General features: G+C 70.1%; 58 protein-coding genes (1 of these 58 cut by a window edge). 38 read left to right on the forward strand and 20 right to left on the reverse strand.

The genetic code is table 11. The features are described 5' to 3' along the window. The 3 genes from FXF68_RS25090 to FXF68_RS25100 form a co-directional block, all read left to right on the forward strand. Positions 1-604, forward strand: the 3' portion of a protein-coding gene (locus FXF68_RS25090) for an NADH-quinone oxidoreductase subunit M (protein WP_148763246.1). The gene continues 977 nt to the left of window position 1, outside the view; the window shows 604 of its 1,581 coding nt (coding positions 978-1,581); the start codon falls outside the window, past its left edge; the stop codon is at positions 602-604. Beyond that, a complete protein-coding gene (gene nuoN / locus FXF68_RS25095; protein ID WP_148763248.1) occupies positions 601-2,184 on the forward strand; it encodes an NADH-quinone oxidoreductase subunit NuoN in 1,584 nt (527 codons plus the stop codon). Before FXF68_RS25090 ends, nuoN begins: the two co-directional genes overlap by 4 nt. 82 nt (positions 2,185-2,266) lie before the next feature. Next, positions 2,267-3,241, forward strand: a complete 975-nt coding sequence (locus tag FXF68_RS25100; RefSeq protein WP_246178945.1) for a polyprenyl synthetase family protein — start codon at positions 2,267-2,269, stop codon at positions 3,239-3,241. Positions 3,242-3,308: 67 nt separating this feature from the next. Here the strand turns inward: FXF68_RS25100 and FXF68_RS25105 are convergent, their stop codons facing one another. The 6 genes from FXF68_RS25105 to rarD form a co-directional block, all read right to left on the reverse strand. Beyond that, complete coding sequence (locus FXF68_RS25105; RefSeq protein ID WP_148763252.1) at positions 3,309-3,923, reverse strand: GTP-binding protein; 615 nt, start codon at positions 3,921-3,923, stop codon at positions 3,309-3,311. Beyond that, positions 3,904-4,335: a DUF742 domain-containing protein gene (locus tag FXF68_RS25110; RefSeq protein WP_148763254.1), complete on the reverse strand. Its 432-nt coding sequence runs from the start codon at positions 4,333-4,335 to the stop codon at positions 3,904-3,906. Before FXF68_RS25110 ends, FXF68_RS25105 begins: the two co-directional genes overlap by 20 nt. Next, complete coding sequence (locus tag FXF68_RS25115; protein ID WP_148347575.1) at positions 4,332-4,757, reverse strand: roadblock/LC7 domain-containing protein; 426 nt, start codon at positions 4,755-4,757, stop codon at positions 4,332-4,334. The genes FXF68_RS25110 and FXF68_RS25115 overlap by 4 nt, the downstream gene beginning before the upstream one ends. Positions 4,758-5,094: 337 nt before the next feature. Beyond that, positions 5,095-6,798, reverse strand: coding sequence for a prenyltransferase/squalene oxidase repeat-containing protein (locus tag FXF68_RS25120; protein ID WP_246178921.1), 1,704 nt, complete (start codon positions 6,796-6,798; stop codon positions 5,095-5,097). A 487-nt stretch (positions 6,799-7,285) separates the two neighbouring features. Next, positions 7,286-7,639, reverse strand: a complete 354-nt coding sequence (locus tag FXF68_RS25125; RefSeq protein ID WP_148763255.1) for a hypothetical protein — start codon at positions 7,637-7,639, stop codon at positions 7,286-7,288. 50 nt (positions 7,640-7,689) lie between these two features. Next, entirely contained in the window at positions 7,690-8,559 is an 870-nt protein-coding gene (rarD, locus tag FXF68_RS25130) for an EamA family transporter RarD (RefSeq protein ID WP_148763741.1), read from the reverse strand. A 90-nt stretch (positions 8,560-8,649) separates the two neighbouring features. Here rarD and msrA point away from each other — a divergent pair, with 90 nt between their 5' ends. Then, positions 8,650-9,306, forward strand: a complete 657-nt coding sequence (gene msrA, locus FXF68_RS25135) for a peptide-methionine (S)-S-oxide reductase MsrA (protein ID WP_148763257.1) — start codon at positions 8,650-8,652, stop codon at positions 9,304-9,306. Positions 9,307-9,328: 22 nt separating this feature from the next. Here the strand turns inward: msrA and FXF68_RS25140 are convergent, their stop codons facing one another. Continuing rightward, on the reverse strand, positions 9,329-10,567 hold the full coding sequence (locus FXF68_RS25140) for a helix-turn-helix domain-containing protein (protein ID WP_148763259.1): 1,239 nt from the start codon (positions 10,565-10,567) through the stop codon (positions 9,329-9,331). 442 nt (positions 10,568-11,009) lie between these two features. Here FXF68_RS25140 and FXF68_RS25150 point away from each other — a divergent pair, with 442 nt between their 5' ends. Further along, entirely contained in the window at positions 11,010-11,474 is a 465-nt protein-coding gene (locus FXF68_RS25150) for an ATP-binding protein (protein WP_148763263.1), read from the forward strand. Positions 11,475-11,535: 61 nt separating this feature from the next. After that, positions 11,536-11,907, forward strand: coding sequence for a hypothetical protein (locus FXF68_RS25155; protein ID WP_148763265.1), 372 nt, complete (start codon positions 11,536-11,538; stop codon positions 11,905-11,907). 1,686 nt (positions 11,908-13,593) lie between these two features. Here FXF68_RS25155 and FXF68_RS25160 read toward each other — a convergent pair. Beyond that, entirely contained in the window at positions 13,594-13,992 is a 399-nt protein-coding gene (locus FXF68_RS25160) for a hypothetical protein (protein WP_148763267.1), read from the reverse strand. A gap of 303 nt (positions 13,993-14,295) precedes the next feature. On the opposite strand from FXF68_RS25160, the gene FXF68_RS25165 reads away from it, so the two are divergent. The 8 genes from FXF68_RS25165 (at position 14,296) to panB (ending at position 19,571) form a co-directional block, all read left to right on the forward strand. Continuing rightward, the gene (locus FXF68_RS25165; protein WP_148763269.1) at positions 14,296-14,856 is read left to right on the forward strand and encodes a DUF4291 domain-containing protein; all 561 of its coding nucleotides are present in this window, start codon (positions 14,296-14,298) and stop codon (positions 14,854-14,856) included. A 37-nt stretch (positions 14,857-14,893) separates the two neighbouring features. Further along, entirely contained in the window at positions 14,894-15,181 is a 288-nt protein-coding gene (locus FXF68_RS25170) for a hypothetical protein (RefSeq protein ID WP_222870079.1), read from the forward strand. A 42-nt stretch (positions 15,182-15,223) separates the two neighbouring features. Further along, the gene (locus tag FXF68_RS25175; protein WP_246178948.1) at positions 15,224-15,697 is read left to right on the forward strand and encodes a flavoprotein; all 474 of its coding nucleotides are present in this window, start codon (positions 15,224-15,226) and stop codon (positions 15,695-15,697) included. A 42-nt stretch (positions 15,698-15,739) separates the two neighbouring features. Then, a complete protein-coding gene (locus FXF68_RS25180; RefSeq protein WP_148763275.1) occupies positions 15,740-16,090 on the forward strand; it encodes an Imm51 family immunity protein in 351 nt (116 codons plus the stop codon). A 114-nt stretch (positions 16,091-16,204) separates the two neighbouring features. Beyond that, complete coding sequence (locus FXF68_RS25185; RefSeq protein ID WP_246178922.1) at positions 16,205-17,089, forward strand: helix-turn-helix domain-containing protein; 885 nt, start codon at positions 16,205-16,207, stop codon at positions 17,087-17,089. Positions 17,090-17,262: 173 nt separating this feature from the next. After that, complete coding sequence (locus FXF68_RS25190; RefSeq protein WP_148763279.1) at positions 17,263-17,823, forward strand: papain-like cysteine protease family protein; 561 nt, start codon at positions 17,263-17,265, stop codon at positions 17,821-17,823. Positions 17,824-17,834: 11 nt separating this feature from the next. Further along, the gene (locus FXF68_RS25195) at positions 17,835-18,584 is read left to right on the forward strand and encodes a hypothetical protein (RefSeq protein ID WP_148763281.1); all 750 of its coding nucleotides are present in this window, start codon (positions 17,835-17,837) and stop codon (positions 18,582-18,584) included. Between the two features lie 132 nt (positions 18,585-18,716). Further along, the gene (gene panB, locus FXF68_RS25200) at positions 18,717-19,571 is read left to right on the forward strand and encodes a 3-methyl-2-oxobutanoate hydroxymethyltransferase (RefSeq protein WP_148763283.1); all 855 of its coding nucleotides are present in this window, start codon (positions 18,717-18,719) and stop codon (positions 19,569-19,571) included. 17 nt (positions 19,572-19,588) lie between these two features. Here the strand turns inward: panB and FXF68_RS25205 are convergent, their stop codons facing one another. Continuing rightward, a complete protein-coding gene (locus tag FXF68_RS25205) occupies positions 19,589-20,095 on the reverse strand; it encodes a pyridoxamine 5'-phosphate oxidase family protein (RefSeq protein WP_148763285.1) in 507 nt (168 codons plus the stop codon). Positions 20,096-20,333: 238 nt separating this feature from the next. Between FXF68_RS25205 and FXF68_RS25210 the strand changes: the two genes are divergently transcribed. Both FXF68_RS25210 and FXF68_RS25215 read left to right on the forward strand, forming a co-directional pair. Next, positions 20,334-20,960, forward strand: a complete 627-nt coding sequence (locus FXF68_RS25210; protein WP_246178923.1) for a methylenetetrahydrofolate reductase — start codon at positions 20,334-20,336, stop codon at positions 20,958-20,960. 15 nt (positions 20,961-20,975) lie between these two features. Continuing rightward, positions 20,976-21,341, forward strand: a complete 366-nt coding sequence (locus FXF68_RS25215) for a thioesterase family protein (protein WP_246178924.1) — start codon at positions 20,976-20,978, stop codon at positions 21,339-21,341. Positions 21,342-21,617: 276 nt separating this feature from the next. Here the strand turns inward: FXF68_RS25215 and FXF68_RS25220 are convergent, their stop codons facing one another. The 3 genes from FXF68_RS25220 to FXF68_RS25230 are packed head-to-tail and all read right to left on the reverse strand — an operon-like array spanning position 21,618 to position 25,541. Beyond that, on the reverse strand, positions 21,618-22,448 hold the full coding sequence (locus FXF68_RS25220) for an ABC transporter permease (RefSeq protein ID WP_148763291.1): 831 nt from the start codon (positions 22,446-22,448) through the stop codon (positions 21,618-21,620). Beyond that, on the reverse strand, positions 22,445-24,904 hold the full coding sequence (locus tag FXF68_RS25225; RefSeq protein ID WP_148763293.1) for an alpha/beta fold hydrolase: 2,460 nt from the start codon (positions 24,902-24,904) through the stop codon (positions 22,445-22,447). Before FXF68_RS25225 ends, FXF68_RS25220 begins: the two co-directional genes overlap by 4 nt. A 31-nt stretch (positions 24,905-24,935) precedes the next feature. Further along, on the reverse strand, positions 24,936-25,541 hold the full coding sequence (locus FXF68_RS25230; protein WP_148763295.1) for a TetR/AcrR family transcriptional regulator: 606 nt from the start codon (positions 25,539-25,541) through the stop codon (positions 24,936-24,938). A gap of 103 nt (positions 25,542-25,644) precedes the next feature. On the opposite strand from FXF68_RS25230, the gene FXF68_RS44665 reads away from it, so the two are divergent. From FXF68_RS44665 to FXF68_RS25245, 3 genes are all read left to right on the forward strand, one after another. Then, entirely contained in the window at positions 25,645-28,206 is a 2,562-nt protein-coding gene (locus tag FXF68_RS44665; RefSeq protein ID WP_148763297.1) for an MFS transporter, read from the forward strand. A gap of 66 nt (positions 28,207-28,272) precedes the next feature. After that, positions 28,273-29,100, forward strand: a complete 828-nt coding sequence (locus tag FXF68_RS25240; RefSeq protein WP_148763299.1) for a YceI family protein — start codon at positions 28,273-28,275, stop codon at positions 29,098-29,100. Between the two features lie 101 nt (positions 29,101-29,201). Beyond that, complete coding sequence (locus tag FXF68_RS25245) at positions 29,202-30,695, forward strand: outer membrane protein assembly factor BamB family protein (protein WP_148763301.1); 1,494 nt, start codon at positions 29,202-29,204, stop codon at positions 30,693-30,695. A gap of 78 nt (positions 30,696-30,773) precedes the next feature. Here FXF68_RS25245 and FXF68_RS25250 read toward each other — a convergent pair whose 3' ends face one another. Together FXF68_RS25250 and FXF68_RS25255 are read right to left on the reverse strand one after the other, a co-directional pair. Next, on the reverse strand, positions 30,774-30,959 hold the full coding sequence (locus FXF68_RS25250) for a DUF397 domain-containing protein (RefSeq protein WP_246178925.1): 186 nt from the start codon (positions 30,957-30,959) through the stop codon (positions 30,774-30,776). Then, the gene (locus FXF68_RS25255) at positions 30,956-31,768 is read right to left on the reverse strand and encodes a helix-turn-helix domain-containing protein (protein WP_148763305.1); all 813 of its coding nucleotides are present in this window, start codon (positions 31,766-31,768) and stop codon (positions 30,956-30,958) included. The genes FXF68_RS25250 and FXF68_RS25255 overlap by 4 nt, the downstream gene beginning before the upstream one ends. 99 nt (positions 31,769-31,867) lie before the next feature. On the opposite strand from FXF68_RS25255, the gene FXF68_RS25260 reads away from it, so the two are divergent. From FXF68_RS25260 to FXF68_RS44525, 7 genes are all read left to right on the forward strand, one after another. Next, complete coding sequence (locus FXF68_RS25260; protein WP_148763307.1) at positions 31,868-32,371, forward strand: ATP-binding protein; 504 nt, start codon at positions 31,868-31,870, stop codon at positions 32,369-32,371. Positions 32,372-32,845: 474 nt separating this feature from the next. Next, entirely contained in the window at positions 32,846-33,739 is an 894-nt protein-coding gene (locus FXF68_RS25265) for a hypothetical protein (protein ID WP_148763309.1), read from the forward strand. After that, on the forward strand, positions 33,729-34,172 hold the full coding sequence (locus FXF68_RS25270; RefSeq protein ID WP_148763311.1) for a hypothetical protein: 444 nt from the start codon (positions 33,729-33,731) through the stop codon (positions 34,170-34,172). Before FXF68_RS25265 ends, FXF68_RS25270 begins: the two co-directional genes overlap by 11 nt. A gap of 116 nt (positions 34,173-34,288) precedes the next feature. Beyond that, positions 34,289-34,468 (forward strand): hypothetical protein, encoded by a 180-nt coding sequence (locus tag FXF68_RS25275; RefSeq protein ID WP_148763313.1) that lies wholly within the window; start codon positions 34,289-34,291, stop codon positions 34,466-34,468. Between the two features lie 156 nt (positions 34,469-34,624). Beyond that, the gene (locus FXF68_RS25280; protein ID WP_148763315.1) at positions 34,625-35,074 is read left to right on the forward strand and encodes a hypothetical protein; all 450 of its coding nucleotides are present in this window, start codon (positions 34,625-34,627) and stop codon (positions 35,072-35,074) included. A 267-nt stretch (positions 35,075-35,341) separates the two neighbouring features. Then, on the forward strand, positions 35,342-35,782 hold the full coding sequence (locus FXF68_RS25285) for a hypothetical protein (protein WP_148763317.1): 441 nt from the start codon (positions 35,342-35,344) through the stop codon (positions 35,780-35,782). A 171-nt stretch (positions 35,783-35,953) separates the two neighbouring features. After that, complete coding sequence (locus tag FXF68_RS44525) at positions 35,954-36,319, forward strand: ClpX C4-type zinc finger protein (RefSeq protein WP_148763319.1); 366 nt, start codon at positions 35,954-35,956, stop codon at positions 36,317-36,319. 434 nt (positions 36,320-36,753) lie between these two features. Here FXF68_RS44525 and FXF68_RS25295 read toward each other — a convergent pair whose 3' ends face one another. Then, a complete protein-coding gene (locus FXF68_RS25295) occupies positions 36,754-37,239 on the reverse strand; it encodes a SecDF P1 head subdomain-containing protein (protein ID WP_148763320.1) in 486 nt (161 codons plus the stop codon). Here FXF68_RS25295 and FXF68_RS25300 point away from each other — a divergent pair. Next, entirely contained in the window at positions 37,238-37,504 is a 267-nt protein-coding gene (locus FXF68_RS25300) for a hypothetical protein (protein ID WP_148763328.1), read from the forward strand. The two genes, FXF68_RS25295 and FXF68_RS25300, sit on opposite strands and share 2 nt — an antisense overlap. 659 nt (positions 37,505-38,163) lie before the next feature. Here the strand turns inward: FXF68_RS25300 and FXF68_RS25305 are convergent. From FXF68_RS25305 to FXF68_RS25320, 4 genes are all read right to left on the reverse strand, one after another. Beyond that, positions 38,164-39,195, reverse strand: coding sequence for a 2-oxoacid:ferredoxin oxidoreductase subunit beta (locus tag FXF68_RS25305; protein ID WP_187438124.1), 1,032 nt, complete (start codon positions 39,193-39,195; stop codon positions 38,164-38,166). Between the two features lie 73 nt (positions 39,196-39,268). Continuing rightward, the gene (locus tag FXF68_RS25310) at positions 39,269-41,116 is read right to left on the reverse strand and encodes a 2-oxoacid:acceptor oxidoreductase subunit alpha (RefSeq protein ID WP_148763330.1); all 1,848 of its coding nucleotides are present in this window, start codon (positions 41,114-41,116) and stop codon (positions 39,269-39,271) included. A gap of 606 nt (positions 41,117-41,722) precedes the next feature. Beyond that, complete coding sequence (locus FXF68_RS25315; RefSeq protein WP_148763332.1) at positions 41,723-42,967, reverse strand: LolA-like protein; 1,245 nt, start codon at positions 42,965-42,967, stop codon at positions 41,723-41,725. A 239-nt stretch (positions 42,968-43,206) separates the two neighbouring features. Continuing rightward, positions 43,207-44,511 carry a hypothetical protein gene (locus FXF68_RS25320; protein ID WP_187438098.1) on the reverse strand — a complete coding sequence of 435 codons (1,305 nt, stop codon included), beginning with the start codon at positions 44,509-44,511 and terminating at the stop codon, positions 43,207-43,209. A 155-nt stretch (positions 44,512-44,666) separates the two neighbouring features. Between FXF68_RS25320 and FXF68_RS25325 the strand changes: the two genes are divergently transcribed. Genes FXF68_RS25325 through FXF68_RS25340 form a run of 4 tightly spaced genes read left to right on the forward strand, consistent with a single transcriptional unit; the run spans position 44,667 to position 47,631 of the window. Beyond that, positions 44,667-45,038 (forward strand): NADH-quinone oxidoreductase subunit A, encoded by a 372-nt coding sequence (locus FXF68_RS25325; protein WP_148763336.1) that lies wholly within the window; start codon positions 44,667-44,669, stop codon positions 45,036-45,038. Between the two features lie 10 nt (positions 45,039-45,048). Then, the gene (locus tag FXF68_RS44805; protein WP_148763338.1) at positions 45,049-46,038 is read left to right on the forward strand and encodes an NADH-quinone oxidoreductase subunit B; all 990 of its coding nucleotides are present in this window, start codon (positions 45,049-45,051) and stop codon (positions 46,036-46,038) included. Next, positions 46,035-46,685, forward strand: a complete 651-nt coding sequence (locus tag FXF68_RS25335) for an NADH-quinone oxidoreductase subunit C (RefSeq protein ID WP_187438099.1) — start codon at positions 46,035-46,037, stop codon at positions 46,683-46,685. Before FXF68_RS44805 ends, FXF68_RS25335 begins: the two co-directional genes overlap by 4 nt. Next, positions 46,678-47,631 (forward strand): complex I subunit 1/NuoH family protein, encoded by a 954-nt coding sequence (locus FXF68_RS25340; RefSeq protein ID WP_148763340.1) that lies wholly within the window; start codon positions 46,678-46,680, stop codon positions 47,629-47,631. Before FXF68_RS25335 ends, FXF68_RS25340 begins: the two co-directional genes overlap by 8 nt. Before the next feature lie 12 nt (positions 47,632-47,643). Here FXF68_RS25340 and FXF68_RS25345 read toward each other — a convergent pair whose 3' ends face one another. Continuing rightward, positions 47,644-48,468 carry a helix-hairpin-helix domain-containing protein gene (locus FXF68_RS25345; RefSeq protein ID WP_246178926.1) on the reverse strand — a complete coding sequence of 275 codons (825 nt, stop codon included), beginning with the start codon at positions 48,466-48,468 and terminating at the stop codon, positions 47,644-47,646. Between the two features lie 167 nt (positions 48,469-48,635). Here FXF68_RS25345 and FXF68_RS25350 point away from each other — a divergent pair, with 167 nt between their 5' ends. From FXF68_RS25350 to htpX, 7 genes are all read left to right on the forward strand, one after another. Further along, complete coding sequence (locus FXF68_RS25350) at positions 48,636-49,109, forward strand: 4Fe-4S binding protein (RefSeq protein ID WP_222870080.1); 474 nt, start codon at positions 48,636-48,638, stop codon at positions 49,107-49,109. Further along, on the forward strand, positions 49,106-49,639 hold the full coding sequence (locus FXF68_RS25355) for an NADH-quinone oxidoreductase subunit J family protein (protein WP_222870081.1): 534 nt from the start codon (positions 49,106-49,108) through the stop codon (positions 49,637-49,639). The genes FXF68_RS25350 and FXF68_RS25355 overlap by 4 nt, the downstream gene beginning before the upstream one ends. Beyond that, positions 49,639-49,995: an NADH-quinone oxidoreductase subunit NuoK gene (gene nuoK, locus FXF68_RS25360; protein ID WP_148763346.1), complete on the forward strand. Its 357-nt coding sequence runs from the start codon at positions 49,639-49,641 to the stop codon at positions 49,993-49,995. The genes FXF68_RS25355 and nuoK overlap by 1 nt, the downstream gene beginning before the upstream one ends. After that, positions 49,992-51,848, forward strand: a complete 1,857-nt coding sequence (locus FXF68_RS25365; protein WP_148763348.1) for an NADH-quinone oxidoreductase subunit 5 family protein — start codon at positions 49,992-49,994, stop codon at positions 51,846-51,848. Before nuoK ends, FXF68_RS25365 begins: the two co-directional genes overlap by 4 nt. Beyond that, on the forward strand, positions 51,845-53,347 hold the full coding sequence (locus tag FXF68_RS25370; RefSeq protein WP_342787176.1) for a complex I subunit 4 family protein: 1,503 nt from the start codon (positions 51,845-51,847) through the stop codon (positions 53,345-53,347). Before FXF68_RS25365 ends, FXF68_RS25370 begins: the two co-directional genes overlap by 4 nt. After that, entirely contained in the window at positions 53,347-54,834 is a 1,488-nt protein-coding gene (locus FXF68_RS25375; protein WP_148763349.1) for an NADH-quinone oxidoreductase subunit N, read from the forward strand. Before FXF68_RS25370 ends, FXF68_RS25375 begins: the two co-directional genes overlap by 1 nt. 114 nt (positions 54,835-54,948) lie before the next feature. Next, positions 54,949-55,806: a zinc metalloprotease HtpX gene (gene htpX / locus FXF68_RS25380; RefSeq protein WP_148763351.1), complete on the forward strand. Its 858-nt coding sequence runs from the start codon at positions 54,949-54,951 to the stop codon at positions 55,804-55,806. Positions 55,807-55,849 lie beyond the last annotated feature (43 nt).

Here is a 55,849-nt window from a genome sequence, read left to right on the forward strand (position 1 = left end):
GTCGGTGTCGCACTTCGGGTTCATCGTGCTCGGCATCTTCGCGATGACGTCGCAGGGCCAGTCCGGCGCGACGCTCTACATGGTCAACCACGGCTTCTCCACCGGCGCGCTGTTCCTGGTCATCGGGTTCATGATCGTCCGGCGCCGGTCGGCGAAGATCTCCGACTACGGCGGCGTGCAGAAGGCGGCGCCGATCCTCGCCGGAACGTTCCTCATCGCGGGCCTGTCCGGGCTGTCGCTGCCCGGCCTGTCCACGTTCGTCTCGGAGTTCCTCGTCATCGTCGGCACGTTCTCCCGCTACAAGTGGGCGGGCGCGCTCGCGGTCACCGGCGTCGTCCTCGCCGCGATCTACATCCTGTGGATGTACCAGCGGACCATGGGCGGCCCGAAGGCCCCGGCCGTCGAGGGCATGAAGGACCTGAACGCCCGGGAGAAGTGGGCCGTCGCCCCGATCATCGCGATCATCGTGGCGATGGGCTTCTTCCCGCAGCCGGTGCTGCACCTGATCAACCCGTCGGTGAAGGAGACGCTGGTCCGGGTCGACAAGCAGGACCCGCGGCCGGACATCACCGGTAACGTCGCCGAGAACGGAGCCCGTCCATGAACACCGGCACGCAGGTGAGCGCGGTCCTCGCGCAGGGGGGTGACATCCCCGCGCCGCACATCGAGTACGGGCAGCTCGCCCCGATGCTGCTGGTCTTCGGCGCCGCCATCCTCGGCGTGCTCGTCGAGGCGTTCGTCGGCCGGACCGGGCGGTACTGGGCGCAGGTGCCGATCGCGTTCCTCGCGCTCGCCGGGGCCTTCGCCTGGACGATCGTCCTCGCGTGGCGCGACGACCCGCACGAGGTCGCGGCGGAGGGCGCGCTCGGGGTGGACGGCCCGACGCTGTTCCTCCAGGGCACCATCCTCGTCCTCGCGCTGGTCAGCCTGCTGCTGATCGCCGAGCGCGGCGGCCGGGCCGGCGGGCACTTCGCCGCGCAGGCGTCCGCCCTGCCGGGCAGCGAGGCCGAGCAGCGCACCGCGCAGGCCGGGATCACCCAGACCGAGGTGTTCCCGCTGATGATGTTCGCCGTCGGCGGCATGCTGATGTTCCCGGCCGCGAACGACCTGCTGACGATGTTCGTCGCGCTCGAAGTGCTGTCGCTGCCGCTGTACCTGCTGTGCGGGCTCGCCCGCCGGCGGCGGCTCCTCTCCCAGGAGGCGGCGGTCAAGTACTTCCTGCTCGGCGCGTTCTCGTCGGCGTTCTTCCTGTACGGGACGGCGCTGCTCTACGGCTACGCCGGGTCGGTGCGGCTGTCGGACATCTCCGCGCAGATCAGCAAGGACGCGGGCAGCGAGACGCTGCTGCTCGCGGGCGCCGCGCTGCTGTCGGTGGGGCTGCTGTTCAAGCTCGGCGGGGTTCCGTTCCACATGTGGAAGCCGGACGTCTACCAGGGCGCCCCGACCCCGATCACGGCGCTGATGGCGTCCTGCACGGTGGTGTCGGCGTTCGGCGCGATCCTGCGCGTCTACTACGTCGTGTTCGAGACGCTCGAATGGGACTGGCGCCCCTTCATGTGGGGTGTGGCGATTCTCACGATGGCGATCGGGTCGATCATCGCGATCACTCAGACCGACATCAAGCGGATGCTGGCCTACTCGTCCATCGCGCACGCGGGCTTCCTGCTCATGGGCGTGATCGCGGCGTCCCCGCACGGCCTGTCCAGCACGCTGTTCTACCTGCTCGCCTACGGCTTCACCTCGGTCGGCGCGTTCGCCGTCGTCACGATGGTGCGGGACGCGGGCGGCGAGGCGGGGCACCTGTCCCGCTGGGCGGGGCTCGGCAAGCGCTCCCCGGTCGTCGCGGGCGTGTTCGCCTTCTTCCTGCTGGCGTTCGCGGGCATCCCGCTGACGAGCGGCTTCACCGGGAAGTTCGCGGTGTTCAAGGCGGCCGTCGAGGCCGGCGCGACCCCGCTGGTGATCGTCGCGGTCGTGTCGTCCGCGGTGGCCGCGTTCTTCTACGTGCGCGTGATCGTGGTCATGTTCTTCAGCGAGCCGGACGCGGACGGACCGGTCGTCGTGGCGGGCCCGGCGACCGCGGTCGCCGTCGCGCTCGGTGTGACGGCTACTGTGGTACTCGGCGTGCTCCCACAGCCCGTTCTGGACCTTGCGGGACAAGCCACGACCCACATGTTCGTCCGGTAGGGAGACCTGGGTGAGCAACCCACCATCCGCTGAGAAGACGAACGGGCCGGCTCGGGAAGAGACCGGCCCGTTCGGGCTTTCCATTGACGCCGCCCTCGCGGCGGACGCGCGGGAGCGCCTCGCCGCCGTCGAGGCCCTCCTGCTGGACTGCGTGCGCGGCGAGGACCCGCTGCTCAGCGACGCCTCCAGGCACCTGGTCGAGGCGGGCGGCAAGCGCTTCCGGCCGATGCTGGTGCTGCTCGCGTCCCACTTCGGCGACCCCGCCGCGCCGGGCGTCGTGCCCGCGGCGGTCGTCGTCGAGCTGACCCACCTCGGCACGCTCTACCACGACGACGTGATGGACGAGGCGACCGTCCGGCGCGGGCAGCAGTCCGCGAACTCCCGCTGGACGAACACCGTCGCGATCCTCACCGGCGACTACCTGTTCGCCCGCGCGTCCGACCTGCTCGCCGACCTCGGGCCGGACGCCGTCCGGATCCAGGCGCGGGCGTTCGCGCGGCTCGTCCGCGGCCAGATCCAGGAGACCGTCGGGCCCGGCTCGGAGGCCGACCCGCTCAAGCACTACCTGCAGGTCCTGTCCGACAAGACCGGGTCGCTGATCGCCGTGTCCGGGCATTTCGGCGCGCTGCTCGCGGGCGCGCCCACGCACGTCGTCGACACGGTCACGTCCGCGTGCGAGAAGATCGGCGTCGCGTTCCAGCTGTCGGACGACATCCTCGACATCGCGTCCGAGACGGAGGAGTCGGGCAAGACGCCCGGCACCGACCTGCGCGAGGGCATCCTCACGCTGCCGATGCACCACGTCCTCGCCGGGATCGGCTCGGGCGCGGACGACGCGCGGCTGCGGGAGCTGCTCGTCCAGGACCTGTCCAAGGACGACGCGCTGCACGCCGAGGCCCTCGCGCTGCTGCGCGCCCACCCGGCCATGGACCGCGCCCGCGCCGACCTGCGCCGCTGGGCCGAGGACGCCCGCGCCGAGCTCCTCACCCTCCCCGCCATCCCGGCGCGCGACGCCTTCACGCACCTCTGCGACTACGTCGTCTCCCGCACGGGCTGACGAGGGCCTCCACGCGAGAAGCGGCGGCGGGCACCGGATTCCCTCCGGCGCCCGCCGCCGCTTCGCGTCAGACCTGCTGGGGCGCGGGCGCGTCGACCAGCCCGCGGACCTTCATCGCGTGCAGGACGAGATCGATCAGCACCTGCTTGCACGAGTCGATCTTGCGGGCGTCGCAGAGCATCACCGGGACCTTCGGGCCCAGGTTCAGCGCCATCTGGATCTCCGCGAGGTCGTAGCGCTTGGCGCCCTCGAAGCAGTTCACCGCGACGACGAACGGCGTCTGGCGGCGCTCGAAGTAGTCCACGGACGGGAAGCAGTCGGACAGCCGCCGCGTGTCGGCGAGGACGACCGCGCCGAGCGCGCCGAGCGCCACCTCGTCCCACATGAACCAGAAGCGCTTCTGGCCGGGCGTCCCGAACAGGTACAGGACGTACTCGTTCCGCATGGTGATGCGGCCGAAGTCCATCGCGACGGTGGTGGAGTCCTTGCGCTCCACCCCGGAGATGTCGTCCACGCCGACGCCCACGTCGGTGAGGAGCTCCTCGGTCCGCAGCGGCTGGGTCTCGGAGACCGTGCCCACCATGGTGGTCTTGCCGACGCCGAAGCCGCCCGCGATCACGATCTTGACCGCGGTGGGGAGCCGGCGGGCGCGCACTTCTCGTCTAGAGGGCCCGGAGACCATCGATCACCGCCTTGTAGAGCCTGATGTCGTGCATGTCCGCCTCCGGTTCGGGTTCCTGCATGGAGACGAACCCCTTGTCGAGCAGGTCGCCGAGCATCACCCGAACGGTCGCGACGGGAAGGTCGAGGTGGCCGGTGAGCTCGGCGACCGACATCACGTTCTGGCAGAGCCGGATGATGGCGAGGTGCTCAGGGCCGAGGCCGATCGTGCCCTCGGGTTCGGGACCGACCGCCACCACCAGGGTGATGAGGTCGAACTTGCCGCGGGTCGGCTCGATCCGCCCGCTGGTCATCACGTACGGCCGGACCATCGGGCCGGCGTGCTCGTCGAGGAACCGGTCCTCGGCGGGGGGCGCCGGGGGAGCCGGGTCCTCCGGCCAGGGGTCCTGGGCCGGGTCGTCCGGGGGGATCATGTCGATCGGCCCTCCGCGGCGGGCTCGGTGCGCGTCGGTGTGCTGAGGTGGTGGCCCATGCTCGTGACCAGCATGGCCATCTCGTAGGCGATCAGGCCGACGTCGGCGTCCTCGCCCGCGAGCACCGCGATGCAGGCGCCCTTACCGGCGACCGTGACCAGCAGGAACGCCGACTGCATCTCGACGATCGTCTGCCGGACGGGCCCGCCGCCGAACCGCGTCCCGGCGCCCTTGGCGAGGCTCTGGATTCCGGCGGCGACCGCGGCGAGGTGCTCGCCGTCGTCCTGCGGGAAGCCCTCCGACGAGGCCATGAGCAGGCCGTCCGCGGACAGCACCACGGCGCTGCGCGCGTGCGGGAGCCGGTGGACCAGGTCGTCCAGCAGCCAGCCCAGATCGGAGGAGGAACCGGTCTTCTGCGTCACTGATCTGCCTCGCCTTCCGCTGTTTCGGTGCCGGTGTCCCCTGGTTCGACGCCGTCCGCCCCGACCCGCGCGGCGATCTTCGTCCGCCGATGTGAGTTGCGGAAGGGCATCAACAAGTCCTCAACGATTTCCCGAGCGGCCCACGGACCGCCGCGACGGGGGGTTCGGGGGCCGTGGTGTCCAGGCCTGCGGCGCGATAGGTAAGCCATCGCCTCCGCATCGCCAGTACCTTAGCAACGTTGCGGGCTCAGAAGATGTACTTTGTTCCCCTCATCTGAGGGTTTTTGCTATTACCGCCCTGCCCTGTGGTGCAAAAGACATGAACGATGTGTTGATGTCAGCTCTGTTCGATGGTATGGACGTACTTCCCGGCGAGATGCCGAGCAGCCAGGACGGACGCGCGCACCACGGCGACCGGTAGGTAGAGGTCCTTGTCGTGCCAGAGCGCGGGGCCGAGAAGACGTCCATTGTCGGAGGGCGCCGGGAGAAATTCGTACCCCCGAGTTATGGATTCCTTGTATTTCCCTGCCGGGTCCTTCGCGGTGAGCTCGGCGGCGTCGGCCGGCGACGGCAGCAGTATCTGAAGCGCGTACGCCGTTTCCTCCACCGTCCCTGCCCAGAGGCCCCATGAGCCGTCCGGGCGCTGGGTGTCCAGGACCCACGCGCGGGCGCGGGCGAGGGTTCCGGCCGCCCTGCCGCCGCCGAAACGGCTCAGCGCCGCGACGCAGCACAGCGTCGCGTAATAGGGGGAGGCGTGCCATCGGTCGGTCCAGCTTCCGTCGTCACGCTGCTGGTCGCAGAGGAGCGTCACGAGGTCGCCGACCGTCTTCGTGTATCGCGGAATGGACACCGAAGGCGTCTCTCCCGTTCTGAGGATGTCGCGCAGGTACTGGCCGAACGCCTCAAGCACATGGGCGTTGACCGTGACGGAGAATCCCTCTTCGCCGGGCCAGGTGCAGAAATGCGTCGGCGTCTCGTAGGCCCATAGCGCCTCCGGGGATCTCGGCTTTCCGAGCAGGCCGAGCGCGTAAAGGACGGCGGAGGTCGTGTCCGCGTCCGCCGGGAGGCCCTCCGCCGCCGGGGTGCCGGTCGGTCCGAGCGCGGCGGCGAGTCCGTCCAGCAGCGTGGGCGGCGCGCTGGACACGATCCCCGTCCGGGCGAGCGTGCTGAGGACCCACGCGCGCTCGAAGACGGTGATCGGCGCGCCGCAGGGCACCGCTCCCGCGTGCTCGTCGGAGACGGCCTCCAGGAACAGCCGGGCCGGGTGGCGCGGCTCCCGCGCGCCGCGTTCGCCGAGCCACGCGGCGGTGGCCGCCGGGGACGCGCCGACCGCCCCGACCGGGCCCGGACGGATCGTCCGCGCCTCGCGCGCGAGGTCGCCCGTCACCTCCAGGGCGTGGGTCATCTTGTCCGGGAGGGCGGCGCCCGCGGTGAGGGCGGCGCGCATCTTGGCCAGGCGCGTCCCGTCCAGGCCCTTCGGGTTCCCGAGCCGGGCCTCGGGCACGGGCCCGACGACGGGGTCTTTGCCGTCCAGCTCGTCCAGTTCGTCCAGGTGCCGGTTGATCGAGCCGACGAGTGAGTCGACGATCAGGTCGTTGGCGGGCATGTCCGGGAATCTGGTGAAGTCCAGGGCGGGCAGCCGCCGGAGGAGCAGGGGCAGCGACCGGCCGAGCGCGTCCGCCGCCTCCCTCGGATCAACGCCGTCCGCCCGCCGGAAACCGTGCGAGTCGCCGTCGTCGAGGCCGCGGACGACCGTGAGCAGCGCCTCCACCGCGCTCAGCGTCGGGACGACCGCGTACGCGCCGGGCGCGCCCCACATGCCGTCCGGACGCTGCGCGTCCAGGATGTGCCTTACGCGCCGCGCGTGCCCCGCCAGCCACGGCGTCAGCGAGACCACGCGCCCGGTCTCGTAGATCGACGGAGATACGTGTCCCCAGGGGCGGCTGAGGAGTCCGCGCAGGAGTTCGCGGGCCGCTCCCGCCACGTCGTCGGAGTCCTCCTCCCGTCTGGCCCCCGACGGCGTCGCGCATTTGCGGCTCACAATTCCTCCTAGGGGGTCGGTCCCGCCTTGGCGTTCGATGCGGAATTCGAACTGCCATTCGAAATGGCGGGCCAGGCACGGATGACCGGCCAATGGTGTCGCGGGCGGCCTCGCCGGGTGAGTGACCATGAGCGCCTCGGTCGCGTGGGCGGGACCGGGTACCGGCATCGGCGGACATTCTCGATCCCTTTGTACGGCTGCCTCGGGGAAGCCCCTGGTGGGGGGAACTGAGAGTTGTCGAGCATGCAGAAGTTGAAGGTGCCCTTTGGTGCTAGATGGGCATTCTGACCGAGTTACTGGAAGTATCACATGATCATTTGACGAAAACAAGCGCCCGAGCGGCGGAAATTGTGCGTATCCGTGGGTGACCTGCCTCACCTTGCAAGCGATATGTCACCTCAGTCAATGGCTCTTGACAGGGCGGGCGCAGTTGTTCGCACTTCATGATCAATTAAGTGATCGAGGTCGGCCGAATTCGCGCTACGGCCTAGCGGGCCGTGCTCAGCAGGGTCGGCCAGACGAGCCGTCCGGCCACTCTGAGCTGGCCTTTCACCGAAAGTCGGCCGCAGCGCGCGGTGACCGTGTAGGCGCCGGGCTCGGTGTCCTCGCGGACGGTCGCCGTCCCCCGCACGACCGGCCTGGCGAACGCCTCGGACGTCACCTCGCGCGTGCGGTCCGCGCACCGGGGGGAGGAGACCTCGACCCGCTCGCCGGGGCGCGCCACGTCCGGCCTCACCCGGACCTCGTCGTGGTGCGTCGCGGTCGCCTCACCCGTCCCCGGCGCCAGCATTCCCGCCGCGACGAGTGCCGATCCCAAGACGGTGACGCTGACCAGACGCACCGAGAGCTCCCTTGTATCCGGGCCGTGTGACGTCCGGAACTTTAGCCCCTTCAGACCGTTTCGGGCACCGCTTCGCGACGTGCGGCGGCGACGCCGTCCCACGTCAAGATCACCAGCGCGAGCCATACCAGCAGGAAGCCGGCCCAACGACTGGGCGGCATCTCCTCATGTTGGACAAAAAGCCCGATACCGAACTGAAGCACCGGCGCTAGGTACTGCAGCATCCCGATCACGGACAGCGGGAGCCTGATCGCCGCCGCGTTGAACAGCATCAGCGGCACGGCGGTCACCACGCCCGCGAGCGCCAGCAGCACCGCGTTCCCCACGCCGTGGTGCCCGAACGCCGCATCGCCCCGTCCCTCCAGGACGAGCACGAACCCGAGCGCGGGCAGGAACATCATCGCCGTCTCGACCGCCAGACCCTCCGCCGAAGGCATGTCGACGAACTTCTTGAGCATCCCGTAGACCCCGAAGGCGAGGCCCAGGACCAGCGCGATCCACGGCGGACGCCCGTAGTCGGCGGTCAGCACGACCACGGCGGCCGTCCCCATCCCGACCGCCCACCACTGCCGGGGCCGCAGCCGCTCGCGGAACACCGCCACGCCGAACATCACGCTGATCAACGGGTTGATGAAGTAGCCGAGCGCGGCCTCGATCGTCCGGCCGCTGTTGACGGCGTAGATGTAGGTGCCCCAGTTGACGCTGATCACCGCGGCCGCCAGCGCCAGCAGCAGGCAGCGGCGCCAGGTCAGCATCCGGAGCCAGCCCCGGTTCCGCGACACCGCGAGGACGACGGCGACCGCCACCAGCGACCACATGATCCGGTGCGCGAGGATCTCGACCGCCCCCGCGGGCTCCAGCAGCGGCCAGTACAGCGGAAACAGGCCCCACAGCCCATACGCTGCGATCCCGTACAGCATCCCCCGCTTCACCACGAGGGCAACCTACCAGCACGTAATCAGTCAAAATCACCCACACTCATGTCTGCGCTCGCGAGCTAGGCTGGAGGCATGTTCGGCTTCGCGAAGACCCAGATGGTCAGCCCCGACAAGGCCCTCCCGGGACGGGACGAGCCCATCCCGGTCCCGCCCCGCCACGAGGTCCTCGACGCCCCCCTCGCCCCGCCCTACCCGGACGGCGCCGAGATCGCCGAGTTCGCCCTCGGCTGCTTCTGGGGCGCCGAGCGCATGTTCTGGCAGACCCCCGGCGTCCTCTCCACCTCCGTCGGCTATGAAGGCGGCTACACCCCGAACCCCACCTACGAAGAGGTCTGCAGCGGCCTGACCGGCCACGCCGAAGCCGTCCGCGTCGTGTACGACCCGTCCGAGATCAGCTACGAGGAGCTGCTCCGCGTCTTCTGGGAGTCCCACGACCCCACCCAGGGCATGCGCCAGGGCAACGACGTCGGCACCCAGTACCGCTCGGCCATCTTCACCCGCAGCGAGTCCCAGCAAAAGGCCGCCGAAGCCTCCCGCGACGCCTACCAGCCCGTCCTGACGAAGTCCGGCTACGGCCCCATAACCACCGAGATAACCCCGGCCACCGACTTCTACTTCGCCGAGGACTACCACCAGCAGTATCTTTCAAGCAATAAAAACCCGAACGGCTACTGCGGCATAACCGGCACCGGCCTGACCTGCCCCGTAGGCGTAGCCCCCACCGAATAGTCGGTGATCTAGGGAACGGTCGTCAGGCCGCGTGTGTGTCGAGCACTTCCCGCACTTCGGGGACATGCCGGTACGGCTCTAGCTTCGTGAGGACGATGCGTCCGCGCTGAGCCGTGCGTTCGCTGGCGGAGTCGGCCGAGAGGTCGAGCATCCGGCGCGCGGTCTTGGCGGCTTCCTCTGGTTCGTAGGCGTCGACCAGGGCGACGGCGAGCCATGAGAGGTAGAGGGCGAGTTCGCGGGTGTGCGTTGAGTCGTACCGGCTGAGCACTTCTTGCAGGAGCGGGACGGCGCGCAACGGCTTACGAAGCTCTGTGTAGACGCGGGCGTCCATCACGTCGAGTTCCTCGGGCGAGACCCAGTAAGCCCAGTCCGGAGACGCGTGCGAGTCTTCAACGGCCATGGCTTCGTGGGCTTCGGTGAGTGCCCGCATTGCCGCTTGGGCTTCGCCCGCCTTGGTGTGCGCCCATGCGACCCGATCGAGGTAGAGCGCGCGGGCCTTGGCGGGTGCGTCGGGGCCTGCCTCGTTCAGCGCGGCACGGGCGAGGCTCAGACCGTCGTCTTCGTGACCGGTGTTGGAGAGCTGATAGGCCAGGCTTCCGGCAAGGTTGCCCACGAGAGCGTGGTCTCCGGCCTCCCTAGCGGCCGAGACTCCGAGCCGATAGGCGCGCTCCGCCTGGTCGTGTTCGCCCGCGTCGCTTGCGATCCACCCTGCGATCTGGGCTATTTCCCCGATGCTGCTGAGAAGTGAGCGGCCGGTCTCCTCGGAATGCCTCGTTTCTCGGTAGAGCCGGACGGCTCCGTCCAACTCCCTAAGCGCCGGGGCAAGCAGATCGCCTCCGGCGATGACGTCATCAGCGAGCCGTAGGCCATGCGCCCGGTCAGCCAAAGCGGCCGCTGTAGAGGCTCCGACCCGGCGTCCCGATTCACTCGCCAGTGGCCCAAGATCCACATCGTGATCTGGAAGGAAGTAGGCGAGCGCCTCCGCCGGACTGCGCGGCCCAGTTCCAATGTCTTCGCCCCGCGCATGGGCTGCTCCGCGCTCAAGGGTGTCGAGTGGCACGCTCAGGGCCGTCGCGAGAGCTGGAAGCCAGACATCAGGGATGCGCTCGCCTCGCTCCCATCGGCTGATCTCGTGCCGCGTCACAGAAGCGACACCTGAGATCTGGCACAACGTCTCCGCCAATTGGCGCTGACTCTTGCGTGCGTCCCTACGCAACTGCGCCAGGTACGCGCCAAACCGCTTCCGCTTCGCGTCGCCCACGGTGGCCCCTCCCTCCCCTCAAGTCTGGCCCCTCCCTGGCTCCCTAGCTGGTGCCTCCGAGAGATCCGGCGAGAAAGACAGGCTCAGAGCCCATGGAACGGGCGGCATCCCTCGCCGGTCAACCAGGTCGGCAACGGATCGGCCTCGGCGGCGTTGCTTCCGCTCAACCCCCGTGTTCGACGGAAGGAACAGCCATGGCAGACGGTATGGGCAAGCCGCTGGACACGTTGGCAGTGCAGCTCTTACAGCGGGGGTGCCGCGTGGAGGTATACGGGGGCACCCTCACGGTGTCGTTGGGCGTGCGTGGTGAGCGGGTGATCGCCTGCGATGGTGTGCGTTTCCGGTGGGGTGGTGAGCGCGGTCACGTCGTCGGCTTGGTGGGTGCGGAGTCGGCGGCGGCGGACCGTGCGGTGCTGGTGTTGCGGCAGACCCGGCGGTGGTCGTGACGATCCGCTGTGCGTCGGCGGGCGCGGGGTCTGCCGGGACGCTGGAGGTGACGTTCGGGGCGTCGGTGACGGCTCCGGCTCAGGTGCGGATGCTGGTGGGGTTGCGGCTGGCGTCCTGGGGGCTGGGCGGACTGGTCGATGACATGGCGGTGATCGCCAGTGAGCTGGTGACCAACGCCGTGCGGTGGGGCGGTGAGCGGGAGATCCGGGTGCGATTCACGCGCGAGCCCGCTGGGGTGCTGCTGGCGGTCTGGGACTCCTCGGACGACAGGCCGATCCGCAAGCGGGCGCTCGGGGTGATGCCCGATGAGGTGGCTGCGGACGCAGATGCTCTGAACCCCGGCCAAAAGGCCGGGATGAGCGGTCGGGGCCTGCCGCTGGTGGAGGCGTTGGCCTCGGAGTGCGGGGTGACCGTGACCGCTCCGGCCGGGAAATGGGTGTGGGCCCGACTGGCCGCATGACCTGCGCGGCCAGTCGGCAAACGAAGCGATCAGCGGAAGGACGCGGGAGATGGTTGGCGGCGTGCGTCGGAGGGTCGGCCGGTGGCAGGTGGTGCTGCGCTGGCGGACGCTGCTGGACGATGACACGGCGGTGCGGAACCTGGAGCTGCTGGCGGTCGCGCTCAAGCCCAAGGGCTGGCGGTGCGTGCCGCTGTACGAAAAGGAGGAGTTTGGGTTCCCGGTGCCGCTGCTGTGGGTCTACGCCAGCGGCGCGGCCGATGACATCGGTGCCGTGGTGACCGCGCGGGCGACTCCGGGCGGGACGTGGGCCTACTACGAGGCGGGCAAGGGACGCGCCGGGTACCTGTCCCCGTGCGGCGACACCAAGTCTGCGGCCCACCGGCTGGACCGGCTGCTGAAGTTCCGGATGTTCCCCAACGCCGAATGGACCTGAGGGCTACGGCTTCCCCTGCGCGGGGCTGCCTCGGGTTTCGCGGTGCGGTACGTGCGGGCCGTCCACGACGGGGCGGGGCGGTGGTCGGGGCCGCGCCGCGAACGGCCCCTAGGCCGCACGCGCAAGGCGCGGCGGCCGTCCACGGTCCCGCCCCGCGGTGGACGGGCCCAGCCATGCCACCCCGGCCCCCGCGTTCCCACCAACAAGGTTGGCGCCATCAGCTCCTGCGCTAGCAGGCCCGTGTACTCCGCGCAGACCGTTCCGGGGTGCTCGTTCGCGCGAACGGCGCGCAAGGTGTGACAGACAGTTTCGCGCGAACGAGCACCCCGGCTGGCGGGGGTCCAGGGGGCGGCGCAGCCCCCTGGTTCGAGCCCGCTCAACTGATTCTTGGCCCACCCCGAACCTGGTTCTCTAGACGCTCGTAGGGGCGATGAGGACCATCGGGCACGACGGAGCGTGTCAGCTTCTCACGTTGCGAACCCTCGTAGGGGCGATGAAGACCCGCCGACCAGACGGTGTACGTCACCCCGGACGGGTTGCGAACCCTCGTAGGGGCGATGAAGACCCCATGGTAAAGCCGCTGGGTGGAAGCTGGCTGGGCGGACGTGCATGAGGTGTGGTTGCAGCGAACCTCCGGTTGTGTGCGAGGCCCCGGCGTGTCGCTGAAATCATCAAGATCGATCTCGTCGGCGAGCACGTTTGTGGCTTCTCCGACGGGCCCGGTCGCTCGTACGTTCTTGGGTGGGTTCTTGGGGCTGGACTTGTCGTTGTTGGTGAACTGGGGGGACCGGCGTTCGTGGGCGTAGGCACCGCTGTCGGGCGTGGTGCTGTAGCCGCGTGCGAAGCTGGCCGTGCCGCATTGCCCGAGGTCGTCGGCGCGGTGGATCGTGGAGACGCTGGTCGCCGCGTGGGGCCTCGGCGTCGGACTCAACGTTGTCCAGGCGGTGGGCGTTGCGGGTGTCTGAGAGCAAACCGTCGTACTCTCGGTGCGTTTCGGCGGGGGGATGCGTGGCGGTGCTGCTGTGCGGGCGGGATGGCCTCAGGGCTGCGGCGGTGGGCCAGAACTGCGCTTTCACAAGTGAGGTTCGCATCTGGGGCGGACGTGCAGTGGCAGCCTTCTTCGGGAAAGAAGGAGGGGGGTGGGGGCGCTGGGCTTCTTTTCGATCTCCGAGACAAGTCCGGGAGTCTACTTTCACCCACCCCCCTTAAGCCGCGGACCCGCGATGGGTGCTCAGACCGACTTCAACACACCGCACAGTAGCGACAGCCTCCGACGCAGTGGCGCGGCTTCCGGGCCCGTAGGGCGCGGCCTTGAGTTCGGGGGCCTTCTCGAGGCCGGGTGGTCTGGGCTGGCTCCTTCTAGAGGCCCGTAATGTTTCTGTGCTGGTCTTGGGTGGTCTCGCTTGGTGGATGTGCTTGCGGGCTTGAGTTGGCTAGCCGTTTGCCGTTGAGGCTGTTGCGCTTGTGGACGTCGGCTGTTTGTTGCCAGTTAGGAGGATGTGCTGATCAGGATGAGTGCTACTGCCGCGGCCGCGGCTAGTGCGGCGCCGAGGATTGCGAGCGGGATTCGGTTGGGGTGGCGTTCGGCCCACGACGCCAGGCCCGGATATGTCTTGTCGAACTCTTTTCCGCTGGCGAAGTTGCCAGGGCCGCTGCTCGGCACGTCGAGCGTCTCGACCAGTCGGTCTATGTCCTCGCGCCTGTAGTAGCAACGTTCACTCTGGTGAGCAACTTGCCGTGTGCGTCGAGTAGGAAGAGGCTTTCGCCTGCTCCTCCGTTCGGCATGTGGATCGTCGCGCGCATCGCCCTGGTGACGTGTGAGCGTGGTCGGCGCTGGCGGACGAACGGCCCCCGCAGGACGATCTCGTGAGAGGTCAGGGTGATGCGGGAAGTGAGGAGGACTGCCGTCCCCAGTGTGATCAGTACGGCCCAGATGGCGCCCACGATTGGGGCGAACACCGGTGGAGCGTCGCCGATCAGGATCGCGGCGACGATTCCTACGCCGCTCAATCCCATAGCGACCAACACCGTCAGGCCGGTCCCGAGACCTGGCCGCAGTTCGAGGGTCGGCTGAATATCACGCACGTCAACGTCCCCCTTCTGCCAGTCCGTCAGAGGTTGCCACATCGGTGGCCGACTTCAGGACGCGGGGCTGGACGGGGGAGTCAAGGTTCCATGTTGGGTGACGCCGTGCGTTGTCTGGTCGCGGGAGGCGGGCCAGCCGTGGGGCTGGGGGAGTGGCGAGTTCGGGACGTGGCGGTGGGGCGAGGTGTTGTCGGGCCAGGGGCTTTGACGAGCGGATGCGCGGCTGAGTCGGCCTGGCTGCCTGAGCCCTTGAGGGCGGAAAATCGATGGCTGCTTGGGATTGGTCGGGTCATTCTGGGAGGCATGGGAGAAGTGCAGCGTGAGATTCGTGCTCTCTATTCGGCGTTGACCGTCACCGTCTACCAGGCCTATGCGCCGGACATCGGGTTGCCCGCTGTGCAGGAGGGGCGGTTCCCTGATGGGTGGAAGAGGGATCGGATGACGTGGGTCAAGCCGTCCTTCCTGTGGATGATGTATCGGTGCGGTTGGGGCACGAAAGCGGGGCAGGAGACCGTTCTCGCCGTGGAGATCACACGTGAGGGCTTCGACTGGGCATTGCGGAGCTCATGCCTTTCGCACTACGAGCGCGGGCTGTACGCGGACCGGGATGCCTGGCGTCGTGAGCTCAAGCGTGCGCCCGCTCGGGTGCAGTGGGATCCTGAGCGTGACCTGCGCGGGCGGGCCTTGCCGTATCGCTCGCTGCAGCTTGGGCTGTGTGGCGAGGCCGTCCGGCGGTATGCGGATGAGTGGATCGTCTCTATAAGAGATGTTACGCCGCTGGCTCGGGAGATTCAGGGGCTGGTCAGGGGTGGTCGGATGGAGGCTGCGGCTCGACTTCTGCCTCGGGAGCGTCCTTATGGGTAGGGCTGGCTGGTATGGGGTTCGTTGCGTTTTTCGGTGGGTGCACGAGGGGCGGCAGGTTTATGAGGAGAACGTAACAGTCTGGCGCGCTGGGGATTTCGGGGAAGCCATCGAGAAGGCCGAGGCTGGGGCTTTTGAGTATGCGGCCGGGTGTGATGGGCAGTATCTGGAGTTCGCCCAGGCTTATTTCATTGGCGAGGATGAGGTGATCGGTGAGGGTACTGAAGTTTTCTCGTTGATGCGGGAGAGTGAGCTTGGGGCGCGTGATTACGTCACCAGGTACTTTGACACGGGAGACGAGCGTCAGGGGAATGTGTTCCTCGGTTGAGGATCGTCGGGTTGGCGGGTGGCTTTGGTGAAGGTCTTGTATGTGTTCGCGTGTGGGGCTCCGGCGGCTTCTGAGCTTCCGGAGCTCGTAGAGCGGGCGCAGGGTGCGGGATGGGATGTCCGGGTGATCGCTACCCCGATGGGGGTCAAGTTCCTGGACGTTGAACGGCTCGTCGCTCTTACCGGCGCGCCCGTGCGGAAGGATTTTCGGTTGCCGCATGAGACGTCCAATGGGCTGCCTCCCGCTGATGCCGCCGTGGTTGCGCCCCCCACCTTTAATACGATCAACAAATGGGCACTGGGGATTACCGACACGGTTGTCGTTGGCATGCTTTGTGAGCTCGTCGGCATGGGTGTTCCAGTGCTGGCCGTTCCGCAGGTCAAGGCCGAGTTGGCCAGTCATCCCGCCTTCAAAACCCATCTGGACGTTCTCCGCTCCATGGGCGTCCGCGTCCTATTCGAGGCGGGCGCGCCGATGCCGAGCTGGGAAGACGTCCTGGCGGCGCTGGACGGGTGAGACGACTGGTCGCGAGGTTGCCGTCCCGTCCCGGCGAGTGCCATGATCCGCCAGGTAAAGCCCCTGAAGCTGTTCGAGACCACGTCCGGCAAGTTCTCGTTGCTGTTGGACGCGGGAACCACCCAAGTAGACGAAACCGTCGTGGAACTCGGCCATGAGCCGAACGGCTACTTCTGGGAAGGCGTGGCGCAATTCCTCGTCAGCACCGAGGCGAAAACGCTCGACGGGCGGTTCTCGTACGACCCCGAAGCGGGAATGTTCTGCGCCTACGGCGCCGACCGCGACGCGCTTCAGGAACTGGGCGAACTGATGAGCGCCGTCGCCGCAGACGCCGATCGGATGCGCGCTCTCGTCGCCGCCGCCACGGCCGCCGGATTCGAGTTCGACGACTGACCGACCGCCTCCCGCCGAGGTCTGGACTGTTGGACTGGGTTCCATTAAGGTCCGTCTGCGCCCGGCCCGCGGCCTGTTCCGGGGCGGGTGGCCTCGGCGGGAGGATCCTCGATGGTGGATTCATTCGATGGCGCGTTGCGCGCGGCGATCCAGGCGCGGGGGCTGAGCCTTGAGCGGCTCCATGTGCGGCTCGCCGAGCGCGGAATCCACGTCAGTGTGGCGAGCCTCAGCAATTGGCAGCGCGGCAGCAGCCGTCCGGAAAGGTCGCGGTCGCTGTCGGCGGTCCGGGCGCTCGAAGGAATTCTGGAGGTGCCGCCGGATTCGCTGTCCGCGCTGCTCGGGCCGCGCCGGCCGCGCGGGCGGTGGGTGCACCAGGTGCCCGGCGCGCTGTCGTACCGGGACGTCAGTCAGGTGCACGCCAGCGTCGACACCCTCCTCGGGCAGATCCGCAACCCGGTGGACGGGCAGCTCCGCTGGCTGAGTTGTGACGAGAGTTTCCGCGTCGGGTCCGACCGCGACGAGCGGTCGGTCCGGACGCGGGCGGTTTTCCAAGCGCGGGTGGACGGCGTCGACAGGCACGTGGCCGTCCACCACTGCGAGAAGGGGATTCTGCCCGACATACGGAGGGCGTCCCACTGCCGCCTGGGTCAGGTCCGCACTGATCCTGGGACGGGTGTCACCGCAATGGAGTTGCTGTTCGAAAAGCCCCTCCGTCGCGGCGACACGTACGTGATCGAGTACGAGTTCGGCTACGGCGGCGGCGGGCCCGAGGCGACGTTCTACCACCGCTGGTTCCGCCATCCGACGCACATGTACCTGCTGCACGTCCAGTTCGATCCGGACGCGCTGCCGGTCCGCTGCCACCGGGTCTGGCAGCCGAACGCGGCGACGCCGAGCACCGACGTGGGGGAGCTTCAACTGTCCGGCTGGTGCGCCGTGCACATGGCCGATATGGAGGTCCGGCCCGGCGTCCACGGCATCCGCTGGGAGTGGGACTGACCCCGGGGCGCGCCCTTTCTCATTTATTGGCCGCCTACACCTTGAAATTCCGCCACGGCGCAGGGGCTTGTCTGGGATTCGCGGCGGGGGGACCATTCCTTTCGACGTTCCGCGGACGTCGAGGGCGCCCGACCACCCCCATCCTTCGACCGTCCCCCAGGAGTGAATTCTCCATGCTTACCCGCACAGCCTGGCGCGCCGCCGTGGGCGCGCTCGCACTCGCGGCCGTGGCCGTGCCCGGCACCGCCGACGCCGCCGCCCTGAAACTCGGCATCACGATGCAGGCCCAGGAAAGGACCAACTGGTGCTGGGCCGCGTCCGGCAACACCGTGGCCGCCTTTATGGGCAGGTCCTACAGCCAGAACCAGTTCTGCAACCTCGCGTTCGGCCGCGCGATGAACTCGTCCTGCCCCAACGACCAGGCGACGCTGGCCAACGACCAGAACGCCTTCCGCCAAATCGGAATCAATCCCGGGAACTACGTCTACGCCTATCTCACCTACGCCGCGATCGTCCGGGAGGTGGACGCGCGACGTCCCATCATCGCCCGCATCCAATGGACGAGCGGCGGCGGGCACATGCAGGTCCTGTACGGCTACGACACCGGTTCGAGCATGGTCTATTGGGGAGATCCCTGGCCCTCGAACTACCGCTACAACTGGGCGTCGTACAACTACTACGTCAGCAACAACTCGTTCTTCTGGACCCATTCCCTCGACTACATCGGCGCCTGAGGAGACGTGAGATGAAACTGTTCGCAGGTCTCGCGCTCACCGGCGCGATCGTGATCATGGCGGCTCCGGCGGCCGCCGCGTCCCCCGCCCCGGCCCGGCCCCCGGCCGCCGACGTGGCCGCCGCCCGGCAGGTCGCCGAGGCGGCGTCCCCGACCGTCGCCCGCTTCTTCGCCGCCCGCGGCGGCACCGCGAAGATCACCGCCAGTGCGGCGGCGCGGATGGCGCCGAGGCTGACCGGCCCGACCGTGCCCGTCTACGAGCTCGACCCCGGCTTCGTCACGGGACGTTCCGCCACGGTCGCGCGGCTGTCCTTCCTCGCCACCGAGGCGGTCTCGGCCGACGGGCAGCGCGCCTCGGTCTGGGCCGTGCGCCAAGACGGGGCCTGGCGGCTCGCCAACATCGCGTCCGGCGCGGATGAGGAGACCTACGCGCGCAACACCGGAACCGTCTTCCGCGAGCCGCAGATCAACGGCTGGTACCGCCTGGACGGCGGCCGCGTCTACCCGCTAAACGCGGAAGCGCAGCAGGTCACGGGCGCGCCGTCCGTCCCGCTGGCGTCCTACCAGCGGGCGGTGCGCGGACGCTACGGAGACCGCCTGCCCGGCTCGGCCTACGACCGGGAGGGCATGGCGGGAGGCTACGGCCCGAAACCCGGCGAAACCCGAGACAACAGCGAAGTCCCGGTCGTGTTCGGCGGGTTCGGGCTCGTCCTCGCCGCCGGGGGCGGTCTGTTCCTCCGCCGCCGAATCGCCCGGCGCTGACCTCAGATGGCGGCGCGGGCGACCGCGCCGCCATCGGCCGTCGGCCTGTACGGGTCCGGACGCATATGTCACGATGGGCGGGAGTCCGGAGACGCCATTAGGGCGCTTCGAGACGGTCGAACGGGAGTCGCCATGGCGCGTATTTCGCATGCCCGGGAAATGCAGGACGCATCCGTTTATGGGACGTCCGGCCGGGTCACCGTCCGGGACATCGCAAAGGCTAAAGAGCGCGGCCATCGCTGGGCGATGCTCACCGCCTACGACGCGATGACCGGCGCCGCGTTCGACGAGGCCGGGATCCCGGTCATTCTCGTCGGGGACACGATGGGCAACAACCATCTCGGATACGACTCGACCGTCCCGGTGAGCCTGGACGAGATCGCCCTCCTCGCGGCGGCCGTCGTCCGAGGAACCGAACGTGCCCTCGTCATCGGCGACCTGCCGTTCGGCAGTTATCAGCAGGGGCCCGAGCAGGCCCTGAAAAGCGCCTTGCGACTGGTCAAAGAGGCCGGGGTGGGCGCGGTCAAACTGGAGGGCGGAGAGCGGAGCGCATCCCAGATCAGCGCGATCGTGTCAGCGGGAATTCCGGTGATGGGGCACGTGGGATTGACGCCCCAGTCGGTGAACGCCTTCGGCGGTTATCCGGTGCAAGGACGCGGCGACACGGCGGCGCGGCGACTCCTCCGGGACGCGCGAGCCGTCCAGGACGCGGGCGCGTTCGGAGTCGTCCTGGAGGCGGTGCCCGGAGAACTCGCCTCGCAGGTCACCGACGTGCTGGCCATTCCCACCATCGGCATTGGCGCCGGGCCGGAATGCGACGCTCAGGTTCTCGTCTGGACCGACGCGCTCGGCGTGACACCGGGTCGGCTTCCCCGCTTCGTCAAGCGGTACGCGGACGTGCGGCAGACCATGGTCGAAGCCGCCCGCGCCTACGCCGAAGAGGTCGCGGACGGCGCCTTCCCCGCGCCCGAGCACGTCTACCGCTAGAGAGCGGAAGACGGAACTCAGGCGAACTTGTAGCTGGTGTGCGTGAACGTCCCCTTGCCGAAGGCCAGCACCTTCGCCGGACGCACCGCATACACGTAGGCGTCGCCCCCGACGTCGTTGGAGAAGCCGCCGTCGGTCACCCCGAACTGCCATTCCCCGTTCCATTTGGACGTCCAGGCGGCGGCGAGCCGTTCGAGCGTTGGACGGTCGGTCACTCGCTCGGCCTCGCCTTCGACCATGACGTCGAGGCCCGCGTCCCACCGGCCGTCGCCCGTGGTCAGGACGACCTGCGGATTGCCCGCGAGGTTCCGCGTCTTCTGCTCGGACGGCCCGGTGCAGAAATGGAAGGCGCCGTCCAGCCACACGGCCACCAGCGGCGTGACGTGCGGACGGCCGTCGCTCCGAACGGTGGTGATCCAGGACAACTGCGCGTTTTCCAGAACTTCGCGTGCGTTCGCCCATGGCGTGGCCTGTGTACCGGGATCGCTGAACCGTTCGTCCAGCCGGGAAACGGGTTCGCTCATAGTCGCTCCTCAATGGGACGGCCTGAATGACGGACGCCCCGACCGTACTGGTCGGCACTGACATTCGAGCGGACCCGGACGGTAGGGTCGGGGGATGGCGTTCGAGATTGTGTGCGAGGTCGAACCGCCCATGAAGCCGGATCTCACCAGAGTCCGGCATCAGATCGGCGTGTTGAGCCCTGTCGCTGATTCTTTCCTGATCCCTGACAACCACATTGGGCGGGCGACCGTGTCCAGCGTGGCGGTCGCCCACGAAGTGCAGGCGATGGGCGCGCGGGGCATCGCGTGCCTCAACTCCCGCGACCGCAATCTGCTGGGATTCCGCCGCGACCTGCTGACCGCCGCCGCGTACGGCGTCGACCGTTTCCTGTTCGTTTACGGCGACAAACCGTCCATCGGCGGCCGGACGAGCGAACTGACCGTCCGCGCGATGATGGACGAGACCCGCGCCGCCGCCGAGGACGCCGTTTTCGCGGGCTGCGGGCCGTTCCGGATCGGCGTGACGACCGGCCTGCGCAAAACGCCCGAGTGGAAGCGTTCCGCCGACTTCACGTTCGTCCAGGTGAGCTATTCGGTGGACGATCTGCTCCGCTGGCGCGACGACGCCCGGCTGAACGGCCCCGTCTACGCCGGAGTGATGGTGCTGGCGAGCGCCGGGATGGCGCGCAATCTGGCGGCCGCCATTCCCGACATCGCCATTCCCGCCGAACTCGTCGACGCGGTCGAACGGGACGGGCGGGCGGGCGTCGCGGCGGCCTGCGAGCAGGTCCTCGCGATCCGGGACAGCGGCGCGTTCGACGGCGTCCACCTGGTGCCGGTCAGCCGGTACCGGGAGGTCGCGGCCCGGCTCGAACGCGAGCTGTGAGGCGTGGAGCCGGGTGTGCGCGCGGAGACGTCCCTGCTGGTCGAGGACGACGACACGGCCATCAGCGCGGGCAGCGGCGACGTTCCCGTGCTCGCGACGCCGCGCCTTCTGGCGCTCGCCGAGGAGGCGACGGTGAAGACCGTCCGGCCCTTTCTGGGCGAGGACAAGACGTCGGTCGGGACGCGCGTCGAACTGGAGCACCGTGCGGCCAGTCCGGTCGGCGCCCACGTGACCGTCGAGGCCGAACTCCGTGAGGTGGACGGGCCCCGGCTCGTCTTCGGGTTCACCGCCACGGACGAGCGCGGAACGGTCGTGGGCACCGGGGTGATCGAGCGGGTGGTGGTCGACCGGGAACGGTTCCTGGCGCGTTCCGCCCGCTGAAAGCGGTCAGTACGGCAAGAGGCGGCCCGAAGGGGTCCGCAGGTCGGTCGGGCTCGGTTGACGTGGGGGCCGCGGGCGTTTGATGAGCTGCTGCCGTGCCATGGTGATCATCTCCCCCCGAGGGGCGGGATTCAATCGTCGAGCGCGCCTGGTGCGCGCTTCTGTTCGTAGGACGCGCTCGCCGTGCGTGAGGTTCGCAGAGCTTATGCGACTTCGTCTGCCGGTTCGACCGATTTTCGGGGACGGTCCGTGACCGGAAACAGCCGGAATTCGCTCTCAGGAAACGATGTCGCGTGTCCGGAACCGGCGGAACGCCAGGGCGAAAAGCACCACGGCATAGGAGATCGAGACGGCCGCGCCCTTCGCCATGCCCGTCCATTGGACCTCGGGCTGGAGGACGTCCATCCACGCGTACATCCAGTGGGTGGGGAGGAAGTCGCGCGCCGAGCCGAGCGCGGTGACCGCGTCCAGGATGTTGCTGACGATGACGAGCCCGACCGCGCCGCCGACCGCGCCGAGCGGCGAGTCGGTGGTGACCGACAGCAGGAACGCGAGCGCCGCGACGACGAGCTGGGAGATCAGCGCGTAGCCGACGACGATCGCCATCCGGCCGAGCGCGGTGTCCACCGGGACGGTCCCGCCGGTGGGCAGGTGGACGTCGTCCCAGCCGAACCCCGCCGTGCCCGCGACCAGCGACATCAGCGGCAGGCTGACCACGGCGAGCACCGCGTAGGACAGCGCGACGATCAGCTTCTGGCGGAGCAGCCGGGCGCGCGGCACGGGCGCGGCGAGCAGGTACCGCAGCGACGACCAGCCCGCCTCGCTCGCGACGGTGTCGCCGCAGAACAGCGCGACGGCGACGACGAGCAGGAACCCGGTCGAGACGAACAGGGCGAACAGCGCGAAGTTCAGCGCCCCGGCCGTCGCGACGTCCACCAGCCCGGGGACGCCGTCGCGGCTCGGGTCGCCGCCGAGCTTGAACGCGGCGACCAGCACCCACGGCAGGACGAGCAGGATCCCGAACGCGACGAGCGTCCGCCGCCGCCGGAACTGTCGGACGGCCTCCACCCGCAACGGCAGAGTCCGCCGCACGTCGTAAACGCTCACGAGCTCTCTCCGATGATCTCCAGAAAAGCGTCCTCAAGCCGCCGTCCCGCACCGGTGATCTCCGAGACCGGGCCTGCGGCGACGCGCCGTCCGGCCGTCATGACGACCGCGTGGGTGCAGGTCTGCTCGACCTCGGCGAGGAGGTGGCTGGAGACGATGACCGTCCGTCCGGCGGCGGCGTAGCGGACGAGCACCTCCCGCATCTCGCGGATCTGCGGCGGGTCGAGGCCGTTGGTGGGCTCGTCCAGGACGAGGAGGTCCGGTAGCCCCAGCATGGCCTGCGCGATGGCGAGACGCTGCCGCATCCCCTGCGAGTACGTCCGGACAGGACGATCCAGGGCCGACCCCAGGTCGGCTATCTGCAACGCCTCGTCCAGGTGGGCTTCGTCCGAGGGACGGCCGGTGGCGCGCCAGTAGAGGTCCAGGTTGTCGCGTCCGGTGAGGTGGGGGAGGAACCCAGGCCCCTCCACGAACGAACCCAGCCGTGATAGGACGGCCGCTCCCGGATACACGCGATGACCGAAGATGCGGATCTCACCCGAGTCGGGGTGGATGAGCCCCATGAGCATCCGCAGCGTCGTCGTCTTCCCGGCACCATTCGGCCCAAGGAGCCCGAGCACCTGCCCCTTCTCGACACGGAAAGACAGGTCGGCCACAGCGAGGTGACCGTTCTTGTACACCTTCGTAAGCCCGGCTATCTCCAGCGGGACGTCGCTGTCTTCCTCAGGCCCGCGCCTAAGCCGTCCGGGTAGGACGATGGCAAATGCCACCGCGACGGCGACCAGCGGCAGCCCCCACACCCACCCAGGTATGGGAGTCGGCGCCGCCTTCAACGACGGAACCGTCGGGACGCTCAACGGCGACACCACCCGCACGTTGTACGACGCGGGCTTCGCCGGAGTAGCGAAACCCATGTCGGTGGTGGCGACGACCAGCCGCACCCGATGTCCCTGGTCGAAGTGGTAGTCCATCGCGGGCAGCTCCACCGTGACCTGCACGCCGGACGCCCGGAACGGCGCGGCCAGCCGCCGCGCCAGCGTCGCGCCGCCGCCCGGCGCGACGTCGTAGAGCTTGGCGAACAGCGGGCCGTCGCCGTCCGTCCGGAGGGTGACGCTCGCCGCGCCCGTCAACTGGAGCGGGCGCGCCAGCGGCGCCGTGTCGAACGCCGCGAACTGTCCGGGCTGCTCGGCCGCCAGCCGTCCGCCTCCCAGGCCGCCGCCGAGCGAGCCCAGCGCGCCGAGGCCCGGCAGCGCGGAGATCGCGGTGGGCGACCCGCCCGGCGGGTTGTAGATCGTCTGCGGGCCGCCGCTCAGCGCCAGCGGCTGCCGCTCGTTGGACAGGCCCGGATACGTCCGGGACGTCGCCTCGTCCACGACGACCCGCTGCGTGGACGAGTCGAGCCCGCCCGCCCGCGTCACCATGAAGCGCGGCGCCGCCTCGCCCGACCCCTTCAAGCGCGCGTCGAAGAAGCCGAGCACCAGGTCGTCGAGCCGGTCGGTCTCGGGATCGCCGCCGTCGTGCCCGCCCTGGTACCAGACCACCGACACGGGCGCGCCGTTCCGGGCGATCGCGCGGGCGGTGGCGTCGGCGTGGTCGAGCGGGAACAGCGAGTCGGCCTGCCCCTGGACGAGCAGCGTCGGCACCTTGATCCGGTCGGCGACCGTCGACGGGCTGGACCGGCGCAGCGTCGCGATCGCCGCCTCGGTCGGCCGTCCCTTCTCCGCGATCTCCTGGTACATCGCGCAGAGCGACGGCAGGAAGCGCCCGCAGGCCGTCCGCCCGGCGCCGCTGGTGAAGAACAGGCCCGCCCACAACTTCTTGAACACGCCATCGGACGGGTTCCCCGCGGCGGCGTCCTGGAACAGGGCGTCCGCGAGGTCGTTCCAGGTGATCATCGGGGCGATGGCGTCGACGCGGCGGTCGTGGGCGGCGGTGAGCAGCGCGATCGCGCCGCCGTAGGACGCGCCCGCGATGCCGAGCCGGGGATCGCCGGGCGCGTCCAGCCGGACCTCGGGACGCCGCGCGAGCCAGTCGACGAGCTGCCGGGTGTCCTTCACCTCGTAGTCGGGGGAGTCGAGCGCGATCTCGCCGGTGGAGCGGCCGAAACCGCGCGCCGACCAGGCCAGCACGGCGTAGCCCGCGCGGGCGAGGCCGCGGGCCTGGCGGTCGACGTCCGCCTTGCTGCCGCCGAAGCCGTGCCCGAGCAGGACCGCCGGGGCCCGGCCGCCGCCGACCGGCTTGTAGAACGTGGCGTCGAGCGAGACGCGCTGGTCGTCGTGCGGGCCGTCGACGACCGCGATCCGCTGGTCGAGGGTGCGGACATGCGGCGCACTGTCGGCGGCGACGCCCCACGCGGCGGCCCCGGCGGCGAGCGCGACCGCCGTCCCGGCGGCGGCCCAGCGCGCGGACCGTCCCGTCCTGCCCCATCGCGCGCGGAACGCGCCCCCCGGCCTCATGAAGATCAGCCTATGCGGGCCGTCCGGCCGGTTACCGCGACGCGGCGCGCGGGGCCAGCGCGGCGGTGAACATCGCGGTCACCCGGTCGGTGAGCTCGGCCGGGTCGACGTCGTGCAGGTCGTCGGTGCCGACCAGCCGCCGGATCGGCCCGCCGCCCATGATGATCGTGGACGCCAGCAGCGCGCGGGCGCGGGCGTCGGGCCCGTCCAGCTGGGCGACGATCGGCTGGACGACCACGTCCTCCAGGTAGCGGAGCAGGATCTTCTTCACCTCGGGATGCCCGGCCGACCGGTCGAGCATCCGGGACACGGCGGTGACCTGGCGCTGGTCGATGTGCCGGACGAAGTGCTCGGCGAGCCGCCGCGGCAGCCCCGCCGCGTCGCCCGCGATCACTCCCCGTAGCGCCGACTCCCCGGCGAGGACCTCGCCGAACAGCGCCGGCTTCGAGCCGAAGTAGCGGTGCACGAGCGCCGTGTTCGCCTCCGCCCGCGCCGCGATCATCCGGACGGTGACGCCGTCGTACCCGTGCTCGCCGAACAGGTCGCGGGCGGCGGCGAGGATCCGGCGGCGGGTGGCCTCGCGGTCGCGTTTCGGCCGGGGCTCGATCTCGTCGGCGGTCTGGTTCTCGGCCCGCATTCACGCTCTCCGGGTAGTCGGTCACGTCGGGTGACCATTATCCAACGAGTTGCAAGTAAACAGGCGTCTACATAAGATACATGCAGAGCACAGGTAATCAACTATGTATCCGCAGCATGGGGGCAGGGTGGCGCGAACGAGCGTGGCCTCGGACGGTCCGGTGACGGCTGAACCGGCGAGACCGCAGTACACGCACCGTCAGATCCTGGAGATCCTCTCCGGGCTGATGATGGCGATGCTGACCGCGATGATCTCGACGTCGGTCATCGCGACGGCGCTGCCGACGATCGTCGGCGACCTCGGCGGCCAGGACAAGCTGTCCTGGGTGGCGAGCGCGTCCCTGCTGACCATGACGGCGTCCACCCCGCTCTGGGGCAAGCTCTCCGACATCGCGGGCCGCAAGCTGATGTTCCAGACCGCGCTGCTGACCTTCGTGGTCGCGTCGGTCGCCGCCGGGCTGTCGCAGAACATCGGCGAGCTCATCGCGGCCCGCGCGTTCCAGGGCCTCGGCGTCGGCGGGCTGTCCGCGCTGGCGCAGGTCATCCTCGGGGACGTGGTCGAGCCCCGGCAGCGCGGCCGCTACGCCGGGTTCATGGGCGCGGTGTTCGGCGTCGCGACCGTCGCCGGGCCGCTGCTCGGCGGGTTCATCGTGGACACCGACGGCCTCGGCTGGCGCTGGTGCTTCTACGTGTGCGTGCCGCTCGCCGTGGTCGCGTTCCTCGTCATCCAGCGGGTGCTGAAGCTGCCGAAGGTGCGCCGCGACACCCGCGTCGACGTGTTCGGCGCGTTCACGATCACCGGCAGCGCCGCCACGCTGATGCTCGTCCTGTCGATGGGCGGCACGGAGTTCGCGTGGAACTCCAAGTGGACGTACATCCTGCTCGGGCTCGCCGCCCTGCTGCTCGTCCTCGCGGTGGTCGCGGAGCGCGTCGCCCGCGACCCGATCCTGCCGCCCCGGCTGTTCCGCAACCCGACGTTCCTGCTCACCTCGTTCGTCTCGATCTGCGTCGGCATGGCGATGTTCGGCGCGATGATCTACATGCCGCAGTACCTGCAGATCGCCAAGGGGATGAGCCCGACCGCGTCCGGGCTGATGACGCTGCCGCTGGTCATCGGCATGCTGGTCACCTCCACCGGGTCCGGGCAGATCGTCACCCGGACCGGCCGCTACAAGATCTTCCCGGTGCTCGGGCTGGCGAGCGTCGCGGCCGGGCTATTCCTGCTGTCGCGGCTGCACACCGACTCGTCCAAGTTCGTCATCGGCGCCGACCTCGCCGTCCTCGGCATCGGCATGGGCCTGACGCTCCAGATCCTCATCCTCGCCGCGCAGAACGCCGCCTCGCCCGCCGACCTGGCGTCGACGACGTCCGGCATCTCGTTCTTCCGCAACCTCGGCGGCGCGATGGGCGTCGCCGCGTTCGGGGCGATCCTGACGAACGGGATCGCGGACGAGATCGCGTCCGGGTTCCGCAAGGCCGGGCTTCCGCAGGCGTCCGGCGGCGGGGGCGAACTCGGCTCGCCGGACGACATCCAGAAGCTGCCCCAGCCGATCAAGGGCATCGTGCAGGACGCCTTCACCACGTCGTTGGAGACGGTGTTCCTGGTCGGCGTCCCGGTCGCGATCCTCGGGTTCCTCGCCGCCCTCGCGTTGAAGGAGCTGCCGCTGCGCGGCTCCGCCGGGCGCGGCGAGCCCGACCCGCGGCAGAACGGCGCGCCGGTCGCCCCCGAGGGGCTCGCCGCGCCGTCCGCGGACGGCGGTCCGGGCACCCTCGCCACGGTCGGCGCGGCGCCGCTGGCCACGGCGGTGTCGCCGAACGGGACGTCCCCGGCGGAGGCGCGGCTCCTCGTCCACGAGAACCCCGTCAAGCTGGACGTCAGCGGCTCGAACGGCTCGAACGGGCACGGCGGCGTCCCGGTCCACGGCGTGGTGCGGACCGCCGACGGCGCGCCCGTCCCGGCCGCCGCGCTCACCCTCATCGGCGTGGACGGCCACCAGCTCGCCCGAGCCGTCACCCAGGACGACGGCCGCTACGCCCTGCCCACTCCCGGCCCCGGCAGCTACGTGCTGATCGCGGCCGCGGGCGAGCACGAGCCGCAGGCCGCGACGCTCGTCGTCGGCGACCGTCCGGTGGCCTTCGACGTCCTGCTCGCCGGGAACGGCGGCCTCACCGGGACGGTCCGCAGCGGCGACGGCGAGCCCATCGCCAACGCCATGGTCGTCGTCACGGACGTGCGCGGCGAGGTCGTCGGCACCGAGCGCACCGACGCGGGCGGACGGTACGCGTTCAAGGACGTCGTGTCCGGCACGTACACGCTCGCGGTCAGCGCGGCCGCGCACCGTCCGGTCGCGCTGCCGGTCGAGGTCGCGGGCAACGGCCGGACCAGGCAGGACGTCGAGCTGCCGCCCGGCGCCCGGATCCGCGGCGTCGTCCGCGACGGCTCCGGACGCCCGGTCGAGGACGCCCGCGTCACGCTCGTCGACGCGGCCGGGAACGTCCTCGCCCTGGTGATCACCGGCCCGGACGGCGAGTACGCCTTCGCCGACCTGTCCGGCGGCCGGTACACGGTGATCGCGTCCGGCTACCCGCCGGTCGCCACCGGCCTCTCGCTGTCCGGCGCCGGGCTCGACGGCCACGACCTGACGCTCGGCTATCCCGACGAGTGACGGATACCCTCCCCCTCCCGGACCGTCCGGCGACGGCGGCCCGGCCACACGAGATGCGGATCGGCGATGAGCGCTGAACGAGGTCTGCGCGGCACGGTGCGGACGAAGGACGGCTGGGCGGTGCGGCACGCCGTCGTCACGGTGACCGACCTGGCCGGGAACCAGGTCGCGCGGGAGCGGACCGGGGAGGACGGCGTGCTCGCCGCCGGTCCGCTCCCCGCGGGCACCTACACGGCGATCGTCACGGCCCAGGGCTTCCAGCCCGCCGCCGCGACGCTGATCGCGTCCAGCTCCGGGACCGCCGACATCGGCCGGGTCACGCTGGCCCGCGCGGGCGGCGCCGACCTGCCGCCGCCCGGCCCGTGGACGATCGACCCGGCGCACTCCAGCGTCGGCGCGGTCGCGCGGCACCTCGGGCTGTCGAGCGTGCGCGGACGGTTCGGCGTCTTCGAGGGCCGGGTCGACATCGCCGACCCGGTCGAGGAGTCGCGGGTCACGGCGCGCATCGAGGCGTCGTCCATCGACACGGGGAACAAGATGCGCGACGACCACCTGCGCTCGGCGGACTTCCTGAACGCCGACGTCCACCCGTACATCGAGTACGAGGGCACCGGCCTGACCGCCGCTGGCCCCGATCGCTGGACGGTGCACGGCGAGCTGACGCTCAACGGCGTCACCCGTCCGGTGGACCTCGACCTCACCTACCTCGGCTCGGGCACCGACCCGTGGGGCGGGACGCGCGCCGCGTTCCGCGCGACCGCCGAGCTGCGCCGCGCCGACTTCGACATCCGCTTCAACGAGGTGCTGGAGGCCGGGATCGCGATGGTGGGGGAGAGCCTGCGCGCCGAGCTGGAGATCCAGGCCGCCCAGGGGACGGAACTCCCACAGATGTGACCACCCTCGGACATGTAGGGATTTAGGCCGGAACCACGTGATCTTTACGGCCGCGTGCCATACTCCCGTCGCTGGTCAGGCGGGTGGGAGGGGCGGCGGGGATGACGCGTGCGAAGAAGTCGGGGCGGTCGGTCACGGCGAGAAGGGTGGCCATCGGGCTGGTCGCGGCGGCGGCGTGCGGCCTGCTGGCGACCCTCCTGATCAGGAACTTCGGCGCGCTCGGCAGCGAGGCCGGCGGCTCCTGCGGGACGCGGCGCGGCCCGTGCCCGAACCACTGGGGCCTGATCTTCGCCCTGTCGTTCTTCCCGCTGATGATCCTGGTACCGGCGGCCTGCTACGGGCTGTACAAGCTGGGGCGGCTCGGCTGGGTGGCCGGGCCGGTCGCGGCGGCCGTGTGCGTCTACCCCGGCTGGCTGCTCTTCGACGTCCTGCACGGGCCGACGCTGCGCTTCGCGTGGTCCGCGCCGTCCGACCGGGGCTCCGACACCGACACCGAGGGCGTCTGGATCACCGGTGACGCCGTGGTGCGCGGCAAGTTCGACGGCCTGACCGCCTACGCGGCCGGGACCGGCGAGCAGTCCTGGAACTCGGTCCTGCCCGGCCGCGACACCCTCTGCGCGATGAGCCGGACGGTCGAAGGCGGCGTCGGCCTGATCGCCCACGAGCCCGGCTCCGGCCAGTGCGGCTCCCTCGCCGCGATCGACACCGCCACCGGTCGGACGCTCTGGAACCGGACACTCCCCACCGGCCGTCCGTCACTCTCGGACAAGGCCGACTCGCTCGCCATCGCCGGAACCACCGGCGCCTACCGGACGAACGACACCGTCGAAGGCTTCGCCGTCCGAGACGGCAAGACCCTGTGGAAGCAGGAGAACAAGCTGAACGGCTGCTCCTTCGAGTGGGTGGCGGGGACGTCCGCCCAGGTCCTCCTAGGGGAGCGCTGCACCCGGACCACCGGCACCGGCGTCACGACCAGCCAACTCGTCCGGGCGCTCGACCCGGCGACCGGCCGCGAGCTGTGGAAGACCGACCTCCGCGTCATCGGCAACGCCAACGTCGACCTGGTCCACGCCGCGCCGCTCGTGCTCGCCGTCCGCGAGTCCGACGCCCGGGGCAAGAAGTCGCTGACCGTGCTGGACGCCCAGGGCCGCGTCACCGCGACCATCCCCACCGACGACCCCGGCCGGAGCATCGACACCTTCGACCAGTCCGGCTCAGCGGCCGTCCCGAGCCGGAAGATCGCGGTCTCGGCCGCCACGCTCGTCGCCGTCGCCCGCGCCGACCGAGGCGAGAACTCGCTCGTCGGCTACCGCCTCAGCGACGGCCGCCGCCTCTGGACGACCGGAACCAGCCGCAACACGATCGACGCCATCGCCTTCGACGGCAAGAACGTGGTCACGCTCACGTCCCACTTCACGACGCTGCAACTACGGTCGTACGACTCGTCCACAGGCGAGGAACGGACGTCGGCGGTCGCCCCGTCCCGCTGGAACGACTCCCGCCCCCGCCTCCTCCCGTCCCCCGCGGGCCTGATAATCGCCAGCTCCTCCGGCCGCACCCCATACCACCCTCTAACCATGCTCCCCCGCCCCTGACCACACCGACCACCTGGCATCGACCCACACACGAACGGCCCCGCCGGGAGGACGAGGCCGCTTGTTCGGGACGCTGAATCAGAAGTCCAGTTCGCCTGCCTTCACCGCGACGACAAGCTGGGCGAAGCCTTCAACCGAGACCGCGAGGTGTCCAGCTTCGGGGGCCTTGCTGTCCCTGATGCCGCACCCTTCGACAAGGGCCGCGACCTCCACACACTCCTCGCCGGACGTGTTGCTCCGGCTGGACTTGCGCCATTCGATCACTGTATGGCCTCCATGATCCGCTCGATGCGACCACATGAGGCGGACGCGGACAGCGCTTCGGAGCCTATGAGGTCGAAGCGCCGTTGGAGATCGTCCAGCCTCGTCGGGTCATGGGTCACTCTGCCACCTGTGTTGGCCTCCAGGTAGGCCGCAGATCGTTTTGCCTCAGTGAGGAGTGTGAACGAGCCGTCCAAGCCGACGTGCGCGCCGACCGAGCGCGGCACAATTCGCAGAATGACGTTTCGCCGGTGGCTTACTGAGATCAGCCGGGCAAGCTGCTCGCGCATTACTTCCGCGCCACCTACGGGCTGATCCAGTGCCGCCTCGTTGATCAACACGCGCAGCTCCGGCGGGTGCTCTCGCTCAAGCACTGCTTGACGCGCCATTCGAGCGGCGACGGACTCCTCTACGTCCTCGATGATCTGACCGCCCTCCAGCAGCGCGCGAGCGTAATCCGGGGTCTGGAGCAGCCCAGGGATGATCGCAAGAGCCCAGTAGCAGATACGGGACGCCCTGGCCTCAATCGGCGTGTACTGACTCCACCAGCCGGGGTCGTGCGCCCGCTCCGCCAGACGACGAAGCCGGGTGAAGTGCCCCGCAGTACGCCATACCAGGTCAAGAGTTTCGGCGTGCTTCATGGGCAGGTTCTCGCGGGCCGATTCCCAGTTCGAAACCTGAGTTTTCGTCACCCCAAGAATCTCGCCGAGAGCGGGCTGCGTCATGTTGCGCTCAAGCCGCCATACCCGCAGGTCAGCGGCTAGCCAGTGCCAATGATCGTTATCTGGATCAAGATCGTTCCGAGGGGGCATTCGAGATCCTGGAAATACAGATTGTTTGGTTGAACGCTAGAACTGTACCCGCAGACGGCAGCCTTTGTCGCGAGAAACAGAGACCCGAAAGGGCTGCCCATGGACGCCGCCACGCGCAAAACAGACCAGACCAACCAATTTGCGGTGAGAGTTACCGCATGTCGCGAAACCGTGTATTTGACGCGCGATCTCGTGCGAAGCAGCCTCAATGTGTGGGGGCTCAACGCCTACCGCAGTGACGCGTGCCAGATCATGTCGGAGTTGGCGTCCAACGCGGCACGCTATTGCGTGAGCGAGAAAATGTGCGCGTGGGTCAGCCGCCTCGACGTCGGCATCGAGATGTGCGTCTGGGACGACCACCCCGGCCGGCCGCTGTTGCAGACCCCGGGCTACTTCGGCGCCCACGGCCGGGGCCTGATCATCGTCCAGGCGTTCGCGACCGGCGGCTGCGGCTGGGCCGAACTCGCGGCGGGAAAGGTCGTCTGGGCCCGCATCGCAATCGACGAGCGCTTCATCCGAGCCGCCGCCCTCTCCGCCGGATGCCCCATAGTCGGCGCCCTCCCACACATGGACAGAACACACCGAATGACGGTGTCCCCCTAGACAGGCCCTCGCCCCTGCGGCATCACCCCCCGCGCACGTTCGTGCCCCCCACCGAACGCGCGTCCTGAAGCCACAGGGGCGAGGGCCGCCGTCCACCCCCGAGAACCCGCCAGCCGGAGGCGAAACGGCATGACCGAACCCCTCCAAGCAGCCGTCCTGATCGCCACAGCGTTATCTCTGCCAGCCGTCGTCGTTGTCGGCTTCCTACTCGTCCTGGCGTCCAAGCGCCGGTTCTGTAGTAGGAAGCCACCGCCAGGGTGGAACCCGACGCTGCCCGCCGCAGAGGCGGTCAGCGCCGCCTACGAGGAAGCCATGCGGACGCGAGAAATCACGCCCAAGGTGCGCAACCTGGTGCACCAGGACGTGACAGCGCAATCCACTCCCAGGTGCGAGTGTCTAGGACGATTCGCTGAATGCTTTCGCTATTACTGGTGGACTTGTGGAGGTTTCCAATGCCTTGACAGACTTCCGTGCGTGGACGACGACCCACGGTTAGACCAACCTGACAAACCGGAGGGAACGGGAGGAGCGGACCGCCCGCCACCGCCACCCCCGGACCGTCCCGGCTCTCCCGGTCAGCCCTCCCGCGCCGAGTCACGCGCGGCGGCCAGGACCACCGACAAACCGCCGGAAGAACGTACCGAGACCAGTGGCAAGTCGGAGACAGCCGAACCAGCACGCGAACAGGGAGAGCAGAAGCCCCAGGAGACGCCGGAAACGGAGTCCCTGCTTGAGCGGATGCCGTCCCACAGCGGTTTCGCTAACCTGGCCGAGGAGTTCGACGCCCGGCGCGCGAGCCGCGAGGCCGCCCAGGGAAACGGAGTCACCAACGAACAATCCTCCGAAATCACCAATGGGCAATCCTCCGAGACCGGCAGGCCGGACAAGCAAACGGCTGAGCTGGACGATGACGCGATCAAGGAACAGATCGACCCGTTCGCACCAGACCTCAGCAAGAGCGAGGGGCGGAAGGAAACCTTCGAGCAGACCGCGCGGGACTCCGACGCCGAATGGACCGACGGTGTGGACCGTGTTGAGGATCTGCCTACCGGCGAGGATCTCGCCGAACAGAGCGACAACGCGCCGAAGACCGACCGGTTCCGCAGAACGGGATACGAGAACCTCGGCACGATCAAGGGTCGCCTGGAGAGCGCGACCGACGCCGTTGACAAGGCCCTCGGGCCACGTCCGACCGGGCACGCCGAGACCAGAGCCGACGGGCCCGTGATGGCGGAGCCGCCCCACTCGGGTGTGGACGCGGGAAGCGCTGCTTCGGCCATGCTCGCGGCCGGAATTTTGGGCGCCGAAGCGCTCCGGTGGGTACGAGGAAAGATCAATGAGAGGGGCACAGATGAGAGTGACCGCTGATCACGTGGCACCGATCCGGGCGATGCTCACCGGAGATATCGAAGGCTACAAGCGGATGAGCCAACAGATTACCGACCCGGCAGGCTCGCGGGCTCTCGGTGCTCTCATCACTGTCTCGTTCTTTCGCGCCGGAGAACAGAGATTCAAGGGTGGCACGGCTGCCGATGTGACGGCCTTCGTGGAAGACCTCAGGACCCGGCGCGGCTTGGCGAACGAAGTCGATCCTCAGATAGCGGAACGTCTCCTGCTCGCCACCTTCACCGACGAAGAGATCGACGACATCAGTGCTGAGGCCCAGGGCGACCACTTCGGCGTCTTGCTGGCCGGTCTGATCGCGGACGCGGACCTCTCCGAGGCTCAGCTCGACGCCTTCCTGGAAGACGCCCGCAAGTCCGCCGACGAGTGGTTGGCCGACGCGCCCCCTTTGCCCTGATGCTCCTGGCTCGAAGCTGGCCGAAGGGGACGATAGTGAAGGGGCCAAGTACGACAGCCTTCGCACGACGCTATATGCGGCACGCGGTCGACCCGCACATTGCCGAACGTCTCCTCTTGGCCGTATCCACCGGCGCGGACATCGACGACATCGACGCTGAGGCACGGGGCGGACACTTCATCCTTCTGCTGACCGCCCTGGTCGTTGAATCAGATCTCTCCAACTCGGAGCTGGACGCGTTCCTGGACGATGCTCGCAAGCTCGCCGACGAGTGGCTGGCCGACGCCCCGCGCTGAACCGACGACGTGGACGGCTTCGCATAGAACGACAAGCACCTCGGCGAGCCGTCACATGCCCTTCATCTCGCTAGCGAGGCGTTGTTCACGCTAGGTGTCGTACGGGTGAGGCGGCCAGGCGCGTGATGAGTCAGATCCGAGAACGGAGAGAGGCCAGTGACGACGGTAAGCACTGACCAGGTGGCGTCGATACGAGCGGTGCTCGCGGGAGACGTTGGCACCTTCGACCGCATTACCGGTCGACTCAGCTCGGAGGAAAGAGACGCTCGCGGTGTGCTCGTCGCGGCGGCCTTCGCCGAGGCCGCGCACCGAAGGTTCGCGAAAGCCGCCGACCCGTCGGCGGCAGTCATCCAGTTCGTCTCCGACCTACGCGCCCAGCATCCCCTGACAGGCGACTTCGACCAGCACACGGCGGAACGTCTCCTCTTGGCCACGTTCACCGATGAGTCCATCAGCGACGTCCCAGACGAGACCAAGGGCAGTTACTACATGCTGCTTCTCGCGGGCATAGTCAAGGTCGTCGGCCTTTCCGAGGCTCAACTAGACGCATTCCTGGAAGACGCTCGCAAGCTCGCCGACGAGTGGCTGGCCGCCGACGCGTCCTGAACCGGCGCAGGGAGCGATGCGGCCGAACGGCTCTTGTCACATTCAGCCGGACGTCACGGCCGGAGCCAAAGCCGTTCGCCCTGTTCGTCGGCTGTGATGCCGCAGCGTTCTTCACCGGCCGTGCCGTTATCCACCCACCAGGCGCAAGCGGCCGACCCGCATCAGTCCTGCATCGATGCAGGAAGTGCAGCGTCAGCGTTGCTGGCGACGGGCAAGTCGTCGCGGAGTCGTTCCGGTGGATGCGGGACAGAACGAAGAGGGAGACAGATGAAGGTCACCGCTGACCAGGTGGAGTCGATTCGGGCCATGCTTGCCCGCGACGCCGAGGGTTTCGAGCGGATCAGCGAGCAACTCGATCCGGCCACGCGACCAGCGCGAGGTGCGCTCATCTCCGTCGCGTTCTTCCTGGCGGCAGAGCGGAGATTCGAGGGCGGGTCGCCCTCCGACGTGACCGCCTTCGTGGACGATCTGCGCACACGGCGCGGACTCGCGGATGAGATCGACGCTCGCACAGCTGAGCGATTGCTCTTGGCCACCTTCACCGATGAGGACATCGAAGACATCAGTGGCGACGCTCAAGCCGACCACTTCGCCATTCTGCTGAGCGGGATCATCGCGGACGCGAGCCTGCCCGATGCCGAGTTGGACGCGTTTCTGGACGATGCTCGCAAGCTCGCCGACGAGTGGCTAGCCGACGACCCGCGTTGAACCGGCGCAGGGAGCGACTCGGCTGCAGAACGTCTGGTGAGACTCCCGCCCGCGCCTGCTCGTCGGCCTCGTCCGACGCATCCTGGCTGCTAACACGCCTGCTGTTGTCAGGGTGTTCCTGACAAGTTAGAGTGTCAGGGACACCCTGACAACTGAGGAGTGCATGTGGCAATGCCCGACACCCTGGCCGAACTTGCTCGGTGTTCCTTCTGTAACAAGCCGGATACCGAGGTCGAGAAGCTGGTCGCCGGTGCTGGAGTGAACATCTGCGACGAGTGCGTGGCTCTGGCCGCGTCGATCATTGACGGGAGTCTCGGCGGCACCACGGAGCCGCGCGTCCCCATCTGGGATTCGCTGACGGACGAGGAGATGCTGGGCCATATACCGCGCGTCGCCGCACACATCGATCAGGCCGAGGCCGACCTGCGCTCGTGGGTGCGGGAGCTGCGCCGACGCGGCGTCACCTGGACCAAGATCGGCGAAGCGCTCGGGACCACCCGCCAGTCCGCGTGGGAGCGGTTCTCCGGCGAGGAGTGACACGACCTGGGAAAAGCCGACCACCTTCGCCAGGGCGCAGGAGGTGATCGACGCTGACGTCCATGATGATGTCGGTGATCGTTCCGTCTCGCGGGTGTTCGTCACGCCTGGTGTCGACGGCTGGACGTTGCTGTTCGGCACCTGGTGCGATCACTACGACCAGCGCTGTCGCTTGGACGTGCTGACGCGGTGTGGTCGGCTGAGCGCCCGTTCTGGCCGGGCGCAGGCGTACTACGTCGGCGCGCAGGACGACGGGTTAGCACGGCACCGTGCTGCGCCGGTGCGTGGCGGTCGGGCTGGACGACGAACCGCTGCCCCTGGGCGGATGCATTGCCGCAGGAACGGGCCGCCTGGCGTGAAGAGTTCGCGCGGGCGCCTTTGCCCGCCTCGCACCTGGACTTGCTTGACGGCTAGCTGAGTCGCCCTTTTGTGGATCAGGTGCCTTTTAGTTCGTGGACTAGGCGGTTGGCGGAGGCTCGGTCGGGTGGGCCCGTCACGATGACCTTGCCGTTTGTGATGGCCATGTCGACTCGGGGGAGGGTGACCAGGCGGTCGCGGACGACGAAGGCCAGGTCGCGGCCGACCGTTGCGCGGGTTAGCTGGGCGAACGCGTGGCGGTCGACGGGGCGGAGGGTGACCGCTACGTCGTAGCCGCCGGAGCGTGATCGTGATTTCTGCACTCGGAGGTCGGCGACCTTGCGGATGGCGATGCCCTGCGACAGGCCGTAGCAGGTGGGGCCCGCGCCGGACTGCGCGGTGATGCCGCGCGTTCCCGCCGGGCATTGGCCTGGGGTCGCCCCGGAGACCGGGTAGATCTGGAGGGGCGCGGCCAGCGTCACCGGCCGCGTGCGGCGGGACGAGACGACCATGGTGCCGGTCACTGCTACTGCCGCGATCAGCAGGCCCAGGGTCAGCACCATGACCACGAGGGCGGAGCGGTGCTGCGCTGCGGCGCGTGTGGAGGGCGTCGGGGCCGTCCGGCTGGCGGGGCGTCGGCCTGCGCGGCTTCGCTTCGTCTCTGCGGCGGCGCGCTGGCGTTCGGCTGAGCGCGCCCGCCGCCGCGCCGCCGCGTCCGCGGGGACGGTTATGGGCGGGAGGACGGCGGTCGTCGATTCGGGCCCGCGTTTCGTGCCGCTGCTGGCGGGGCCGCCCGTCGGGCTCGTCGCCGCGCCTGCCGCTGGTTGAGGTCCCCGGTGCCGTCCGCTGCCGGACGTCCGTCCCGTAGACGGGGCGGGCGGCAGTGGTGTGGTCGGGGTATGCGCGCTCGGCGTCCGGCTGGTGGGAGGTTGGATGCCCGGCGGCTGCGGTCCGGGCGGGGTTTGCGGGCTGAGCGGCTGCGTGTTCAGTGGCCGCGTGCCGGGTGTCCCCACGTCCGGTGGCCGTGTGCCGGATCCCTGCGCGGTCGGCGGTCGGGTGTCCGGTGGTTGCGTGCTCGGCGGGTGTGGATCCGCTGGTGATTGGGCGCCCGGCTGTTGGGTGCTCAGGGGTTGCGTGGCGGGTTGTGAAGGGCGCGGTTGGGTGGGGCCCGGGTAGAAGGGCTGGGCCGGGTCTATCACCTCTGTGGACGGGCGGCCGGGAGGGGACGAGGTTTTGCTGGCGGGTTTCTCGTCCCGCCGACGACCCTTGTTGCGGCGCGGAATGACCCGCATCGTCACCTCCCCGGCGTTTCACATGATCTAGTCAGTCTTGCAGGACGGGGTGCCGTCCCGCGAACGTGGCATGTCCGGAACGTCCCCGGTCGGTCACCGACGTGTTCAACCGTGCCCCGTTCGCGGCGTCTCAATACACGGAACGGCCCGGCCCCGGACGAACCGGGGCCGGGCCTGCGTGAATCGCGAAGCGGATCAGTCGATGCGCCAGGTGTCGCCACTGCCGAGCAGGGCGGCGAGATCGCCCTCGCCCTGCCGCTCGACGGCCTCGTTGAGCTGGGCGCGCATCAGCTCGTCGTAGGACGGGCGGTCCACATCGCGGAAGATCCCGATCGGGGTGTGCTCGAACGCCGGCTGGTCGAGCCGGGACAGCGCGAACGCCATCGACGGGTCCGGGTTGTGGGCATCGTGGACGGCGATTTCCGTCGCGTCCACATCGGCCACGTTCACGACCTCGAACGACCCGGACGCGGATCGCCGCAGCGCCTTGGATCGGTCCGCGCCGAAAATGATCGGCTCCCCGTGCTCCAGCCGGACCGTGACATCGTCGCGGACGGCGGCGTCCTTCAACGGCTCGAAGGCGTTGTCGTTGAAGATGTTGCAGTTCTGGTAGATCTCGACCAGGGCGGTGCCGCGGTGCTGGGCCGCCGCCCGCAGCACCGACTGGAGGTGCTTGCGGTCGGAGTCGATCGTCCGGGCGACGAACGTGCCCTCCGCGCCGATCGCCAGCGACAGCGGGTTGAACGGGGCGTCCAGCGAGCCCATCGGGGTCGACTTGGTGATCTTGCCGACCTCGGACGTGGGCGAGTACTGGCCCTTGGTCAGCCCGTAGATCCGGTTGTTGAACAGCAGGATCTTCAGGTTGACGTTGCGGCGCAGCGCGTGGATCAGGTGGTTGCCGCCGATGGAGAGGGCGTCGCCGTCCCCGGTCACGACCCACACCGACAGGTCCGGACGCGACGTCGCGAGGCCCGTCGCGATCGCGGGCGCGCGGCCGTGGATCGAGTGGAACCCGTAGGTGTTCATGTAGTACGGGAACCGCGACGAGCAGCCGATCCCCGACACGAACGTGATGTTCTCGCGGCGCAGCCCCAGCTCGGGCAGGAAGGACTGGACCGCCGCGAGGATCGCGTAGTCACCGCACCCGGGGCACCAGCGCACCTCCTGGTCGGTCTTGAAGTCCTTCATGGTCTGCTTCACGTCGGTCTTCGGGACCAGCGAGAGCAGGCCGCGCCCGTTCCCGGACCCGTCCGCGAAGCCGTTTCCGTTCGAGGCGCCGTTTCCGTTCGGCGCTCCGCTGTCACTCACTGTCGATCACATCCTGGATGACGCCCTGCAGCTCTTCGGCCTTGAAGGGCAGGCCGCGGACCTGGTTGTAGCCGATCACGTCGACGAGGTACCGGCCGCGCAGCAGCATCGCGAGCTGGCCGAGGTTGATCTCCGGCACGACGACCCTGTCGTAGGACCGCAGCACCTCGGGCAGGTTCGCGGGGAACGGGTTGAGGTGGCGCAGGTGGGCCTGCGCGACGTTCCGCCCGGACGCCCGGACGCGCCGCACTCCCGCCGAGATCGCGCCGTACGTCCCGCCCCATCCGAGGACGAGGACGCGCGCCGCGCCGGACGGGTCGTCCACCGCGAGCGGCTCGATGTCGTTCGCGATGCCCTCGATCTTGGCCTGCCGGAGCCTGGTCATGCGGTCGTGGTTGGCGGGGTCGTAGGAGATGTTGCCGGTGATGTCGGCCTTCTCCAGGCCGCCGATCCGGTGCTCCAGGCCCGCCGTCCCCGGCACCGCCCAGGGGCGGGCGAGGGTGTCGGCGTCGCGGGCGAACGGCTGGAACTCGGCGCCGTCCGCCGCGGGCTCGGCGAAGCCGGGCTCGATCGTCGGCAGCGACGCGACGTCGGGCAGCTTCCACGGCTCGGAGCCGTTGGCGAGGTAGCCGTCCGACAGGATGATCACCGGGGTGCGGTACTTCACCGCGATCCGGGCGGCCTCGATCGCGGCGTCGAAGCAGTCCGACGGCGACTGCGGCGCGATCACCGGGACGGGCGCCTCGCCGTTGCGGCCGTACATGGCCTGCATCAGGTCGGCCTGCTCGGTCTTGGTCGGCATCCCGGTGGACGGACCGGCCCGCTGCACGTCGATGACCAGCAGCGGAAGCTCGGTCGCGACGCCGAGGCCGATCGTCTCGCTCTTCAGCGCGATGCCCGGACCGGACGTCGTGGTGACGCCGAGCGACCCGCCGAACGAGGCGCCGAGCGCCGCGCCGACCGCGGCGATCTCGTCCTCGGCCTGGAACGTCCGGACGCCGAACCGCTTGTGCTTCGACATCTCGTGCAGGATGTCGGACGCCGGGGTGATCGGGTACGAGCCGAGGAAGATCGGCAGCCCGCTCTGCACTCCCGCGGCGACGAGGCCGTAGGCGAGCGCGAGGTTCCCGGTGATGTTGCGGTACAGGCCGGGCTCGTGCTCGGCGGGCTTGATCTCGTACTGCACCGAGAACGCCTCGGTGGTCTCGCCGTAGGACCAGCCCGCCTGGAAGGCCGCGATGTTGGCCTTCATGATCTCGGGCTTGTTGCCGAACTTCTTCTCCAGGAAGGAGATCGTTCCTTCGGTTGGACGGTGGTAAAGCCAGGACAGCAGGCCGAGCGCGAACATGTTCTTCGCGCGCTCCGCGTCCTTCTTGGAGATGTCGTAGTCGGTGAGCGCGGTGACGGTCATCGAGGTGAGCGGCAGCGCGTGCACCCGGTACTCGGCGAGCGAGTCGTCCTCGACGGGGTTCGTCTCGTAGCCCACCTTGGCGAGGTTCCGCTTGGTGAACTCGTCGGTGTTGACTATGAGGTCGGCCCCGCGGGGCAGGTCGCCGAGGTTGGCCTTCAAGGCGGCCGGGTTCATCGCGACCAGGACGTTGGGCGCGTCGCCCGGCGTGAGGATGTCGTGGTCGGCGAAGTGCAACTGGAAGCTGGAAACGCCGGGGAGGGTCCCGGCGGGGGCGCGGATTTCGGCCGGGAAGTTCGGCAAGGTAGACAAGTCGTTGCCGAACGCCGCGGTCTCCTGGGTGAAGCGGTCGCCGGTCAACTGCATGCCGTCGCCGGAGTCCCCGGCGAAGCGGATGATGACGCGGTCGAGCTGCTGGACCTGTTTGGTCACAGAGGAAGACCTCCTCGACGCGCAGCATCCGTCCCAGGGGAGGCGCCTGGGAACGTGATGCTACTTAGGATTACCTTCATGGTATGTCCGGGCTTCGATGATGGTGTCGGGGACGGACCGCTCACCGGGATGACGGCACGCGGTGACAAACGCGCTGGCAGACGCGGTGACAAGCGCGGTGACAAGCGGGGTGAAAAACCACGTCCGGTCACTGGTCGCCGCCGGTCCTTCGAGACATGGACCGGGGCCGCCGCTCCGCCCGTCGCGTGACGTCCCACTGGGGTGTCACTTCGGTGCGGGTTCACTCGGCCCTTCCTGATCAGGGCAGGTCCCATCCCGGGGTACGAGCCCGGCGGGTCCCCGAGTTCATCGTCGACACAGGCTGCTGCGCTGCCGGCACAGGTCGACGTGCAGCCGCCTGACCAGGCGCCGCGCGAGGTTCGTCGAGGAGCCGCGGCTCCCCGCGGGCGTGGCGTTCACGTCCCGAAGTGTAGACAGGCGGAATAAAGTTCACCTGCACCGGGCCTTGTGTGGCGCTGGGGAAGTCCTTGGTGCGGCCCGCTTCACGAGGTTTGAGCGTTCTGTACCGCCGCCCGGACCGCCAGGTCAGGCCGGGCCCGATCCGGGCGGGCCGGAGCCCGCCGTCCCCGGCGTGGCCGGTTCCGGCTGGGCGACCGAGGACCGCTCGCGGTCGACGGCGGCGAGCAGCTTCGGGACGTCCGCCACGGCCACCGCCTCCCCGATGACCTGCGCCGTCGCCGCGTACGGGTACGAGCCGGGGTTGTCGAGCGCGGTCCGCACCCAGCGCCGCCACAGGCCGCTCTTCACGGTGCAGGTCAGCACCAGCGCCCGGCTCGACGGGACGGGCCCGGACCCGGCGCACGAGCCGAGCGGCCGCCCGCGCGACGCGATCGACGCCCGCAGCGCCGCCCGCGCCCCGGACGGAACCGTTCCCGCCGGAGAGGCCAATGTGGCGGGGACGGTCACCGTGCAGCCGTTCGTGTTCTTGTCGCAGTTGCTGAACGTGAGGGTCCCGGGACGGAAGCGCAGCCCCGGGTCGGAGGCCCCGCCCAGCCTCGCCACCCGGGAGCGCAGCTCGGCGAACATCGACGCGGGCGCCGCCACCGGCGAGGCCGTGAACCACGGCGCGTTCGGCCCGGTCGCGCGCACCGCCAGCAGCCGGTACGGCGCCGCCGACGCGACCAGGTACTCGGCGGACGGCGTCCTGACCTTGTAGGCGGGACGCCCGCCGACGTCCTCCGTGGCCGGGCGCGGGGGCGCCTTCGCGAGCGTCCGGGCGATCGGCTCGGGGCCGAGGACGCCGGGGACGTCGAAGCCGGGCAGCGCGGCGGGCGCCTTCGACCAGCGTCCGGCGTAGTACTCGGGGTGGGCGACCTCGCCCGCGTAGTCGCGCCAGAACGCCACGCCCGCCCTGAGGTAGGTCGCGCCGTCGACGGCGACGACGTCCGCCGTCAGGGGACCGGCCGTCAGCGTGCCGGTCGCCGAGCCCTCCCGGGTGATCCGCAGCCGGGCGAGCACGGGTCTGCCGCCGACCGTCAGCGCCCCGTCGTAGCGGACGCCCGGACCGGACGCGAGCAGCCGTCCCGCCTTGACCGTCCACTCCGGGGGCGCGGCGGCCACGGTCGGCTTCACCGGTCTGCGCGAGGGCTCGCCGTCCCCGGACAGCGCGACCGCGAGGCCCCCGCCGACCGTCAGCGCGACCGCCGCGGCTCCGGCCGCGACGACCAGCCGCCGCCTCCTGAACACCGCCTGCGGGGGCGGCGGCGGGGAGGGGAGCGGGGGCCGCGGGGCGGCGGGCGCGGGTGACGGGTCGTCCTGTTCAACGCTCACTGGGGGCTCACTCTGCTCACTTCCGGGGCCGGGTCGCGGCCCGACCGTCAGGCACAAAGCAAGGGGGTTCCGGACGGCGCCCGGGGGTGCCGCCGGCGGTGTCCGGACGGTTTCGGTCACGGATGTCGGGGGCCGCCGGCCCTGGGGGCGTCCCCAACGAGCATAAGGGTGCCCGGCGGCGCTGTTCCCGATCTTGGAAAAGCGCCGCCGGGCACCCGGGGTCGTGCGGGGTGGATCCGCTACTCGCTGTCGAGGCCGCTCTGCATCGACGAGACCTCTTCGGAGGTGGCGCCGATCACCTTGTAGGAGGCGTGCTTGTAGAACGTCCCGCCGGTCGCCTTCGCCCAGCTCGTCCACGAGCCGCTCGTCACCCGGCAGCTCGCCCACTGCGGGGTGGAGCTGGTCATCGTGATGCGGGTCGTGCAGTTGCCGAGGTCGCGGCCGGTCAGCGTCCCGGCGGTGAGCCGGAACCGGACGTCGATCGTGACGGGCGTCTCCACGTCGTACGGCGGGCGGATCTTCGCCTCGACCGTGCAGCCGGAGTCGCCGTTGCAGCCGCCGCGCTTCCACTCCGCGACGCGCGGCTGGGCGGAGCCGTTGAAGGAGTCCTTCAGCTCGCCGATGCTCGTCCGCATGTTGGACAGCACGGACGAGGCGTCACTCGAGCTCTTCGGCGTGACGTCGACGCGCACCCGCGGCGTCGTCGCCTCGTAGCGCAGCAGCTCGGCGTCGTCCTCGTCGGTGATGTAGAGGGTGGACGAGAACGTGCTGAACTTCAGCGCCTTCTTGCCCTGCCAGGTCGTCTTGATGGGCTTGACGCTCGACGTCCGCGCGGAGCGCAGCTTGCCCGCCAGCGCCGCCGGGGAGAGCTGGGCCTTGAAGTCGAGGTTCAGCTCGTCGGGGCTGAGCCGCCCCCACTGCTGGCCGGACGTGAGGAAGAACGGGTCGTCGTTCGAGGACAGCTCCTTCTTCCAGTACGCGGAGTCGGCCTTCACGAACAGCTTGCCGTCGGCCGAGAGCAGCGTCACGCTGTCGCCGTTCCAGGTGACGTCGCCGGCGGCGCGCCCGCCCTTGGTGACGTTCACCTCGCCGTTCAGCGTCCCCGTGCCGCCCATGGTGCCCTTCAGCGTGACCGCGCGGGCGGCGTCCATGCTGACGGCCGCGGCGGTCAGCTTCTCCTCCGGCGACTTGCCGCCGGCCGCGGTGAGCACGTACACCACGACGCCGATGAGGACCAGGACGACCACGGCGCCGCCGAGGATCGCCGCGATCACCGCGCCGCCCCCGCCGCGCTTCGGCGGCGGCATGCCGGGGCCGAGCGGTCCGCCGGGCGGCGGCGGGAAGAAGGGCGGCGGCGTGCCGGGGCCGCCGTAGCCGCCGGGCGGCGGCGGTCCGCCGGGGTTGACTCCACCCGGAGCCCCAGGTCCGCCGGGGTTTCCGGGCCCGCCCGGACCCGGTCCGCCGGGTCCGGCGGGCGGCGGCGGAGGCGGCCAGGAGGCACCGCCCGGGGGGTCCCACCCCGGGGGCGGCGGAGGGTTGCTCATCCTGTCACGTCCTTCCAGGTCAACTGACCCCAATGCAAATCTAGTGTGCAGTAAAACCATGACATCCTGCTGCCTCCGATGTGGAGGTACAAGGTCACAGTGCCCTCGCGGCCCGACGCGGGGATACTGGATCAGACGCAGCCGGGGAGGATCTGGTGCATAACTATTTCGACACATATGTCGTCGTGGTCGTTCTGCTCCTCGTCGGCGCGGGGATCGTCGGCGGCGCGCTCCTCGCCAACCGGATGCTTCGTCCGCACCGTCCCACGGCGGAGAAACTGACGACGTACGAATGCGGCGTCGACCCGGTCGGCGAGGGGTGGGCGCATTCCTACGTCCGCTACTACGTCTTCGCCTATCTGTACGTCGTGTTCGCCGTCGACGCGGTGTTCCTGTTCCCGTGGGCGACGGTCTTCTCCGATCCGGGATACGGCGCGACCACGCTCGGCGAGATGTTCGTGTTCCTCGCCTTCCTCGCGGTCGGGCTCGCGTACGCGGGCAAGAAGGGTGTGCTGTCCTGGGTGTAACAATGCTCCCGTGGGCACCGTCGATCTACCCCCGCCGAGCGTCGGGCCGCTGTCGCGGCTCGCGCCGAAGCCGGTCAAGTTCGTGCTCAACTGGGGCCGCCGCTACTCGCTGTGGGTCTTCAACTTCGGGCTGGCCTGCTGCGCCATCGAGTTCATCGCGACGTCCATGGCGCGGCACGACTTCATCCGGCTCGGGGTGATCCCGTTCGCGCCCGGTCCGCGGCAGGCCGACCTCATGGTCGTGTCGGGCACCGTCAGCGACAAGATGGCGCCCGCGGTGCGCCGCCTCTACGAGCAGATGCCCGAGCCCAAGTACGTGATCTCGTTCGGCGCGTGCTCCAACTGCGGCGGGCCCTACTGGGACTCCTACTGCGTGACCAAGGGCGTCGACCAGATCATCCCGGTGGACGTGTACGTGCCGGGCTGCCCGCCCCGTCCGGAGGCGCTGCTGCAGGGGATCGTCCATCTCCAGGAGAAGATCGCGGCCGAGTCGCTCGGGGACCGGTACGGGGGTGGCGGCGGCGGGCCGTCGTCTCCGCCGCCGGGGCCGCGGCCGTTCGCGGCGACGGTGCTGCGCCGCCCGATCCAGCCGCCGCCCCCGGAGGCGGACGAGACGTTCGAGCACTGGGACGTCATGGGCGAGGCGGCGAACGGTGAGGCGGCGGAGGAGTCCCGGCCGGACGACGGCGCCCACGACGAGACCGTGCCCGTCCAGCACCTGGGGGAGGAGCCGGTGCGTCCGGACGACGCGACCATCCCCGTCGCCCCGATCGAGGACGACGAGGTGACCCGTCCCAACGCGGTCATCGCGGACGACGAGGTGACCAGGCCCGTCGCGCCGATCGAGGAGGACGAGGTGACGCGGCCCGTCGCGCCCATCGTGGACGCCACCGACCGGCACGACCCGTCGATCATCCCCGGCCTCGTCGACGACGATGAATACGACCTGCACGACGGGCACGACGACGGGCACGACGACCAGATCGGGCGCGACCGGTGAGCCCCGAGGCCGAGGCCCTCCACGACGCCTGGACGTCCCGCTACGGCGACGAGATCAGCACCGAGGAGACGACCGGCGGGCTCGCGGTCGGCGTCCCGCCCGAGCTGTGGCTGGATGCGCTGTCCTTCGCCCGCGACGAGCTGTCCTGCGGCTTCTTCGACTGGCTGACCGGCGTGGACGAGCTGGACGACGGCTTCGCCGTGGTCGTCCACGTGTACTCGCTCGAACGCCGCCACCACCTGCTGGTCCGGACGCGCGTGCCGAAGCGGAAACCCGTCCTGCCGACCGCGACGGGCGTCTACCGGGGCGCGGCGTGGCACGAGCGGGAGACGGCGGAGATGTTCGGCGTGCTGTTCGAGGGGCACCCGAACCTCGTCCCGCTGCTGCTCCCGGACGGTTTCGAGGGCCACCCCCTCCGCAAGGACTTCGTCCTCGCCGCCCGCGTCGCCAAGCCCTGGCCCGGCGCCAAGGAACCCGGCGAGTCGGGCCACGGCGCCCCTAGCCGACGTCGTATGCGGCCACCTGGTGTGCCCGATGAGGGCGCTTGGGCGACCGCAGCGGAGCGCCAGCGGAGTGAGGATCGTCCAAGCGCCCCGTCTCGGGGGTCTGGGGGTCGCCCCCCAGAAGGGCAGGGGCCCGATGCTTGAGGTCGTGGTCAAGCTCGTGCTGGTGGCCGGCGCGTTCGCGGTGCTGCCGCTGCTCGTCGGGCAGGCCGAGCACAAGGTGATGGCGCACATGCAGGGCCGTCTTGGACCCATGTACGCGGGCGCCTTCCACGGCTGGGCGCAGCTCGTCGCCGACGGCGTGAAGTTCGCGCAGAAGGAGGACGTCGTCCCGCGCGACGCCGACCGGTGGGTGTTCAAGCTGGCCCCGGGCGTGGCGCTCGTCCCGTACCTGCTGGTCCTGCTCGTGATCCCGATCGGGCCCGGCGGGCAGGTGGCGCTCGACCTCGGCCCCGGCGTCTTCTTCGCGCTGGCGGTGATGGGCGTCGGCGTGATCGGCGCGATCATGGCGGGCTGGGCGAGCGCGAACAAGTACTCGCTGCTCGGCGGGATGCGGGTCGCCGCGCAGCTCATGTCGTACGAGCTGCCGATGGTGTTCGCCGCGTCGTCGGTCGCGATGGCCGCCGGGACGCTGTCCCTCCAGGGCATCGTGGGCGAGTGGCGCTGGTACTGGCTGCCCTGGCAGGCGATCGGCGCCGTCGTGTTCTTCGTCGCGGGGCTCGCGGAGCTGCGCCGCCCGCCGTTCGACATGCCGGTCGCCGACTCGGAGATCATCTTCGGCCCGTACACCGAGTACGGCGGGCTGCGGTTCGCGTTCTTCCTGCTCGCCGAGTACGCGGGGATCGTCGTCCTGTGCGGGCTGACGGCCGTGCTTTTCCTCGGCGGCTGGAAGGGCCCGTTCCTGAACACCGAGCTGGGCTGGCTCTGGACGCTGCTCAAGGTCGCCGTCCTGGCGTTCTGCGTGATCTGGTTCCGGGTCAGCTACCCGCGCATGCGCGAGGACCAGTTGCAGAAGCTCGCCTGGGCCTGGCTCGTGCCGCTGTCGCTGGCGCAGCTCGCGCTGACCGGCGTCCTCAAGGTCGCCCTCTGACCTGGAGGCGGATCAGCGCAGGAAGATCGTGAAGTCGGCCATCTCGGGGAGGACGTCCGGCGGGATGTCGGCGTCCACCGCCATCTCCTCGGCGGAGACGAAGCCGCCGTGCTCCTCGCGGCGGCGCACCACCCGCTCCACCATCTCGGACGTCATGCCGGGCAGCGCCGCGAGGATCTCGGGCGGGGCGTGGTTGACGTCCACCAGGCCGCCGTCGTCGTAGGTGCGGGGCACGTCCGGACGGCCGATCCGCAGCTCGCGGGCCAGCGCCGGGTCCTCGGCGGCGAGGGCGCGGGCGTCCTCGCGCAGGCCCCGGCGGTACTTGGCGACCTCGATGGCGTGCTCGTTGAGCCTGTTGCGCGGGGCCTCGGGCGGGAAGACGGACGTCCGCACGGCGAACGCGTGCCCGGTGCCCGCCAGCCATAGCATGATCGCCAGGAAGGAGCCGAGGACGATGGAGGCCGCGCTACCGAGCTGGAGCAGCAGGAGGACGCCCGCCGTCCCGGCCCCGTACCCGGCCGCGGTGGCGCCGAGCCGCCACGACCCGCGCTTCACGGCCGCGTAGAGGAAGGTCACGGGCGTCCCGTAGCCGAGGGTCAGGAACGGGATCGCCGCCCACAGCACACCGCGCGCGCTCTCCGGCCCCCGCACCGGGACGGGCGGCGGCCCGACAGGCCGAAGCTGGGCGGGCGGGACGGGCGGCCGCGCGAAGGGCGGACGCCACCCCGGCGGGGCCCCGTACGGCCGCGGACGATGCCCCGGCGGACCCCGGTGCGCGGACGGCCCCGGACGATGCCCGGGGCTCGTGTCGTCAGGGCGCTCCGTGTGATCGCTCACCAGACCTCCCGCGCAACGTTCCCGCTCAAAGCCGCACACCCCTCACAGAAGAGACGAAGCCGGACCCGGTCGCGTTCCCCGGACGCCGATCGTGCGCAATCATGGGGCGGGTGGGACGGCTACCAGGAGGCGGGCTGGCCAAGGGGCTGGCGGTCACGTTGCGAACGATGACGCGGCGTTCCATAACGCGTCAATACCCCGAAGTGCAGCCGGACCTGCCTCCGCGGAGCCGCGGTGTCATCGCGCTCTTCGAGGAGAACTGCACCGTCTGCATGCTGTGCGCCCGCGAATGCCCCGACTGGTGCATCTACATCGACTCGCATAAGGAGACCCTGCCCGCCGAGGGCGCCGGACGCGCCCGCACCCGCAACGTCCTCGACCGGTTCGCCATCGACTTCGCGCTGTGCATGTACTGCGGCATCTGCATCGAGGTGTGCCCGTTCGACGCCCTGTTCTGGTCGCCGGAGTTCGAGTACGCCGAGTACGACATCGCCGAGCTGACGCACGAGAAGGAACGGCTGCGGGAATGGATGTGGACCGTCCCGCCGCCGCAGGCGCACGACCCGGCGGCCGAGCCGCCGAAGGAGATCGCCGCCGCCGCCAAGGCCGCCGCGCGCAGGCGTCCGGGGGCGGGGCCGTGAGCGGCCAGGAGGTCGTGTTCACGCTGCTCGGCGTGGTCGCGGTCGGGTCCGCCGTCCTGGTGGTGACGACGCGGCGGCTCGTCCACGCGGCGCTGTGGCTGGTCGTGTCGTTCGGTGCGCTCGCGGGCGGCTACCTCGTCCTCACGGCGGAGTTCGTCGCGTGGGTGCAGGTGCTGATCTACGTCGGCGCGGTCGTCGTCCTGCTGCTGTTCGGGATAATGCTGACCCGGGCGCCGATCGGGGAGTCCGCCGACCTCGACTCCGGCAACCGGTGGGCGGCGTTGGGCGTGGCCGCCGCGACGGCGGCCGTCCTCGTGACCGTGGTCGTCATGGGCTTCGGAGACGCCCGCACCCCGCTGCGCGAGGGCGGCGGATCGGCGGAGGAACTGGGCGCCGGAGTTTTCCGGACGTGGGTCCTGCCGTTCGAGGTGTTGTCGGTGTTGCTGCTGGCGTCGCTGGTCGGCGCGATCGTCCTGTCCCGGTCGGACATCGGGCCCCGTGAGAGGACCGACGAGGGGGGCGACGTCTGATGCACCTCGCGTACCCGACGGTCGTCGCCGCGCTGCTGTTCTCCGTCGGCGTGTACGGGGTGTTGGCGCGGCGGAACGCGATCCTCGTGCTGATGTCGGTCGAGCTGATGCTGAACGCGGTGAACCTCAACCTCGTCACGTTCGACGTCTTCTACCGCGACCGGCTGCACGGCGGGCAGGTCCTCACGCTGTTCACGATCGTGATCGCGGCGGCGGAGATCGGGCTGGGGCTCGCGCTCGTCCTGCTGGTGTTCCGGAACCGGCGGATGGTGGACGTCGACCGCCTCCGCACCCTCGCCGAAGAACCGGTCCCGCGTGACGTGGAGCCCGAGCGGGTCGAGGAGGCCGCGCCGTGATCTGGCTCGCCTCGCTGGCGGCGCTGCTGCCGTTTCTCGCCGCGTTCGCCGGGCTGCTGTTCGGCCCGTCCCTGACCCGGGTGCTCAGGGTCGGGGCCCTGCGCAACGGGCCCGCGCTGATCGCGTGCGTGCCGGTCGGGGTGTCGCTCGTCCTGTCCGCGATCGTCGCGTTCACGGTGTGGCGCGACCCCGGCCCGCGCACGGGCCTGCTCACCGTCGTCGAGACCGGCTCCGTGCCGATCCGCGTCGGGCTCCAGGTGGACGGCCTGGCCGCCGTCGTCGGGCTGATGGTCTGCTGCGTCGCCCTCGCCGTCCAGGTGTACTCGGTCGCGTATCTGAGGGGCGACCGGCGCTACTCGTCGTACGCCGCGTTCGTGTCGATGTTCACGTCCGCGATGCTGCTCGTCGTCTACTCCGGCGACCTCCTCGTCCTGTACGTGGGGTGGGAGGTCATGGGCATCTGCTCGTACTTCCTGATCGGACACCACTGGGAGGAACGGGCGAACTCGCGCGCGGCGGTCAAGGCGTTCCTCGTCACGCGGCTCGGCGACGCCGGGTTCCTGATCGGCGTGCTCGTCCTCGGCGTCGGCGCCGGGACGTTCGAGATCGGCGCCGTCGTGCAGAAGGCGTCGGCGCTGCCGGACGCGACCGTCACGGCGGGCGCGCTGCTGCTGCTCGCCGGGGTCGCGGGCAAGAGCGCGCAGTTCCCGCTGCACACCTGGCTGCCGGACGCGATGGCCGGTCCCACCCCGGTCAGCGCCCTGATCCACGCGGCCACGATGGTCGCGGCGGGCGTCTACGTCGTGGCCCGCGTGTACGAGGTGTTCACGGCGGCGTCGGCGGCGCTCGCCGTGCTCGGCGTCCTCGCGGTGATCTCCATGCTGGGCTCGGCGCTCGCGGCGCTGGCGCAGGACGACGTCAAACGCGTCCTCGCCTACTCGACGATCAGCCAGCTCGCCGTGATGGCGGCCGGGCTCGCGGTCGGCGCGAAGTCCGCCGCGATCTTCCACCTGCTGACGCACGGCGCGTTCAAGGCGCTGCTGTTCCTCGCCGCCGGATGCGTGATCGTCGTCGCCGGGTCGACCACGCTCGCCCACTACGGCGGGCTGCGGCGCGGCATGCCGGTCACGTTCTGGTCGATGACGGTCGGGCTGGCGGCGCTCGCGGGCGTCCCGCCGTTCAGCGGCTGGTTCAGCAAGGACTCGATCATCGAGGCCGCCCAGCACGCCGCCCTCCACGGCGGCCCTTCCGAGACTGTGCCCGGCGGGGTGGCGTGGGTCGTCTATCTGGGGCTGCTGCTCACCGCCGCGTTGACGGCGGCCTACGCGATGCGGGCGTGGCTGATGACGTTCTTCGGGGAGCCGCGCGGGACGTACGAAACACGCGAACCGTCCAGGCTCATGTCGTGGACGGTCGCCGCGCTGGCCGTCCCCGCCGCGATCCTCGGATTCTTCGGGCTGGGGGCTGAGGAACTGCGCCCTCACGTCGGGTCCACGTTGCTCGCGTTGCTGCTCGTCGTCCTGGGCGGAGGCGCCGCGTTCCTCGTCTGGAACCGCGACCCGGCGCTCGACCCGGCGCGCCTGCTCGGACGCGCCCGTCCGGTGTTCGCGCGTGCCTTCTACGTGGACGAGCTGTACGCATGGGCGGTCGTCCGTCCCGTGACGGCGCTGGCGCGGCAGGTCGTCCGGTTCGACGGACGCCGCGTGGACGCCGCCGTCGTCGGCTCCGGACGCGCCGCGACCCGGCTCGGCGGGGTGCTCCGTGTCTCGCAGAACGGCAATGCGCAGACCTATCTCACCGGCCTGCTCGCCGGGGTCGTCGTCATCGTGGCCGGGGTGGTGATCCTGCTGTGATCTTCGTGCTGATGATGGCGATCCCGCTGGCCGGGGCGCTCGCGATGCTCGTCCCGGCGAACCGGTTCCTGCGCACCGACTTCGCCGTCCGCGCGTTCGGGACGGCCGTGTCCGGCGCGACGCTGCTCGTCGCCGTGTCCGCGCTGACGGCGTTCGACTTCGGCGCGACGTCCCGGATGCAACTCGAGGTCGACCGGGAGTGGGCGTCCGCGATCGGGCTGCGCTTCCACCTCGGCGTCGACGGGATCTCGCTGCCGCTGGTCGTGCTGACCGCGTTGCTGACGTTCCTCTGCTTCCTCTACACGTTGCGCCACCCTCCGGCGGGCGGCCGGATCCGGTTGCTGACCGCGCTGCTGCTCGTCCTGGAGATCGGGCTGCTCGGCACGTTCGTCGCGCTCGACCTCGTGCTGTTCTTCGTGTTCTTCGAGACCGTCCTGGTCCCGATGTACGTGGTGATCATGCTGTGGGGCGGGACGGACCGCCGGGCCGCCGCCACCAAGTTCATCCTCTACACCCTCCTCGGCTCCGGCCTCCTGCTCGCCGGGATGCTGCTCGTCGGCGCGACGGCGGGCACGCTCGACATGACCGAGCTGGCCGCCCGGCACGGCTCAGGGCTGTCGCACGGCGTGCAGGTCGCGGCGTTCGCGCTGATGGGCGTCGGGTTCGCGGTGAAGGCGCCGATGTGGCCGCTGCACACCTGGCTGCCGGACGCGCACACCGAGGCCCCGACCGTCGGGTCCGTGCTGCTCGCCGGGGTGCTGCTGAAGATGGGGACGTACGGGCTCGTCCGGGTGGCGCTGCCGCTCGCCCCGGACGGCGCCCGTTTCTGGGCGCCCTGGCTCGGCCTCCTCGCCGTCATCGGGATCGTCTACGGCGCGCTCGCCTGCCTCGCCCAGCGCGACCTGAAACGGATGATCGCCTACTCGTCCGTGGGGCACATGGGCTTCGTGCTGCTCGGCATCGCGACGCTCACCCCGGTCGGGATCAACGCGGCGCTGTTCGGCAACGTCGCGCACGGGCTCGTCACCAGCCTGCTGTTCTTCCTCGCCGGATCGGTCAAGGAGCGCTGGGGCACCGCCGACATGGACGCGCTCGGCGGCGGGCTGCTCGGCACGTCGCCGCGGCTCGCGTCCGTCCTCACGTTCGCGTCGGTCGCCTCGCTCGGGCTGCCGGGGCTCGCCGGGTTCTGGGGCGAGATGCTCGCGCTGCTCGGCGCGTACCGCCCGCACGCCGACCTGCCGCGCGAGACGTTCGTGACGTTCATGGCCGTCGCGGCGCTCGGCGCGGTCCTGACCGCCGCCTACTTCCTGCGCATGCTCGCCAAGCTCACCCATGGGCGGGCGGACGGCGTGTCCAGCGGCTCGGCCCCGGCCGTGTCCGTACAGGAGTACGCCGCCTGGGTCCCGCTGATCGGGCTGACGCTGCTCGTCGGCCTGTGGCCGAAGACCCTGCTGGACGTGACGACCGACCCCGTCCGCGCGCTGTTCGGAGGCGGCTGATGATCCAGGGCATCGACTACGCGGCGATCGCGCCGCCGCTGATCCTCGCCGTCGCCGCGCTCGGCCTGCTGCTCGCGGACGCCTTCGACGCGCCCCGCCGGCTGATCTCGCTCGTCTCCGGCGGCGCGCTGCTGGCCGCGCTCGTCGCCGTGATCGCGTTGTCCTTCGGGGACAGGCGCGCCACGTTCTGCCTGCCCGGCGACCTGCGCGGCTCCGGCCCCCGCTCCTGCTCCTACGTCGCGGACGACTTCACCTTGCTCTTCCAGGGGATCGTCCTCGGCGCGGCCGTCGTCGTCGTGCTGCTCTCCCTCCAGGAGATCACCGACTCGAAGACGCCGGTGGGGGAGTACCACTTCCTGCTGCTCGCCGCCGTCGTCGGCGCGCTGACCCTCGTCGCCGCCCGCGACCTCGTCCTGCTGGTCGTCGCGCTGGAGACGCTGTCGCTGCCGGTGTTCGCGCTCGCCGCGCTCCGCCGCTACGACGGGACGGCGTCCGAGGCCGCGCTGAAACTGTTCCTGGTCTCCGTGGTGTCCACGGCGATCATGCTGTTCGGGATCAGCCTCGTCTACGGCGCGACCGGCGCCATGCACCTCGACCGGATCGCGCCCGCTTTGTCCAAGCTGCCGGCCGACCTCGACCCGGTCGCCGCCGCCGGGTCGGTGCTCGTCCTCGCCGGGTTCGCGTTCAAGGTCGCCGCCGTCCCCTTCCACTTCTGGGCCCCGGACGTCTACCAGGGCTCCCCGCCGCCCGTCGCCGCGTTCCTGTCCGTCGTGTCGAAGGCCGCCGGGTTCGCGGGGCTGACGATCGTCCTCGCGCTCGGCCTGCCGTCCTACGGCCACGTGTGGGGCCCGGTGATCGCCGTCCTCGCCGCCGTCACGATGACGGTCGGGAACCTCGTCGCGCTCCGGCAGCGCACCGCCATCCGGCTGCTCGCCTGGTCGTCGGTCGCGCAGTCCGGGTACATGCTGGCGCCGCTCGCCGTCGGCGAGGACCGGCTGCCCGAGGCCGTCGCCGCCACCACCGCCTACGTCGCCCTCTACGCCGTGATGAACCTCGGCGCGTTCGCCGTGGTGATCGGCTTCCGCCGCCGCGCCGTTCCGCTCTCGCCGTCCTGGGACACGCTGGACGACTACCGCGGCCTCGCCCGCCGCAGCCCCCACGTCGCCGCCGCGCTCGCGTTCTTCCTGATCTGCCTGGCCGGGCTCCCGCCCGGCGTCATGGGCCTCTTCGCCAAGGTCGTCGTGTTCCGCGCGACGGTCGCGGGCGGCGTCACCTGGCTCGCCGTCGTCATGGCGATCAACACGGTGATCGGGCTGTACTACTACCTGGCGTGGGCCGTCCGGCTGTTCACCCCGGCGCCCGGCCCGTCCTACGACCCCGCGCCGGGCCTGCCCGTCCGGACCGCGATCGCCGCCGCCGCGGCGGGCGCGGTCGTCCTGTCGGTGGCGCCGCAGATCGTCCTGCAGACGGTCACCCAGGCCACCTGAGCGCGGCTCGCCCCAGCAACCCCTTCGGGTACCGTGAATGGGCGTGGACGGGAACGTTCACGCAGGTCAAACCGTTGATGTTCATGCGGGGTTTCGACGGGGAGGCGGGCGGAAGTGCGGTTCAACGGCGTCAAGACGGCTGCCCTGATCGCGGCGCTGTCGGCGTTGGTGCTCGTCGCCGGATGGACGGTCGGCGGCCGGGCCGGGCTGACGATCGCGCTGGTCATCGCGCTGACGACCAACGGCGTCGCGTACTTCTTCAGCGACCGGATCGCGCTGCGCTCCATGCGCGCCCACCCGGTCGGCGAGGTCGAGGCGCCGGTGCTGTACCGGCTCGTCCGCGAACTGGCGAACTCGGCGCACCAGCCCATGCCGCGCCTGTACGTCTCCGAGACCCGCCAGCCCAACGCGTTCGCCACCGGACGCAACCCGCGCAACGCCGCCGTCTGCTGCACCCGCGGGATCCTCCAGATGCTGGACGAACGCGAGCTGCGCGCCGTCCTCGGGCACGAGCTGTCCCACGTCTACAACCGCGACATCCTGATCTCGTCCGTCGCCGCCGCCATCGCCACCGTGATCACCTACCTGTCGCACCTGGCGATCTTCATCCCGCTCGGACGCTCGGACGACGACGACGGCCCCGGCCTCCTCGGCGCGCTGCTGATGATCGTCCTCGGCCCGGTCGCCGCCGCCGTCGTGCAGATGGCGATCAGCCGCACCCGCGAGTACGCCGCGGACGCCGCCGGGGCCCGGCTCACCGGCGACCCGCTCGCCCTCGCGTCCGCCCTCCGCAAGATCGACGCGGGCACCCGCGCGATGCCGCTGCCGCAGGACCCGGAGCTCGCCACCACCAGCTCCCTGATGATCGCCAACCCGTTCGCGGGCGCCGGCATCGGCCGCCTGTTCTCCACCCACCCGCCCACGGCCGACCGCATCGCCCGCCTGGAGCGCATGGCCGGCCGCCGCCGCTAGCGGTCGTCTTCAGAACTCGGCCCAATTCCCCCGAACCATTCCG

The organism is Actinomadura decatromicini (genome assembly GCF_008121305.1).
GTDB classification, from domain to species: Bacteria; Actinomycetota; Actinomycetes; order Streptosporangiales; family Streptosporangiaceae; genus Spirillospora; species Spirillospora syzygii.

Excerpts from the sequence above, each read along its gene's own strand:
- nuoN (WP_148763248.1), top strand. The coding sequence starts at position 601 with ATGAACACCGGCACGCAGGTGAGCGCGGTCCTCGCGCAGGGGGGTGAC.
- FXF68_RS25105 (WP_148763252.1), bottom strand. The coding sequence starts at position 3,923 with ATGGTCTCCGGGCCCTCTAGACGAGAAGTGCGCGCCCGCCGGCTCCCC.
- FXF68_RS25110 (WP_148763254.1), bottom strand. The coding sequence starts at position 4,335 with ATGATCCCCCCGGACGACCCGGCCCAGGACCCCTGGCCGGAGGACCCG.
- rarD (WP_148763741.1), bottom strand. The coding sequence starts at position 8,559 with ATGCTGTACGGGATCGCAGCGTATGGGCTGTGGGGCCTGTTTCCGCTG.
- msrA (WP_148763257.1), top strand. The coding sequence starts at position 8,650 with ATGTTCGGCTTCGCGAAGACCCAGATGGTCAGCCCCGACAAGGCCCTC.
- FXF68_RS25165 (WP_148763269.1), top strand. The coding sequence starts at position 14,296 with ATGGGAGAAGTGCAGCGTGAGATTCGTGCTCTCTATTCGGCGTTGACC.
- FXF68_RS25180 (WP_148763275.1), top strand. The coding sequence starts at position 15,740 with ATGATCCGCCAGGTAAAGCCCCTGAAGCTGTTCGAGACCACGTCCGGC.
- FXF68_RS25190 (WP_148763279.1), top strand. The coding sequence starts at position 17,263 with ATGCTTACCCGCACAGCCTGGCGCGCCGCCGTGGGCGCGCTCGCACTC.
- FXF68_RS25195 (WP_148763281.1), top strand. The coding sequence starts at position 17,835 with ATGAAACTGTTCGCAGGTCTCGCGCTCACCGGCGCGATCGTGATCATG.
- panB (WP_148763283.1), top strand. The coding sequence starts at position 18,717 with ATGGCGCGTATTTCGCATGCCCGGGAAATGCAGGACGCATCCGTTTAT.
- FXF68_RS25205 (WP_148763285.1), bottom strand. The coding sequence starts at position 20,095 with ATGAGCGAACCCGTTTCCCGGCTGGACGAACGGTTCAGCGATCCCGGT.
- FXF68_RS25225 (WP_148763293.1), bottom strand. The coding sequence starts at position 24,904 with ATGAGGCCGGGGGGCGCGTTCCGCGCGCGATGGGGCAGGACGGGACGG.
- FXF68_RS25230 (WP_148763295.1), bottom strand. The coding sequence starts at position 25,541 with ATGCGGGCCGAGAACCAGACCGCCGACGAGATCGAGCCCCGGCCGAAA.
- FXF68_RS44665 (WP_148763297.1), top strand. The coding sequence starts at position 25,645 with ATGTATCCGCAGCATGGGGGCAGGGTGGCGCGAACGAGCGTGGCCTCG.
- FXF68_RS25240 (WP_148763299.1), top strand. The coding sequence starts at position 28,273 with ATGAGCGCTGAACGAGGTCTGCGCGGCACGGTGCGGACGAAGGACGGC.
- FXF68_RS25245 (WP_148763301.1), top strand. The coding sequence starts at position 29,202 with ATGACGCGTGCGAAGAAGTCGGGGCGGTCGGTCACGGCGAGAAGGGTG.
- FXF68_RS25255 (WP_148763305.1), bottom strand. The coding sequence starts at position 31,768 with ATGCCCCCTCGGAACGATCTTGATCCAGATAACGATCATTGGCACTGG.
- FXF68_RS25260 (WP_148763307.1), top strand. The coding sequence starts at position 31,868 with ATGGACGCCGCCACGCGCAAAACAGACCAGACCAACCAATTTGCGGTG.
- FXF68_RS25285 (WP_148763317.1), top strand. The coding sequence starts at position 35,342 with ATGAAGGTCACCGCTGACCAGGTGGAGTCGATTCGGGCCATGCTTGCC.
- FXF68_RS44525 (WP_148763319.1), top strand. The coding sequence starts at position 35,954 with ATGCCCGACACCCTGGCCGAACTTGCTCGGTGTTCCTTCTGTAACAAG.
- FXF68_RS25300 (WP_148763328.1), top strand. The coding sequence starts at position 37,238 with ATGACCACGAGGGCGGAGCGGTGCTGCGCTGCGGCGCGTGTGGAGGGC.
- FXF68_RS25295 (WP_148763320.1), bottom strand. The coding sequence starts at position 37,239 with ATGGTGCTGACCCTGGGCCTGCTGATCGCGGCAGTAGCAGTGACCGGC.
- FXF68_RS25320 (WP_187438098.1), bottom strand. The coding sequence starts at position 44,511 with ATGAGCAACCCTCCGCCGCCCCCGGGGTGGGACCCCCCGGGCGGTGCC.
- FXF68_RS25340 (WP_148763340.1), top strand. The coding sequence starts at position 46,678 with ATGCTTGAGGTCGTGGTCAAGCTCGTGCTGGTGGCCGGCGCGTTCGCG.
- FXF68_RS25350 (WP_222870080.1), top strand. The coding sequence starts at position 48,636 with ATGACGCGGCGTTCCATAACGCGTCAATACCCCGAAGTGCAGCCGGAC.
- nuoK (WP_148763346.1), top strand. The coding sequence starts at position 49,639 with ATGCACCTCGCGTACCCGACGGTCGTCGCCGCGCTGCTGTTCTCCGTC.
- FXF68_RS25375 (WP_148763349.1), top strand. The coding sequence starts at position 53,347 with ATGATCCAGGGCATCGACTACGCGGCGATCGCGCCGCCGCTGATCCTC.